The organism is Gemmatimonadaceae bacterium (assembly GCA_036496605.1).
Taxonomy (GTDB): Bacteria; Gemmatimonadota; Gemmatimonadetes; order Gemmatimonadales; family Gemmatimonadaceae; genus AG2.
The window spans coordinates 1-41,470 of record DASXKV010000063.1; the positions used below are offsets into that span (position 1 = coordinate 1).

The window sequence follows — 41,470 nt, forward strand, 5'->3', positions numbered from 1 at the left end:
GGGCCCGAAGTGCGTTACGGCCTGCCCCTGATCGGGGCAGGCCGTAACAGTATACAACGCGGGATGCTACTCGGCCTGTTAGTAGCCGTTGTTTTGCACGAGCAGCGGGTTTCCGCCGAGCGCGTTGATCGAGATCGGGAACAGGATGCGATGGGCATCCCGAGCCGGGCAGCCCTTCGTGTAATCGGCTCCGCAGACACCGTTCGCCGAGGCCTCCGACCAACTCAGGAACTGGCCGTTGCGAATCAGATCCGTGCGGCGCTTGCCTTCGCCTGCGAACTCGAGGGCCCGTTCGTCGAGGATAGCCTGGCGAATGTTCGCCTGTCCGCTCACCGCCAGCGCCGCCGAGTGCGCCCGCGTGTGGATCACGTTCAGATCCGCCAGCGCCGAGGCACCATTGCCCTGCTCGTTTTCGGCCTCGGCACGAACGAGATACATCTCGGCGAGCCGGAACCACGTGAAATCGTTAGGCTGAGCGGAGCCGTGCGGCGGGTCGGCCTGCGGCGGGAACTTGTTGAAACGAATCCCGTTCCCCTCGTTGGCTTTCGTGAGGTCAGCAATCTGCTGAGTGAATATGAGCGGGTTGCCGTTGCGGTCGTTCACCGGCTGCCCGAACGTCGAAGGCTCGAAGCTGTAACCCTGCCCGGCGAGCCACATCTTGGTACGATCGTCACCCGACGGGAACTTCGCGTAGTACTCGGCCGTGGTGGCAAAGCCGTTCCACGGGCTACCGTCGCCAGTGTTGAGCTGGTTGTAGTGCAGCGTACGCATGGGCCAATCGCCACCGATTGACTGTGTGCTGTTCGAATGTACGACGACGAAGATGTTCTCCTGCGAGCTCTTGTTGGTCAGCGAGAAGTTGTCAGCCCAGTTCGCGCTGAGCTTATACGTGCTTCCACCGCCGGAGTTGATGACGGCGTTGGCAGCGTCTATCGCCGCCTGGCACGCGTCCTTTCCACCGGCCACGGTGACACCGTGACAGCTGTTGTACGAGGTCGCACTGACACCGCTACATGGCGCCGGTCCGCAATCCTTGTCGAACACTCCAGCATTTAGATAGAGGCTGGCCAAGATCGCATTAGCGACGCCCTTCGTCACACGGCCGTAGTATTGCGACGGCCACTTGTCGGGCAGGTTCGGGATCGAAGCGGTGAGCTCAGTCTCGATGAACGAGAAAATGTCGGTGCGCTTGGAGCGCGCGACCTGCTTGAGCTCTGTCGACGTCACGAGCGGCACGCCGCCGAACATGTCCTGCAGCATGTAGTAGTACCACGCGCGCAGCGTTCGCAGCTCGGCGCCGATCGTGTCCTTGTTCGCCGCGGTGCTCTTGGTGACGACGTCGATCATCAGATTCGCCTTGGCGACTCCGCTGAACAGATCGTTCCAGGAACCGGTGAGGAAGCTCAAGGCACCGGCGGTGTTGGCGCCCCAAGTCTGGCGATGGATGTCGAGCCACTGGCCGTTGTCATACCAGTCGCTGCCGCGCGTCGGCACGACCAACGCGTCGGTCGACAACTCTTCCATCGCGGCGAATTCGCTGTTGCTCTCGGTGGAACGCATCTGCGCGTACACACCCGCCAATCCCGCAAGCACTTCGGCATCGGAGTGGAAGGCATTGCCCGGCGTCAGTGCGTTGTGCGGCACTTCGGTGAGCTTCGTGCATGTCTCGGCCACGAAAAAGACCGGGACGACGAGGAGTGCGCGGAGCCCGAGGCGCAGCACGGGATGCAATGAGGATTTGCTCATAGTTGCCCGCTGACTGGGAGAAAGATTAATCGGTGCCATGAAGGCTCAGAACTGGAAGTGGACGCCGAACGTGTAGGTTCGTGCGCGAGGATACGTGAGGTAATCGAGTCCGCGAACCGCGAGTCCGCCGCCAGAGCCATCCGTGGAGTAGACCTCAGGATCGAGACCCGAGTATTTGGTCAGCAGCACCAGGTTGTCGCCAGAGACGTACACTCGCGCCGTTTGACCAGACATCAGACGCGCCGGGATGTCGAACGTGTAGCCGAGCGTCACGTTCTGGAGTCGTACGAAGGTGCGATCCTCGATCCAGCGCGAAGAGAATTTCGCCGGCTCGCTGATGCTGTCCGGATCGGTCAACGCCGCGGCGAGGAAGTTACGACCTTGCTTGGCGTCGCTCTTCGTTTGATACACGAGCGCCGTGTTGTTGAACACCTTGCCGCCGAACTCGCCGCGCCATAGCCAGCTCGCGTCAAGCTTGCCCCAGCGGAGGTTGTTGTGGAGGCCGAGCGTGAAATCCGGGTTGGCACTGCCGATGAACTGACGGTCGGCGTCGGTCGGATCCGTGGTCGCGCCGTTGGTGCAACCCGTCGGGTTCGTGGTCGTCGTGCAGGCGAAGTACTGTTGGCCGCCCTTCACATACAGGAACTTCGGCGCATAGAAGCTGCCTAACGGATGCCCTGGGGCGATGAGCTCCGCGTACTGGTTGGACTGACCCTGACCGTTCACGAACGCGGTCTGGATCGACTTCCGCGACGTGTCGCCGAGGCTCGTGACCTCGTTGCGCTCGAGGGTGAATACGAGACCGCCCGAGAGCGTCTTGAGACCGCTGTGCCACATGTCGCCGTCGACCGAAGCCTCGAGACCGCGATTGCGCAGGCTGCCGATGTTCTCGAGCCGGGTCGGAACTACCGCTGGCTGCGGTACACTTACTTCGAAAAGCAGATCGTTGGTGATCTTGTTATAGAACTCGACGCTACCCGTTAGGCGATCGCTCCAGAGGCCGTAATCCACGCCGACGTTGGTCTGCGTCGCGGTCTCCCACTTGAGATCGGGGTTCCCGACCTGCGATGCGCGAAGGCCCGTCGTAACGGTGCCACCGAATGGATACGCGGCACCGTTGTCGGTCACGAGTAAGAGCTGCGTCTGATACGGCTGCACGGCCTGGTTGCCTTGCTTGCCCCATCCCGCTCGGAGCGAGAGGTTCGAGAACGGACCGCCCTTGAAGAAGGACTCCTCACTCAAACGCCACGAACCCGAAATCGCGGGAAACAGTTCCCACTGGTGTCCCGGCGCGAGTCGTGACGAGCCGTCTTTGCGCAGGACGCCGGTGAGGAAGTACTTGTTCGCGAAACCATAGTTGGCGCGCGTGAAGAAGGAGACTAGCACGCTCGTCGTGTCGAACGATGTCCCGATAGGCGAGGTCAATGCCGTGCCCGCCCCGAGGTTATTCACCCCGAACGCGTTGGTAACGAAGCCGTTCGACTGCGCGCCGAAGCCGTGGTCATCGACCTTCGTATACTCGTAACCACCAACCACCTCGAGCTCACTCCGCCCGAAATGCGGCGCGTACGTCAGAAGCTGCTGGAAGTCTTCGTTGTTGAGGGTCAACTGCGCCTGGCTGGCGATGCCGCTCTGGCCGGCCGCAATTGGGCTCGTGCTCGGATAAAAGGCCTGCCGTACCGCGTTGTTGTTGTCGATACCGACGGTGGTCTGAGCGGTAAGGTTCGAAAGAATGCTCACGGTCGCCGAAGCGTTGCCGAGCACGCGATCCTCGGGCGAGTTGTCGGTGACCTCGTGGATCAGAGCCACGGGGTTGAGCACACTGGTCTGCCCCGCGAGCTCGTAGTACTTACCCGATGATAACTTGATCGGTTGCGTCGGGTCGTAAATCACCATGTTGGTGAAGAGACCGCCGGTAAATCCACCGCCGTTCTCCTGCGGCGCGAAGTCATTTTGGACGCGCGACGCCGTCAGGTTCAGCGCAAGGCGCAGCCGTCCGGTGAATGCGTCGTGGTTCGCGTTGAGCCGGCCCTGATAGCGCTTGATCCCGCTACCCCAGATCACACCCTGCTGATCGAAGTAGTTCAGCGAGGCACGATACTGTGTCTGCGCCGACCCACCATTGAAGGCGAGGTTGTGATTGGTCGCGATACCGGTGCGCAGAACGGCGTCCTGCCAATCGGTATTCGAGGCGCCAAGCGCCGTTAGTGCTTGCGGCGCCAGACCGCCGCGGACCGTCTTACCGGCAACTGAATCGGCGATGTACTGAGTCACCTGCTGCTGAATGAAGCTGCGATACTGCTGGCCCGTCGCCAAGTCGAGCTTCTTTGCAGCCGAGGCAGCGCCGACGTAGGCATCGTACTCCATGTTGCCCGCGCCACGCGCGCCGCGCTTGGTGGTAATGAGAATGACGCCGTTGGCGCCGCGGCTACCATAGATAGCCGTCGCCGCCGCGTCCTTGAGCACCGTGATCGTCTCTATGTCGCCCGGGTTGATCGAGTTGAGCGGGCTGCGCGGCAACTGGGCATTCCAGCCGATGCCGGTCGCTCCCGGCGACGTCGATGAGCTCTGTAGCGGAACCCCGTCGACGACGTAGAGCGGATCGTTGCTCGCGCTGATGGACGTGCCGCCGCGAATCACCACCTGCTGGCCCGAACCTGGATCGCCGTTGTTCGCCGTCAACTGCACACCGGCGACGCGCGCGTCGAGCATCTGATTCACGTTCGTGACGACGCCGACGTTCGCCTGATCTGCATCGACGGTCGCGACGGACCCTGAGATCGCCTCACGACGCTGGGTGCCGTAACCGGTGACGACGATTTCGCTGAGTACTGCCGCCTGGCGATTCATGACGAAGCTGACGTTCGTCGTCGAGCCAGCCGTGACGACGGCCGGTTGCGTCTGCGGTCGGAACCCGATGCGGCTTGCCCGCACGGTGTATGTCCCTACCGCCACGCCGGTCAACGTGAAACCACCGTCATCTCTACTCAGCGTCCCACGCTGGCCACCCATGATCACGATGTTGACATTCGCGATGCCTTGCTGGCTCGCGCTGTCGACGACGCGACCGCTGATGGTGCCAGTGGTACCCTGTGCGCGCAGCTGGCTGGCGAACAGCAAGCCACCTACGAGCATGGGAACTAGGAAGCGACCCCTTACCATGCGACTGTCCTCCACGGAGTGAGGAGTGGGAACCACGCCCTCGTCGATCGCTAAAAAACCAACTTTCCGCCGAGCCATTACGTCACAGGGACGCAACGACTCGACAGGTGGGATTAACTGGGCGGTGATATGGGACCAGGGGCGCACAATGTCAAGACAGATTTTCGCATAGACACTACTATGTCGAAGGCACCCATCGACCTATGGCAGCTCTCGGGCGTCGGCGCTCTGGCGAGTTGTGATGTTGCGATACAGTTTTGATCTTGCTCGACGGTTACTGCTGCGACGTCGCGTTACTGGTGCTCGCGGCCGGCTGCTGCGTGCCTAACGCCAGCCGACTACCGTGCTCCGGATCGAAGAGGTGCACCGCGTTCGGGGCCACGCGCAACGCGACTGTCTCCTCGATGCGGGGAGCGCGGTCCGCACCCACCGCCGCGACCAGATCGGCGCCACCCGCTACGCGCACGTATACGAGCTGCTCACTCCCCAGCGGCTCGACGAGTGTCACCACTGCACTCACACCAGTGTCGGCTGCAGCGCCGAGCGAGATATCGTGCGGCCGAACGCCAAGCACCACGGGACCTGCGCGCGTCGCGGTCGAATCCGACAGGGCGATCGTCACGCCCGGCGCGACGAAGCGTGCGCGCTCGTTCTCGCGCTCGATCGTGCCCCGAACGAAGTTCATCGATGGGCTGCCGATGAAGCTCGCGACGAATTGATTCCGCGGCTGACGATAGAGCTCCATCGGAGGCGCGATCTGCTGGAGCACACCGTCCTTGAGCACCGCGACGCGCGTCCCCAACGTCATCGCCTCCACCTGATCGTGCGTGACGTACACCATCGTCGCGCCGAGCCGGCGATGCAGGCGCGCCAGCTCGGCGCGCGTCTCGACGCGAAGCTGCGCGTCGAGATTCGAGAGCGGTTCGTCGAAGAGAAATGCCTTCGGCTCTCGCACGATGGCGCGGCCCAGAGCGACGCGCTGCCGCTGTCCCCCGGAGAGTTGCGCCGGCTTGCGGTCGAGCATCGATGCCAGTCCCAACGCGTCCGCAACCTCACCAATGCGCCGCGCAACCATGTCGTCCGATTGCTTTCGCAGCCGCAGACCGAAGGCCATGTTCTCGCGCACGGTCATGTGCGGGTACAGCGCGTAGCTCTGGAAAACCATCGCGATATCGCGCTCCTGCGGCGGGAGCCGCGTGACGTCGCGTTCGCCGATCGCGATCGTGCCGCCGGTGGGCTTCTCGAGACCGGCGATCATGCGCAGCACTGTCGACTTGCCGCTCCCCGACGGCCCGACGAGAACGAGAAATTCACCGTCAGCGACCTCTAATGAAAGGTCGCGTGACGCGACGAATCCGTTCGGGTAGCGCTTGTCGACGTGGGATAGCGTTATGCGCGCCATGCAGTCTCGTCTCTGTCCGTCGTCGCCGGATGGTTCACTTCTTTCGTCATCCCTTCACTGCACCTGCTGTGAGCCCCTGCACGATTCGCCGCTGAAAAGCGAGAACCACGATCGCCACCGGCGCCGTCGCGACTACCGTCGCCGCCAGTATCTGACCCCAGGGGACCTGATACTGTCCGCGGAACAGCGCGATCGCGACCGGCACGGTGTAGCGCTCCGGACCGAGCGTGAACGACAACGCGAACAGGAATTCGTTCCAACAATAGATGAAGGTGAGAATCGCGGTCGTCGCCAGGCCCGGGCCGGTGAGCGGCAAAATCACTCGCGTGAAGCTCTGCCAGCGCGACGCGCCGTCGACCATTGCGGCCTCCTCGAGGTCCGGCGGCAACTGACGGAAGAATCCGACGAGGAGCCATACCGCGAGGGGCATCGCGAACGTCACATATGGTAGTACGAGTCCCGGATACGTGTTGATGAGCCGCAACGCGCGCAGCAGCATGTATAGCGGGCTCACGATCGAGATCTGCGGGAACATCGTGACGGCGAGAATGAAGCCCAGGATCGCGCGCTTGAACGGGAACTCGATGCGCGCAAGCGCGTACGCGGCGAAGGCGCCGATCGTCACGCAGAACACCGTCGTCGTGCCGGCGACGATGAGCGAGTTCTTAATCGGCGTCCAGAAATCCCGTTCGGTGAAGAGCGCGCGATAGTGATCGAGGAGTAGCTCGCGCGGCCAGAGCGATGGCTCGCGAAACAGCGTTGCTTCGGGTGTGAACGACGCGACGACGGCCCAGTAGAAGGGAAATGCCGCAAACAGGACGAGCAGCACCAGCCCGACGCGGGCTGCGATCCGCCCTGCGGCACCTCGGGTTTCCGGGCTCATCGCCGCGCCCTCGGACCGCCGAGCTCGAGCCCGAGCCCGCGCATGTAGAGCATCGCGAGGCCGAACGTCACGAGAAAGATGATGACGGAAAGCGCCGCGCCGTAGCCGAATTCGAGGTTCTGCAACAGGGAGTTGAAGGTGTACACGGCAACCGGCTCCGTCGACGTTCCCGGGCCTCCACCTGTCATGACATAGATCAGATCGAACACGCGAAAAGCGTCCAGCGTGCGGAAAATGAGGGCGACGAGAATCGCCGGCTTGAGCAAAGGAATCGTTATGTGCCGGAGCTGCCACCACGCGCCCGCGCCATCGGTGGCTGCCGCCTCGTAAAGCTCCTTGTCGATGCTCTGCAGGCCCGCGAGGAGCAGGAGTCCGACGAACGGCGTCGTCTTCCACACATCGGCGAGAATCACGGGTACCCACGCCGTCGACGCGCGGACGAACCACACGAGCGGATGGTGCAGCAGGCCGACGTCGGCGAGGAGGACGTTGGCGATGCCCGCCTGCGAATCGAACATGAATCGCCAGAGGAGCGCTGCGACCACTGTCGGAATCGCCCATGGCACGAGCACCGCCGCGCGAACGATCCCTCGGCCGCGAAAGGCCTGGTTCATTGCCAGCGCGAGCGCGAGGCCTAACGAGAGCTCGAGCGAGACGCTGATCACGGCGAAGAACGCCGTATGGCCTAACGCCTGCCAGAAGCGCGCATCCTGGAAAATGTCCAGATAATTGCCCAGTCCGACAAAGGGACGGCCGAGCCAGGGCATGCGAAGATCGTGCTGATGAAGGGATTCCCACAGCGTCCAGCCGAGGGGAAACAGGGCGACGAGCAGGATGACCGAGAGTGCCGGCGCGGTCAGGAGCCAGCCGGCGCGCGCCTCGCTCGAATCGTCGACCGGCTGACGATCGTTCACGAGGCCTTTCGCGCTGCGACGAGGTCGCGCACGTGGGTCCGTTCGACAAGTGCATTCATCGCGCGCGCTGCATCGTGCAGCGCCTGCTCGGGCGCGACCTGGCCCGAGAGCGCCCGATGAAGATCGATCTGCAACAGTTCCGACAGCTGCGAGTAGATCGGCGTCGCCGGACGCGCCGCCGCGCGTTCGACGATGCTGCGCGCGAGCGTCACGGGAATGGGGATCACGTCCGCAAGCCGCGGGTCGTCATACAGCGCTCGGCGCGGCGGATAGCCGCCGAGCCGGGAGCGCTCGAGCATCTGATCGGGCGCGCACAGAAACGCGACGAGCTTCCAGGCCGCGTCGGGGTGTTCGGTGAACGCATTGATGGCGAGCGCCGAGCCGCCTAACGTGGCGGTCGATACGCCGCCGGGCGCGGCAGGCATCGGTGCGACCGCGAACTTTCCGGCGACCCGCGAGTCCTTCGGGACATTCATGATCGTCACGGCGTAGGGCCAGTTTCGCATGAACGCAGCGGTGCCATTCTGAAACGCGAAGCGCGACTCCTCCTCGTGCCACGTCAGAACTTCCGCCGGTGTCGCGCCGCTCGTGAGGAGCTGCCGCATGAACGCGAGCGCACGAATTCCTTCCGGTGAATCGACGACGATCCGGCCGTCGTCCGTCATCACGCGACCACCAAAGGCGCCGAGATACTCGAGAAAGCAGGTGACGAGCCCCTCGTAGCGCGAACCCTGCCACACAATTCCGTATGGCGTGCCCGCTCGCCGCGCACGTTGAATATCCGCCACCAAGGCATCCATCGTTGCTGGAGGTGAGCGAAAGAGATCCGTACGCCAATAGAGCATCCCGACGTCCATGAACCACGGCATCGCAAAGAGCGAGTTCGCCCACGTATTGGCCGCGATTGTCGCCGGGAAGAAGTCGCTCGCGTTAGGATGCCAGCGATCGAGCGAGAGCACCCATCCTGCTGCGGCAAACTCCGGCGTCCAGACGACGTCGAGCTGCAGCACGTCCGGCTCGCCAGCGCGCGCGTTCAGCCATTGCACGAAGAGTTGATGGCGTTGCGTCGCGTCGTCCGGCGTATGCTGAATGCGGACGCGAATCCCGGGATTAGCGAGTTCGAATCGCGCGACCTGGCGCGCGAGCACCGCGCCTTCCGCGCCGAGCGCACTGCCCGCGAAGGTGACGACGGGGCGCGTGTCGTCGGGCCGGCTCCCGTGGCAGGCAAGGACAGCGATGAGTGAGAGGATGGCAGGGCGAAAGTGGGCGCGCATGCGGGGGCAAGCTTACGTCACGCCGTGCGCAGAGGGTAGAGGGCGCAGGTGCAGAGGGCAGAGGGCAGAGGGCAGAGGGCAGAGGGCAAAGAGTTGAGCGTGCAACAGAGTGAGCCACGCACGACACTCAACTCTCTACACTCCACCCTCAACACTCTGCCCTCAACCCTCTGCCCTCAACCCTCTACCATCAACGCCTAGAATGGCACCGAAAAGCTCACCATGACGGGCGCCTTTGACGGAGTCATTGAACGGCGCTCGCGTTCGAGCATTCGCGCCGCGACCGCTTTCCCCGTTGCGTAGCCGAACATCGCGCCGACGACGGTGTCGGAAAGCCAGTGGCGTCCATCCATGACCCGCCCGGCACCGATGGCGAGGGTGACGCCGTAGAGCAGCGGCGTCGCAGCGTGCAGATCGAAGCGGTGCGAGAGAAAGCTCGCGCAACCCAATGAATTCGCGATGTGCCCGCTGAAGAACGAATGCATGTTCCAATCGTGGCTGCCGGGTGAGCGAATGACAAACGGATCGTCCGGCGAAGTGCGCGGGCGATCGCGCGCCACGAGCAGATAGACGATCTCCCGTGCTCCTGCGCTCGTTAGGTGTGCCGTGGCGCAACCAAGCCCCGCGTCCCGGAGCGCCTGCGAGCGGCCGATCGACCCCGCGAGATACAACACGCCGGAGATCGGGAGCAGATACTGCCCACTTCCCAGCTCGTACGCGGGGTATTTCGCCTCCTCGCTCAGCGTGTGTTTGAGCGTGCGCACCGGCCACGCGTCCGGATGATCGCTGATCCATCGCGCGAGGGGCTCGTCGGCGGTCGCGGCGACGCCGGTGAGCGCGGCCGTCGCCGCGACACCGGCCCAGTCGTCCTCGGTGGCGTGCGCCGGTGACGTCCACACGCTCCACACGTCCCCCACGAGGTGGCGCAAGTCCTGCCGAACGGAGTCCGCGCGCAGCTGCGCACTCGCCGATAGCGGAAGCGCGACAACGCGGAGAACCAACCAGAAACTCAATTGCCGCGCCGACGTACGCTGCACTGAACTCACCGTGTCTTTCGCATTTCAAGGCCGGAGTAAGGAACGAGCGAACCGATCGGACTCACGCATGGTCTAGGCCCGAGCCAACGCTTATGGATCCCGACATTCTCAGTTTCTTCCAGGTTTGCGCGGGGATCGTGATGACGGTCGGCGCGTTAGCGGCAATCGGCATCACCGCGCGTGTCATCCTCCTCCGCGCCCATCGCGCTCCGCAGCGGCCGCCCCTGGACGAGAACCGGCTGCAGCATCTGGAGCAGGCGGTCGACGCCATTGCCATCGAAGTCGAGCGAATTTCCGAAGGCCAGCGATACACCACCAAGCTTCTCGCCGAGCGGGATCGCGATTCCTCTCTACATTAAGGGAATCGCCAGCGCCTAACGATTCTTTCCCCGCACAATTCCTCGGCACGATCGGCAGCCTAGTCGGCCAGCTGCCCGACTGAGCACGACAAATACGTACATATGCGTTGAGCGCGCTCTGGCATGGCGTAGAGGCGCGGTCGTTGCACGTTCTCGCGCGCCCGACAGACATCCCGGGGATTCGGAGGGGAATCGCGAAGAACATGCTCGCGCGAGGGATGTCTGTGCCACTTGAATCGGAGGAATCGGACTAATGGCAGCAAACAACCTCAGCGGAAAGCGCGTGGCGATTCTCGCGACTGACGGCGTCGAACAGGTCGAGCTCACGGAACCACGCAAGGCGCTCGATCGAGCGGGAGCGAAGACTGTGGTCGTGTCGCCGAAAAGCGGAAAGATCAAAGGTTGGCAGCACGATCATTGGGGCGACGAGATCCCCGTCGATCTCACACTCGATCAGGCGAGGGCCGACGATTTCGATGCATTGCTCTTGCCAGGCGGGGTGATGAATCCGGACCACTTGCGGACGGACAAGCGCGCGGTCGAGCTCGTGAAGCGCTTCTACACCTCGGGCAAACCGGTCGCGGCGATCTGCCATGGACCGTGGCTACTCGTCGAGGCGGACGTGGTGCGCGGCCGCTCCGTGACGAGCTGGCCATCGCTCCAGACCGATCTCCGGAACGCGGGCGCCGACTGGAGCGATAAGGAAGTCGTGACCGACGAGGGGCTCGTCACGAGCCGCAAGCCGGCCGACATCCCGGCGTTCAATGCGAAGATGATCGAGGAGTTCGCCGAGGGCTCGCACGCAGGCCGACGTGAAACGACGCGCGGCGTGCGGCCGGAGGCGCGCCAATAGAGGGGCGAGGGGCTAGGGGCTAGGAGTTAGAATCCGCTCACCAAGCCCCTAACCCCTAACCCAAGCCCCTAACCTCTAACCCCTAACCCCTACATCCTCCACCCTACGCCTTGCTCTGATCGCACGCCGAACGCTTGAAGTTCGGGTTGCTCTCCTCCTCCTGCGGCACGGGCAGATTCACGTCCGTGCTGTACTTGTCGCCTTTGAAGTAATCGCCCGTCGGGAACACGGACTCCGCGTTGCGACCGTAGAACGGCTGGCGGACGAGTCGCCGCAGATCGCCAAGGCGGTGCGCCGTACCGAAGAGCCAGAAGGCTCGCTCGGAGAAGAGCTGGTCCTGCTGCGCTGTGGCGCCCGTGGCCGCTGACAAAGCCGGCAGACCGGCGTCGGTGCGCAAGGCGTTCAGCAACTCGAGTGTGCCATTGGCGCCACCGTAATTCCCGGCCCTGAGGGCCGCTTCCGCCTCGATCAGGCGGGCCTCGGTCCCATCGGCGATCACCTCGGGGGCGCTCCAGCTGCCGTACTTCACAGGTGCCAGGATCTCGGTCTCGCCATCGAAGGCGGAGATGTCGAGATCTTGCGTCGCGGTGCGTGGATCATTCCCGCTCACGAAAGGCAGGCCATTCTGGCCCTCGCGGTCGGAGGTCGTTAGGCGCGTGTCGACCCACATCAGCTCGTACATCCCGCTCTTGGTGCGGTCGTTGGCCGGATCGTGCTCCGTCGTGAAGCGGAAGGTGGTCGGCACACCGGCCACGGCGGCAGCAGCCTGGGCCGGCTGATCGAGGTCGAGCAGCGCGCGCCCCTTCCCGACCATCGCCGTATAGCGCATCAGGTCGTCGCCGCCGGCGACCGCCGCCGCGGAGTCGAATTTCACGATCGCCGCATTGAGCAGTTCGGTCGTGCTCTCCGGCGTGCCGAAGACGTACGCACCGCTGGCGTCGATGTGGCTGCCAACCGGTACGCCGCTACAGAAATTTTCGGCAAGGAAGACGTAGTCGAAGCCGGCGAAGTTGAGGACACGCGCGAATCCGGGGTCCGTGGCCGCGAACTGCGCATAACGCGCCGCGGTGTTGTTCGCGCTCACGATCGAGCGCTGAATGTTGCGCATGACGCGCGAGATGATGTCGTTCGTCGGATTCGCGTCGCGCGAGTCGATCGTGACGTGCGTCGAGAAGAAGTCCGCGGCGATGAACTCGTCGGTGAAGAGGCCGCTCGTCTGGATGATGGCGTCACTGTTGTCGCCGTTATTGTAGCCGCCATAAGCGACCGCGAAGTCGCCCGAGGCGCCGGCAAGGAGCGTCGGCAGCGCGGCGGCGCCGGCGGTCGCGTCAGGCGGAACGACATCGGGCGTCGACACGTCGAGATTGCACGCCGTCAACGCGCTGCCGAGAGCGACCGCGCCAGCAAGTACCACTCCGCGCAGCGCCCGATATGAAAGTTTATGAATCATTGGTTGCGACCGTCAGAAGGTCAGGTTGAGGCGCGTGATGAAGTACCGCACTTGCGGCTGCGTCAGGAAGTCTCCAACACCGTTGTTGTCTTGACCCAGAACGTTGACTTCCGGATCCACGCCCGAGTACTTGGTCCACGTGCCAAGATTGCGGCCGGCGAAGGTGATCGACAACGCGCTCGCGCGCGCCTTCTGCGCGTAGCGCGCCGGCGCGTTGAGGGTGAGCGACAGCTCGCGCCATTTGACGAAGCCCGCATCCTCGATGTAGCCGCCGAAGTAATCACCATTCGACATGTAATCGGCGATGGCGTTGGCACGCTCCATCACCGGCGCGCTCTTGTCGTTCAGGCCGCGACACACGAGCACGAAGGGCAGGCACCGGAACTGCTCACTGCTGTTGTACAGTTTGTTGCCGCCGCGATACTCGAAGAGCGTCGAGAGCCTAACGAACTTGAAGAGCGTGAGATCGCCGAGGATCGAGCCCTGACGCGTCGGCAGCACGCTGCCCAGGAAGCGGTACTTGTCGGGGTCCGTCGTGAAGAAGACGTCGTTTGGACTGATCGATCCGTCCGGGGAGACCTTCACGCTGTCCACCGTCGTGCCCCAGTATCCGCCGAGCGGATAACCCTGGACGTGTCGCTGGGAGTACCCAAAAAGTATTGGCGGCTGCCCGCCGAGATTCGTGACGCGATTGCGATTGCCCGACGCCGTGAGGGTCAAGGCAAGCACGGCGTCGTTCCTCTGCAGAGGCGTTGCGTTGAGCGTGAGCTCCACGCCGCTGTTGGTGACCGCGCCGAGATTCTGGAATTCAGAGGTCGGCCCGCCAAACGATTGAGCGAGCGGCACGAGGACGAGCGCGTCGCGGGACCGCTTGTCGTAGTAGGTGAAACCAATCGACGCGCGATCGTGGAAGAAACCGGCGTCGAAACCGACTTCGTACTCGCGGGTCCGCTCGGCCTTGAGGTTCGGATTGCCGAGATTGCCGCTCGTGACTCCAGCGACGTTGGTGGAGTCGAGCCGCGCCGGCGCCGCGGTAAAGTAGGCGATGGCGTCGAGCACGCCGGGGCGGAGTCCAGACTCGCCGTACGCCGTCCGCAGGCGAAGCTGATTGAGCGTCGTGCCGCCCTCGGTGACGACGTACGAGGCCGACGCCGATGGATACTGGATGAAGCCGAAGTTCTTGCCGAACGCGCTGTTCTTGTCGCCGCGGAGCGCAAGCGAGACGTACAGCTTCTCGTTCCAGCTCAACTGCTGGGAAACGAAGCCGCCGACGGTCTTGTTATCGACCGTTGCCTCGTCGACGGTCTTGTCGCTGACCGTCCCGCCTAACGAACCGCTCCCTGCGGTGAGCGTGCGGCCGAAGGCCTCGGTGCCCTGGTCCTGCGCCTGCTGGTATTGATAGCCCGCCTGCGTCACGCCCTCGAGGGTCGAGAGAATGTGATACCGGCCGGTGAGCGAGTAGTTGGTCGTGATGTTGAGAATCTGAAACCGATTCGACGTCCGGCTGCCGAGGTTGTCATTCGAGAAAAACACGGTGTTCGGCGGGATCGTCTGCTCGTCGAGGCGATTCACGACGTCGAGGCCGAGCGTTGCGTTGCTCGAGAGCCAGGAGAGCGGCCGCCACGCTGCATTTGCTCCACCCGTGAAGCGATTCACGTCCTGGCGCGTGTCGATGTTATCGAACTGTGCAGGCGGGACTGGATTGTAACCGTCGGTCGGTCCGTTTCCGGGCCAACCAGCGAGCCCATTGGAGATCGCGCCGTAGTAATTGTTGTCGTTCTGCGGCAGCTGCAGTTGGCTGCGCAGGAATCCCGACGAAACGTTGACGTCGATCTTGTCGTTCGGATGCGCGCTGAGATTGCCGCGGAGATTGAGCTTCGCGAGGTTGCTCGTGGTGTAGACTCCCCCCTCCTGCTCCGCATCAGCGGATATGAAATACGTCGACGCCGGAACGCCGCCCGACACGGAGCCGCCGAACTTCTGACGACGGCCAACGCGGAAGGGGCTGTTTTGCTCCAGTGGATCGAAGGTGCTGAGCGAATCGATGGTGCAGTTGCCGAAGGACTGATCGACGAGGTTGCACGTCGGGCTGGGCGTTCTCGACTTCGGCCAGCCGGGGAAGCCGTAGAGCGGCTGGTTGGTCCAGCCACCGTAGTTAGGCGGGTACGCGTTGTTCTCGTAAATCGAGCCGAGCTCACCGTACGCGTCCCACTTCGCTTGACCCGCCCGACCTCGCTTGGTCGTGATCTGAATGACGCCGTTCGCCGCCGCCGTACCGTAGAGGGCCGCGGCCGCCGGACCCTTGACGATCTCGAAGCTCTCGATGTCTTCGGGATTGATGTCGTTCAATCGCGACGGCGACTGGCCGCCGACGCCAATCGAGTTCGACTCTGGCGTATTGTCGATACGAACGCCGTCGATGATGATCAGTGGCTCGTTGGAGAGCGACATCGAGTTGGCGCCGCGAATGCGAATGCGCGCGCCTTCGCCGGTCGTGCCCGTACTCTGCGAGATCGTCACGCCGGATGCGCGCGCGGTGACGAGCTCGGAGAAGTTCTGCACGGGCGCGAGCACGATCGTGTCGGTCGAGATCTGCGCGACCGACGCGCCGTTTTCACGCGCGAGCTGTTGCGTGCCGCTCGCGGTCGTGGTGATCGCGCTGAGTACGGTCGCAACGGAACCAAGGCCGAAGTCGGCCGTCGATTCCTGGGCGCCGGCGACGGCGACCTGTCGCGTCGTGCTCTGGAATCCGATTCGGGCCACGCGGAGAGTGACGGTGCCAGCGGGAACGCCCGTGATGCGATATCGACCGTCGACGTCGGTGCGCGCACCGCGCGTCGTTCCGACGATCGCGATCTGTGCCTCGGGTATCGGGCGTTGGCTCTCCAATTCGGTGACGCGGCCGGCGATGGAACCGGTATTCTGCTGCGCGGCGGCGCGCGCGCAGGGCGCGAGCGTCAACGCCGCCGCGGTGCCGGCAGCGAGGAGACAACTGAACAATCGCAACATGACGGCTGGTTCCTCAATGCCAGACCAGGTGGATCGGGTCGCGCGTCTCGCCTCGGTGCGAGACGACGCGGATGCGCCGGCGAGATTACGCGGCCGTACGCGCACGGCCGGCTCGAGTAGTCAAGCCGGCTCAACGTCGTGGGGACGCGTCCACGCAGCGACACGACCACGCGATGCGAATGGGTAACCGCGCGAATGGCAGTGTACGTCACCTCGACGTCGATGCGGCCGCATCATGCCAGATTTCACAACTTATGAACCTCCGCCAATCGAGCGCGCCAGGCGGGACGAATACTGTGAATGGCGTGATGGACCGCACCTGATCGGTGATGAGCATACAAGAAAGGCCCATGAGCTTCGCTCATGGGCCTCGGTACGACAGTACTGCGGTACGGGATGGAGAACTTACTGCCCCGGGCCCGTCGCTACCTTTGGCGCCGGCTTCGACCGATCCTCGTATGGCCTGAGCCACCACTCGAAGAACACCCACGTCCGATTCCACGAGTCGATCTGCTCCGGTGAATCGACGCGCTCGAGCGTCTTTGGGTCGACGCGTCGGCTGAACGCGTGCCCGACCGACGCGCCCCAGGGTGCCGGATCGACGTAGACCTTCGTTTCGGCGAGATCCGGCTTCAGCGCGCGCAGCTTCCACACGAGCTGCTGATCCTCGACATAGTTCACGTCCTGATCGTTCGTCGCGACGTGGACGAGAATCGGGATGTGGAGATCCTCGACGTGATACAGCGGCGACCGCTTGATGTATTCGTCGGGCTTCTCGAACGGGAGACCGCCGATGGCGGGCTGCGTCGAGTAACTGCGCTGATAACCAGGACCCTTGTACGAGAGCCGGAAGACGAGATTCGTCACCGGTACGATTGCAGCCGCGGCCTTGAAGGGCGTCTCCGGTCGCATCGCGAGATGAGCTGTTATGAAACCGCCGTGGCTCCAGCCCATGATGCCGATGCGATCCGGATCCACGTACGGCAGCGTCTTGAGATAATCGACCGCGGTGAGAACGTCGTCGAGCTCCTTGCCGCCGTAGTCGATCGCGTTGTAGAACGCTGCGCCGTGCCCGGTGCTGCCGCGATAGTCCGGCGTGACGATGACATAGCCGCGCGCCACGGCTTCCTTGACGAAGGGCAGCATCGATTGCGTCCAATCGCCGTGGACGCCGCCGTGCACCCACACCATCGCCGCGTGGCCGTGCGGACCGCGCTTCGTGAGGGGCGCGAAGAGATAGCCGGGGATCTCCATCCCGTCAGCGTTGCTCTTGTACGTGATCTTCTTGAAGTCGTACGAGCCTGCCGCCCGCGCGGCGAGAATGCTGTCGGTCGCCTTCTTCGACGCGATCTGCCGCTCGAAGTCGGCTGGCGGCTGATCTTCGGGACGATTGCTGACGTACAGCTCTTCGGCGCGGGCCGAATCCATCTTCACGACCTGGCGAGGACGGCGCTGACCCTGAGGGCGAGCGCCCTGTTGCTGGGCCGCGAGCGGCGCGGTCGCGACGAGCAGCACCGCGAGGGCGCGAATGGAAGTGTGCTTACCAATTGTCATCGAGGGACTCCGGGTGGGTGCTTCAGGTTCTACGGCCAATGCGAAGATACCGCTGCGCGCGCGTCGTCAAAAGGAGCCTCACCACATCGGCAGAATGCGGCCGACGTTGGTGACGAGGCCCGCATAGACCGCCCGCGGCTGCGGGCCGGCGACGGGAATGATGACGCCGACATCGAGCGCGAGCCTGCGCCAGCCGCCTAACGTTGGACCGGTGAGAATCGCGACCGTTGGAGCGCTCGCTGCCGGACCATGCGTCCCCGGAAAGCCGAAGCACTCGAGCTGCCACCCAACCGGGCCGGCAACGGGGAAACCGCTCGACGCCGTCCAGAAGGTGGTGGTGCGCGGCACGGTCGAGCCGTCGCCGCCGTGCTTCGTGAGCCCGACGTTGAGATCGAGGCTCACCGGACCGATCGATCGACTGTCGATGAGAATGAGACCGGCGTCGGTCGTGTTCGTGCCGCGAGTGCCGCCAGTCGGGAATTTGATCAGAGGCAAGATCGCGAAGCGCTGCAGCGGGCCATCGCCATCGATCAGACGCCACTTGAGGCCGGCCGCGAAGTCACCCGCGCCTAACCGCACTCCCGTCACGCTCTGTACCGGCAGGAACACCGACAGCTGCACACGCGACGCCAGCCCAACCTTGAGCTCGTTGGGCATGTCGAAGGCGTGACTCCCGTCGCGGTCGCGGTCGCTTTCGACGCCGGTCTCGATCTCGAGATATCCCGATGCCACGGTCCCGGCATGTGTCGCCACGCTCGGCCGCTCGGGCTGCACCTGCCGGGGATCGATCGCTGTTGGATTGCCAGATGATAGCGCAGGTGCGCACGCGCTCATGGTCAAGAGCAGCCAGAGTGCATGACATGGAGCGTTGGCGTTCTCTTGCATTCAACTACGGAGCGGCCCGAGTCACGGCTGAGCCGCCACCGCGGCCGAGCGCCCCGAGCGAGCCACGACAGCCGGACTCAATACGCCGACGCGATCGACCACATTCACCACCACCCGTTCGATCTCTCCAGCGCCAGCCACGCCGAGCCGGTGCGACCGGACTTCGTTAGGCAGGATCTCGGTCGTCCACTGGCCGCCCTGCAACGTGCGCACCAGCCAGAGCCACGGCTTGCTGCCGTCCGCCGGCGTGAGGCGCACGTACTGCTCACCGGTGGCCGCAGATGCGAACAGAGTCGCCGTCGGGCGCGGTGGCGGCGTCCGCTCGAGCCACGGACTGGCCGGCACGAGCACGGGCTCGGCGTACAGGGGCGCGAGCTTCGCGTCGATGCTGTCGACGTCGCGCATCAAGCCTTTCATGCTGAAGAAGACGTTCCCCGTCGCGCCGCCGTTCGGCGCGCTCGTGACGCTCACTCTCGTTAGGTTCACCTGCTGGATGATCTCGTCGGCGCGCCAACCCGCGCGCGTTCCAGCCGATTTCTGTGTCGTGTCGACGACACGATGCAAGCCATTCCCGATCCAGAGATTCCGGTGCTTGATGTTCTGTGACGCCCACCAATCCAGCAGCACGGGATAGCTCTGCGGCGAATCGATCGACCAATAGAGCTGCGGCACCCAATAGTCCACCCATCCGTTCCGCAGCCACTTCCGTGTGTCGGCGAAGATCTCCTGATACGCGTCGAAGCCCGGTGTCACGCTCGGCGGATTGCCGGGGCGCCAGATCCCGATCGGACTCACGCCGAAGCGTACCCACCGCTTCGTCGCGTGCACGCCGCGGTCGAGCGCCTCGACGAGTAGATCGACGTTGCGTCGGCGCCAATCGTCGCGCGCCAAGGTACCCCCGCCACGGCGATAGCGCGCATAGGTCGCGGAATCGGGAAAGTCGATCGCGCGTCCGCTCGAGTCGTTCTCCCGGTACGGATAGAAGTAGTCGTCGATGTGCACACCGTCGATGTCGTATCGCTTCACGACGTCGAGGACGACCTGCACTGTGCGGGCGCGCACGGCGGGATCGCCGGGATCCATCCACAGATAGCTGCCGTACTGCCTGACGAGTGATGGCGACGTTCGGCTGACGTGGGTGCGCGCCGCCTCGCTGAGCGGCCTTGCATAACGAGCGCGATACGGATTGAACCACGCATGCAGCTCCAGCCCGCGCTGGTGTGCCTCGGTCACCGCAAAGGCGAGCGGATCCCACGCCGGCTCCGGCGCACGGCCCTGGCGTCCCGTCAGATACTCCGACCAGGGCTCGAGACGCGAATCGTATAGCGCGTCCGTCCCCGGGCGGATCTGGAAAATGATTGCATTGAGATGGAGCGCGACCGCCTTGTTGAGGATCGCGAGCAGTTCGGCCTGTTGCGACCAGGTGTCGAGATCCGGGCGCGACGGCCAATCGATGTTCCCGACTGTCGCAACCCATGCCGCACGAAATTCTCGACGCACGGGAGGGGGGTCCTGCGCGTAGAGGCGAGAGGGTTGAGCGCTGAGCGTGACTACGGAAAGAGCGGCCGCGAAACAGGCGGATGATCGACGAATCGGCATGGATGCAACGTGACCATCTGAACGCCTCGATTCAACCGCCTGGGGTCATTCGTCCGAGGGAGAATCGCGGTGACAGCGTCTCCGCTCCCGCGTCCATCTACGGAGTGCCGGCCAGGCCAACGTGCCTCTCGAACCATCCCGGAGCCCTTTCATGCACAACCAAGTCGTTGCCCAGGCGGCGCGAATGAGCGCGCGCTTGTCGATCGTCTTCCTCGCCGTCGTGAGCGCGTGCGAGGTACCGACCAAGCTCCCCATCTGGGACCAGACATGGGTAATTCCGGGGGACAGCACTCGCGTCAGCGTCAGCGAGCTGCTGCCGAAGAGTGGCGAGATCACCGTCTCCACGTCGGGCGGACAACCCGTCTTCGCACTGAGCGTGGCGGCGCCGGCGGCGATCAGCCGCTCGCTCGGACAGGTCTGCGGCGCGTGCACGGCGGCAAATGGCATGACGGTGCCGAAGCCGGCGTTCTCGATCAGCGACTCGACCGCGGTCGCACTCCCGACCGATCTCGTCGCGGCAACGATCGTGAGCGGTGGCTTCACCTACACCATCACGAACAACTTCTCGTTCGATCCGATCCGTCCGAGCGCTGCCGGCGCTCCCTATGGCTACTTCGTGATCAGAGTCATGAATGGGGCGACGCTCGTCGCCCTCGACTCGGTCGACGGATCCACGCTCGGCATCGGCAAGAATGGCGCGACGTTACAGCGGCCGCTCCCGCTCAACGTCGGCGGCGGCTCCCTTTCGATCACGAGCGCGACGCCTGTCGAAGTTTACTTGACGCTCAACTCACCGCAGGGCGACCCGGTGACGATCAACACCAGCCAGAGCTTCTCGGTCGCCATTCAGCCGGCGCCGATTGCGCTCAGTCAGGCGCAGGTGCAGATGAGCAATCAAACCATCAATGCCGCGCAGACGACAGTCGACCTGAGCTCGGTGAGCGATCAATCGATCGTCAATCGTGTGCAGGGCGGCGCACTCCACCTGAACATCGACAGTCCGTTCGGAGTTCAGGGAACGCTCACGGCAACGTTCAGCGTTCCCGGCGGCGCGCAAATCGTCAAATCGATCCCACTCACGACGGCCGCGACGCAAACGCTCGACGTGCCACTCACGGCCGCCGAGCTGAGGTCACTGCTCGGCCATACCGCGGACCTCACCGTGTCGGGGAGCGTCAACTCACCATCAGGTTCGGTGACGCTGACGCCGACGCAAGTCCTCCGAGTCACGAGCACTTTCCAGATCACCCTGAGCACGACGGAGAGCTGAGCCATGACACGCTATCACATCGCGATCACCCGGCCGGCACTCGTTGCATTGCTCGCCGCGGCGACGTTCGCGCCCAAGGCACGCGCGCAGCTCGCGAGCGCCAGCGCGGCCTCCCTCGCGTTAGGCGACAACTACACCGCGCTCGCTCGCGGCTTCAACGCCGTCAACTGGAATCCAGCGGGACTCGGCATGCCGGAGAATCCGCTCCTGTCGTTCGCGTTCGCGGGACGGGGCGATGCAGGAATGGATCCGATCTCGATGAGCGATCTGGCAAAGTACAGTGGCGCCGTCGTTCCGAATGCCGTGCTCGCGAACTGGATGTCGCGCGTGCGGGCGCAAGGCGGTCAGAAGGTCGATGCAGAAGGCACTGGATCCTTCGCGTTGAGCGTCGGACCGTTTGCCTTCCAGCTGGCCACGAATGCCTACGAGCGCGGCAAGCTCAATCCGGACGCCGTCGAAGTGCTTCTGTACGGAAACTCCACGCAGACCGGCACGCCGCGGGACATGAACTTCACCGGCTCCCGCACCGAAGCGGCGGTGGTGACGACCGCGGCGGCGAGCTTCGGGCAATCCGTTGACATCGGCCTCGGTCCGCTCACACAACATTTCGCGTTCGGCGCAACCGTGAAGTACATCGTCGGCAACGCCCTCTTGATCGGTCAGGACGCTGGCTCGCAGCTCGCCGCGAGTCCCCTCGCGCTCGACGTGCAGTTCCCGATCATCCAGTCGGACACCTCACTCAATGGTATGCCGCAGCGCGGAAAGGGTGTCGGCCTCGACGTCGGCGCGGCCTGGGAGTTTGGTCCTTTCGCCGCTGGCGCAACGATTCAGAATCTCGTCAACACGTTCAAATGGAACGTGAACGAGATGTACTTCCGCCCGGGCAACGCGGTCTTCAGCGCCGCCACGCGGACGACGAATTTCGACGTGATGTCGATGGCGTCGGTGCCCGATTCGCTGCGCGCCCGCTCCGACGCGCTGAGCGCCGAGGTGGCCGCGATGCGCTTTACGCCGTCGCTCAACATCGGGGTGTCGATGAAGGTCCTTCCCTTCCTCACGGCGATGGCGGACGTCCGCCAGAATCTCGGCGACGGGATGCACCTTGCGGAGCGCACGCACGTCGGCGCGGGTGCGGAGCTCAGGATCATCCCCTTCCTTCCAATTCGCGCTGGCCTCTCGATGATCAGCGGCGGCTACGTGGCCTCGGCTGGCGCGGGTCTCGAGGTGGCATTCTTCCATCTCAATGCGGGGATCGCGGCGCGGAAGACCGAGTACGGGCAATACCCGTCCGGCGCGCTGACGGTCTCGATTGGGCAGTAAGACTCGGTAGAGTAGAAGGGCGCGCGTCGGGAGGGGCGCGTCGAATACGGCGCGTCGAATACGGCGCGTCGAAAGGGGCGTTTTGCGAATTCTGTAACGCGCGCGCAACGCGGCGCCCGATTTCCTTGTCTAGTCGCAGTTTCGACGCGCTCCCCTCGACGCGCTCCTCTCGACGCGCCCCTCTCGACGCGCTCCTCTCGACGCGCCCCTCTCGACGCGCCCCTCTCGACGCGCCCCTCTCGACGCGCTCCCCTCGACGCGCCTTTTTCGACGCGCCTTTTTCGACGCGCCCCTTCAGGCAGTCCCCGCCCTGCCCGTCCGCCGGATATATTGCGGCTCACCCCAAACGCGTTTCCTGCCGGATGACTGCGCCCGCTGCTGCCGTAACTGCTCCCCAAAAGAAGAAAGTCGACACTGCCCGCGCCTGGGCCGAGACTCGCCAGCTCATTCGCGAGCACCGCGGATCCCTTACGATCGGCATGACCCTCATGCTGATCAATCGCGTCGCCGGGCTGGTGCTTCCATGGACCTCCAAGTTCCTCATCGACGACGTCATCGGTAAAGGGCACGCACAGTTGCTCATGCCCCTCGCCGGCGCGGCGGCGCTCGCGACGCTCATCCAGGCCGCAACAGGATTCGCGAACTCTCAGGTCGTCAGCGTCGCCGCACAGCGCGCGATCACCGAGATGCGCAAGCGGGTCCAGGAGCACGTTCTCCGACTGCCCGTCTCCTATTTCGATTCGACCAAGACCGGCGTCCTCATCTCGCGCGTGATGAGCGACGCCGAGGGCGTGCGCAACATCGTCGGAACAGGGCTCATTCAGCTCGTCGGCAGCTTGATCACGGCTGTGCTCGCGCTGGGCATCCTGGTCTGGCTGAACTGGAAGCTCACTGCTCTCACGATCGTGGTCCTTGCGGCGTTCGGTGGCATGATGGCGATTGCGTTCAAGCGTCTGCGGCCGCTGTTCCGCGAGCGGAGCATCATCAACGCCGAAGTCACTGGTCGCCTCGCCGAAAGCCTCGGTGGCGTGCGACTCGTAAAGGTCTACGTGGCCGAGCGGCGCGAGCGGTTGGTCTTCGCCAAGGGTGTCCACAAGCTGTTCCGGAACGTGGCGAAGACGATCACGGGGACATCGGCCGTGGGCGCGGGCGCGTCGGTCATCGTTGGGCTCATCGGCGTCGTGATGATCATCGTCGGTGGACGCGCGATCCTCGCCCACCAGATGACGCTCGGCGATTTCATCATGTACATCTTCTTCGTCGGGCTGATGGCGGCGCCGCTCGTGCAGATGGCGTCGATCGGCACGCAGGTCAGCGAGGCGTTCGCGGGGCTCGATCGCATTCGCGAGATCATGCAGACACCAACCGAAGACCAGGCGGACGCGGGGAAAGCGCCGCTGTCGGACGTCCTCGGCGAGGTGAAGTTCGAGGACGTCAGCTTCGAGTACAACCCGGGCGTGCCCGTGCTCAAGCACGTCACATTCGAGGCCGAAGCCGGCTCCACGACGGCGCTCGTAGGGCCGAGTGGCTCTGGTAAGAGCACGCTCATCAACCTCGTGATGGCGTTCACGCATCCCAAGAGCGGTCGCGTCATCGTCGACGGGCACGATCTCGAGACCGCGCGACTCCACGATTATCGGGGGCAGCTCGGCGCCGTTATGCAGGACAACTTCCTCTTCGACGGCACGATCCGGGAGAACATCATCTACGCGAAACCGGGCGCGACGAACGAGGAGGTGCGCGCCGTCGCTCGCATTGCCCACGTCGACGAATTCGCGGAGAAGTTCGAGAACAAGTACGAGACCATCGTTGGTGAGCGCGGTGTGAAGCTATCGGGCGGGCAGCGCCAGCGCATCGCGATCGCGCGCGCGATCCTGGCTGATCCACGAATTCTCATTCTCGACGAAGCGACGTCGAGCCTCGACAGCGAGAGCGAGGCCCTGATCCGCGACGGACTCCGCTCGCTGCGTCGCGGACGCACGACGTTCGTCATCGCGCATCGTCTGTCGACGATCGAGAGCGCGGATCAGATTCTCGTCCTCGACAACGGCATCGTGGTCGAGCGCGGTACGCACCGCGAGCTCCTCGCCCTCGGCGGTCGTTATCGCCAGCTGTACGACAAGCAGTACGGCGCCGAGCGCGATCGGTTCATCAATCCGGGGGAGGATTTCATTCCCGTGCCGCCCTCGCCGAGGGAGCAGGTCAAGGTCCGCTGAGTACGAAACGCGGCAGAGCGAGATCTTCACCACTTCGCGGGGTATGAAGATTGGTGCGTCTTCCGCGTCACTTCTAAGCAGCAGCCCCAGCGCTAGATTCGAGTTATGCTGCGATCGATCTCAGTACTTGCCCTTTGCACAGTCGTCGCTCTCGGCTTTGGCGCCGCACGAGCGGAGGTTGTTCATCCGTTGGCGCCGCCTGCGGAGCCTAACGCCGAAGGCAGGCCGTTTGCCGTTGGCGAGAAGCTGACCTACAACGCGAAGGTCAACTTCCTTCACGCCGGCACAGGGACGATGAGTGTCGTCGGCATCGACACCGTCCGTGGACACACGGCGTACCACACCGTCTTCGACGTCCACGGCGGAATCCCGTTCTATAGAGTAAACGACCATTACGAGAGCTGGTTCGACACGACGACGATGGTGTCGCTGCGCTACAGGCAGAAGATCGACGAGGGCCCCTACGAGCGGGAGCGTACATACGAGATGTACCCGGAGAAAGCGACATTTAGCGAAAACGGCAAACCGGAGGAGCCGAGCGTCAGCCTGCCTCTCGACGACGGGTCCTTCATTTACTTCGTCCGCACATTGTCGCTCGATCTCGGCCAGACGTACGAGTTCAATCGCTACTTTCGTCCCGATCGGAACCCCGTTCGGCTGGAAGTCGTACGGAAAGAGCGGATCAAGGTGCCGGCCGGCGAGTTCGACGCGATTGTCGTTAGGCCTTCGATCAAGACGAACGGCATCTTCTCTCAGCACAGCAACGCGGAAATCTGGTTCTCGAACGATTCGCTCCGACTGATGCTTCGTATGAAGTCGGGGCTACCCTTTGGCACGCTGCAACTCGAGCTCAAGGACATCAACCGCGGAGGAGTGCGAGAATGAGACGTTCGACTTCGGTGTGGATCGGCGTGGCCGTCCTGGCGGCGATGGCATGCGGCAGACATGACGCCGATGGCGGCAGCGCCCAGGTTCAGGGCAACATCGCGCACCGTGACAGTGCAGTGACGCTCGGCCCCGGCGACGTGCGCATCGTGAACGAGGACAGCAGCGTCGAGATGGCAGTCGTCGGCCAGCAGATCATCGTGCGACTGTCGGAGAAGACGATGAATAAGGTGCGTCAGGAGACCGATACCACGCACACCGATTCGGGCTTCGGCGGCTCGATCGAGCGCATGGTGAAGCGCACGGTGCAGTCCGCGCTGGGGCAGCAGATGACGTATCCCCTGTCCGACGTGCGCGACGCGAAGTACGAGGATGGCGCGATCGTCCTCGACGTCAACGGCAACAAACAGCCGCGGTTGTTATCGAATACTAAATTCAACGGCCGGAAGCTTCTGGAAAGTTTCCGCCCGGACGACGCGCGGCGGTTCGTTGCGGCGGTGAACAAGAAGAAGGGCCTATAGCCCTCTGGCAGGCCGGAGGGCTTGCAGGCGCCCCTTCTCCTGAGCAGGTTAGGCCCACCCTCTCCCCTCCGCAGATGCCTCATCGTCCGATTCGCTTCGCCGCGCTTTCGAGCGCCATTGTCTTCGCGGCCGCGGGCGCCTATGCCCAAGTACCGGCCGGCCACCCTCGAGCTCAGGCCAACACCCTCACCGACGCCGAGAAGGCGACCGGGTGGAAGCTCCTTTTCGACGGCACCACGCTGAACGGCTGGCGCGGTTACAAGTCGCAGTCGGTCCCGTCGGCGTGGCACATCGCCAACGGCACGCTCACCAAGGATGTCGGCACCGACGACATCATCACCACCGACAAGTATGCCAACTTCGATCTCCAGGTCGACTGGAAGATCGCGCCGAAAGGCAACGCCGGCATTTTCTATCGGGGCACCGAGGAGTACGATCACATCTACTGGAGCGGGCCCGAGTATCAGCTCCTTGACGACAAGGGGCACGTCGACGGCAAGAGCCGCCTAACGGCGGCGGCGTCGGCTTACGCGGTCTATGCGTCGCCGAAAGGCTACCTGCATCCGGCTGGCCAATGGAACCACACGCGCATCGTCGTCAACGGCGATCACGTCGAGCACTGGCTCAACGGCCACAAGATGGTGACATACACGTTAGGCAGTAAAGATTGGACGGCACGCGTGGATTCGAGCAAGTTCAAGGACTACCCGAACTACGGCAAGGCGACGGAGGGGTACATCGGCATTCAGGGCGACCACGATGGAGCGCTCGCGCTCCGCAACATCAAAATCAAGGTGCTTCCATGAGAGGAATCCGGACGCGCCTTTCGGTGATGATGTTCCTCCAGTTCTTCATCTGGGGGGCGTGGTACACGATGATCGGTGTGTACATGGCGAAGGTGGGGATGGAGCGACTCACGTTCTGGCCATTCACGGTGAATCCGCTTGCCGCGATCGTCGCGCCATTCTTCGTCGGACTGGTGGCAGATCGGTTCTTCGCCACCGAGCGCGTATTCGGTCTTCTGCATCTCATCGGCGGCGTTGTCCTTCTCGCCGTTCCGAGCACGTCCAATAATCCCGGGTTGTTCATCGGACTCCTGCTCCTGTACAACCTCTGCTACATGCCGACGCTTGGCTTGTCGAGCTCGTTAGGCTTCCATCACATTCCCGACCAGGAGAAGGACTTCCCGAAGATCCGCGTCTGGGGAACGATCGGCTGGATCATCGCGGGGCTGTTCATCGACTACGTGCTCGTGCACTTCGCCAACGGCCTCAAGGCGGAGGAAACGGCGCTACCCATCTACGCAGCGGCGGTCGCGAGCTTCCTGCTCGCCGCGTTCAGCCTGTCTCTTCCGCACACGCCGGCACCGGCGCGCGGACAGCACGTGTCGGCGCGCAGCATCATTGGTCTCGACGCGTTCAAGCAACTCGGCAGCAAGTCGTTCTATGTCTTCATCGCCAGCGCGCTCCTGATCTGCATCCCGCTCGCCGCGTATTACAACTTCACGCAGCTCTACCTCGTGGGCGCGAAGGTGCAGAACATCACCGCGACGCAGTCGCTGGGGCAGATGAGCGAGATGCTCTTCATGCTCGCGATGCCGTTGATGTTCGCGCGCTGGGGCGTGAAGAAGATGCTCATGGCCGGCATGGCCGCGTGGGTGCTTCGGTACGCGCTGTTTGCCGCCGCGGCGCCGAGCGCGATCTACTGGATGATCGCGTTAGGCATCCTGCTCCACGGGATCTGCTACGACTTCTTCTTCGTGACGGGCATGATTTACGTCGACAAAAAGTCCACGCCCGCGATCCGCGGCCAGGCGCAGGGCTTCTTCGTCTTCGTGACATACGGTGTCGGGATGTTGATTGGTGCGTACGTCGCCGGGAACATGGTCTACAACCGCTTCCTCGGAACGGCCCCGGCACTCACGCTGGATCAGTGGCGGAGCTTCTGGATTCTGCCGTCGGCGTTCGCGCTCGTGATCCTGATCTTCTTCGCGCTCGCGTTCCACGATCGAGAAGCGGAAGTGAAGCCGGTTGCTGCTGGTGCGGGAGCTGGTCCCACGGCCCGCGCGGAGGCGGCGACGCCAGCGGGGAGATAAGACGACTCGAATCTGCTCGAGACCTCGTCCCAGACCGTCGGCGGCCCTCTTGAGGCAATCATCCACTGCTTGAACGCGGACACAGCCGGACACAACGGACAAAGCCGGACAAACAAGAGAAGGTTGACGATCTTATGAAAAGTTCGTTCCGCGCTCTTTGGTTTTGTCCGGCTTTGTCCGTCGTGTCCGGCTGTGTCCGTGGTAACAGCTGTTGAGAGCTGCACTGCGAATGGGTTGAGTCGACAGGGATCCTTCCCCTCGCTCGGGATCGCCTCAGAGCGCTCCCCATTTCGTGTACGGGACCGGCTTCGTGAATGGCGGGCCGACCTGAATGACGATGTCGGCGTGCGCGGTGAGCGGGATCGTCGCCGGATTCCCCGAGTACGGCTTGCCGTTGAGCCACACACGCATCGATTGGCTCTTCTTCGTCGACGCACCGGCAGCGTGCGTGCGGTCGAGCGGTTGACCCCACACCGCGAAGAAGTCGCCGAGCGTGAACGAGCGATCCATCGGCGCCTCGATGTGAATGATGCCGTCCGGCGTGTGGGTGTGCAGCCAGTAGATGCAGCGCGACTCGCGCGGGATGCCGATGAACTGCGGGATCGTCATCGCTTTGCCGTGATCGAAAATCGCGAGGTGTTGATGGATGTGAATGCGCTGGCCTTCCTGCGCATCGCACGAGATGCCGTTGATCGTCTGGCCCATCGCCTGTGACGCGGCACGCGACGCGGGAATGAGGAGGGCGCAGGCGAGGACAGTCGTAAGACGAGCAATGTTCATGATTCGCGAATGGGTGAGGGTCGAGATAGCCCGGCGGGACGTTGAACGACCCTAGATTAATGCCCTGCTCATCGGACCGCATCACATCGTCGCCATCATACCACACGTGACAGTTCTCGCACCCGTTGTCGGAGTGCTCGCCGGCGCCGCCGCCGGTGGTCTCCTCATGATCCGCGCATCGCGCCAGTGCCGCAAACCTTCCGACCGCGCCGGTCGCGTCGTGCTGCAGCGCATGAACCTCAGTCACGCCGCGGTGACCGCGTGGGGTCTGAGCCATGTCCAGATCAGGGACGACTTCACGATCCTCGACATCGGATGCGGCGGCGGGCGCACGATCGACCGCCTCGCGTCGATCGCGACGCGCGGGAAGATCTACGGCGTCGACTACTCCGAAGCGAGCGTCGCCTCGGCGCGCGAGACGAACCAGCGATGGATCGCGGAGGGGCGTGTCGACATTCAGCAGGCGAATGTCTCACGGCAGCCATTCCCGGACGCGACGTTCGATCTCGTCACCGCGGTGGAGACGCATTACTACTGGCCCGACTTGCCGCGCGACGTGCGCGAGGTGATGCGCGTGCTCAAGCCCGGCGGGACGTTCCTGATCATCGCCGAGACCTATCGAGGCCGAAAGAACGATTGGTTATACCGTCCCACCATGACGCTCGTCCTGCGCGCATCGTACCTCACGCCCGAACAGCACCGCCAACTGCTCGTCGACGCTGGCTACGTCGATGTCCGGGTGATCGAGGAGGAATCGAGAGGGTGGATTAGCGCGATCGGACTCGTTCCGCCGGCGCTGCCTTGATGCCCGGCTATTCAGGGAGTATCTCTCACCGTCCAGTCGAAACAGCGAGAGACCCGATGCCTAACGATGATCCGATAACCCGCCGCTCCTTCGTCGGCGAAGTCGCCTCGACGACCGCCGCCTTCACCATCGTCCCCTCACACGTCCTCGGGCGTCGCCACGTCGCGCCCTCCGACAAGCTCAACGTCGCCTGCATCGGCGTCGGCGGAATGGGTGCGAGCGACGTGCGCGGCATGGGCGCGATCGAGACGATCTACGCGCTGTGCGACGTCGACGAGAAGAACGCCGCCGACAGCTTTAATGCCTTTCCCAAGGCGAAGCGCTACAAGGACTACCGCGAGATGCTCGATAAAGAAGCTCGTAACATCGACGCGGTCACGGTCACGATTCCCGACCACTCGCACGCGATGGCGGCGATGGCGGCACTCAAAGCGGGAAAACACGTCTACACGCAGAAGCCGCTCACGCGCACGATCTGGGAAGCGCGGCAGCTTGCCGCCGAGGCGGCGCGCCGTCCCAAGCAGGCCACGCAGATGGGCAATCAGGGACACGCGGGCGAAGGGACACGTCAGATCCGCGAGTGGGTCGAGGCGGGCGCGATCGGCAACGTCCACACCATCGAGCTCTGGACCAACCGCCCGATCTGGCCGCAGGGGATGCTCCGCCCGACCGAGATGCATCACGTCCCGTCGACGCTCGACTGGGAGCTCTGGCTCGGCCCCGCGCCGACGCGTCCGTATCATCCGTCGTACGCACCATTCAACTGGCGCGGCTATTGGGATTTCGGGACCGGCGCGTTAGGCGACATGGCCTGCCACATCATGGACGCGTGCTTCTGGACGCTCCAGCTCCGCTATCCGACGCGCATCACCGCCGAGACGTCGCAGACCTTCCCGGAGACCGCGCCGAAGGCGTCCCGAATCACGTACGAGTTCCCGGCTGCAGCTGGTCGCGGCCCAGTGATCGTAAATTGGCGCGACGGCAACATCGTCCCGCCAAAGCCGCACGATTGGACGTGGGAGCGCCCATGGCCTTTCGACTCGAGCGGCCAACTCTGGATCGGCGACAAGGGGACGATGATCGCGGGCACGTATGGCGAGAACCCACACCTGTCCGACGAGAAAAAGCATAACGAGTTGATGGCCCACCCGCCGGCGGTGAAGTATCCGCGCGTGAAAAGCGTCTACCAGGAGTGGGTTGACGCGATTCGCGGCGGCACGCAACCGGGCTCGAACTTCCCCGGCCACGCGGCGCCTTTGACAGAGATGGTCTTGTTAGGCGACCTCGCGCTGAAGCTCGGGCGAGTCGATGTGAATCCGGCAAATGGATCGTTCGGATCGACCGTTCCAGAGGATCTCATCAAGCCGGAGTACCGGGAGGGGTGGAAACTCTAGTCGGGTGGAGCGTGGAGGGTAGAAGGTGGTAGAGGGTAGAGGTAGCGGCGTTGACCCTCTGCCCTCTACCCTCTACCCTTCCACTCTCCCTTCGCGACCGCGGGCACAAATTGATCAATACCCTTTGGCGGGAATGACAACGTCTTCCCCTGTTCGGCGCTCTGATACGCCGTCATGAGCATCTTCACGACTTCGATGCCGTCGTCGAAAGTCAGCAGTGGATCCGCCGTGCCCTGGAAGACGCGGCAGAAGTGCCGGTCCTCGGCCTCGTAGCCGTACGCGACGGCCTCGCTCGGCACAACGGGCATCAAGCCCATTTCCGCGTTCTGCTTCTCGACGAGATCCTCGCCGGCCTTCCCCTTCACTTCGCGGCTGAAGAAGAGATGGAGTCCCGAGTCGAGCGAGTTCCACTGCATCGAGTACTCGGGGCCAAGGAGCTCGGCCGAGAGGCGCAGGCCGGCCCCGACGAAACTCCAGGACGTCGATGCCTCGCCTAACACAACTGCGCCGTCGGCTGTTTGAAACTCGATGAGAACGCTCGCAAAATCCTCGCTTGGCGATTTTGTATAGTCGACGTCACTGCCCATCTGTTTCTTGAGCTTCGCCGCGTACTCGGGACGTGTCCACTTGAGGCTGGCGATGTGGCCGGTGACGCGTACGGGCTTCACGGTCGAGAGCGACTCGCCGGGTTTCGTGAGGAGGTGCCTAACGACCAACGCCGAATGGCACATCATGTCGTTGAGGACGCCGCCACCTTGCAGGCGGCCTTGCCAGAACCACGGCGTGTGCGGCCCGCTGTGCTCTTCCGCGGCGCGCGCGAGGTAGGGACGCCCCGTCGTCGCCGCACCGCGTGCCCACAGGAGCATGCGTCCACGCTCGACGTGTGGCGCGAAGGCCTGATTCTCGAGGTAGCCGGTCGCGAGGCCGACGCTCTTGACGAGGTCCCGCACCTGCTTCGCTTCGGCGACGTTCCGCGCGAGCGGCTTCTCGCAGGCGATGCCCTTCAGATCACCCTTGCCGCTCTTATATGCGTTGACGATTTCCTCGACGTTCTCGACGCGGGAGTGGTTCGGCCCGGTGAGCCAGATCGCCTCGATCGCAGGATCGGCGACCATGTCGGTGATCGTCTTGTGGGGCTTGCAGTCACCGATGTCGAGCTGTTTCGCGTACGCCGCGGCGGCAGCGGCGTTCTTCCGGTTCGGGCTCCAGACGCCGCGCACGTCGCCGTCGCGGATGCCTGTCCAGCCGAGCATGTGGAACTTCGCGTTGAATCCCGAGCCGATGAAGCCGACACCTAACGGTTGTCTGGAGGGCATGCGCTGGTGATTGGTTGTTGGTGGATGGTGGTTAGTTGCAGTGTTGGCACGCTCGCCAATCACCAATCACCAACCGCCAACTACGAATAACTGACTCCAAGCTTCGCGAGCGCCTCGGGCGGGCACCCGTTCCATGCCGGCAGCGCGACGTTCCCCTTGTACTGGACGTCCTGCCAGCCCATCTGCGTCGAGTAGAAGCCGGACGCCGTGAGATCGCGGAAGTGGCTGAAGAACAGGACGCCGTGATGCATCTCGGGTCGCGCCTTCTTCGGCCAGGCGATGTCGTCGAGCACCTGCCGCCGCTGCGTGTCGGTTGCGGTGACGAAGATCTTCGAGAAGCGATGCTGACATTCGTTGTCGAGCCAGGCGAGGCCGCCCTGGATCGACGTCTTCTGTGTCACCGTGGCATCCTTATCGGCGAGAAGGAAGTCCATGAACTCCGGGACTTTCGCGTCGGTCGCGCTGCCCGAGCGCTCGTCGCGCGGAATGATGTAGTCGACGAGGAGCCTAACGGCGGCCCATTCGTGTGCGGTGAAGAAGGCCGGCGCGGCTGGTGCTCCGGTGGCCTCGAGCTTCTCCATAGCGCGGACGACACGCTCGAGGTGTTTCGGGGCAACTCCTATCGAGGCCGCCAATGGAGTGAGCGCCAGAGCTTTCAATGCATCTCGTCGATTCACATCCGTCATATTCTCTCCTGCCATTCAACAACGTTCGTCCGTGCCAAATGCTTCATTCGGGATGACAGCCTACAAGGCCCCTTCCTTCCTCTGACTCGCGATGTAGTCCGCGGTCCGCCACGAGAGCGCGAGGATCGTCCACGTCGGATTCTTGTCCGCCTGCGACACGAACGGCGACCCATCCGCGACGAAGAGGTTCTTGCACTCGTGCGCCTGACAATTCGCGTTCACGACCGATGTCTTCGGATCGCTTCCCATCCGTGCGCCACCGAGCTCGTGGATGATCTGACCACCCGTCGAGATGTTGTATCCCTGCTCCTTCGTCGGCATCGGTGAGAAGATCTCCCCGCCCATCTCGGTGAGGAGCGCGCGGAAAGTCTCGTGCATGTGCTTCACCTGGTTGAACTCGTGATCGGTCCAACCCCAGTGGAACCGCGCGACGGGTATCCCCCAACGATCCACGACATTCGGGTCGATCTCGAGATACGATTCGTCGTTGGGTATCATCTCGCCGCGTCCGGAGAAGCCGATCGTCGCGCCGTAATACTTGCGATAATCCTGCTTCAGCTGCTTGCCATACCCGCCACCGCCCGGGTACCGCTCGATCCCGCCCATGAACCCGGCACTCGGCTGATACAGACCGCCCCACACTTCGATGTGGTAGCCGCGCGGGAAGTCGAGTTTCGAGTTATCCAACCACCAGGGCATGTAGAGGTGCATCCCGCCGACGCCATCCTCGTTATGCGTGACGTGATCCGCCATCGCCGGGATGAACCCGGCGAGGTCGGTGCCCGTCGTATCGGTGAGATACTTGCCAACCGTACCGCTGCCGTTGGCGAGACCCTGCGGGAAGAACGACGACTTCGAGTTCAGGAGAAGGCGCGACGTCTCGCACGCGCTCGCCGAGAGGACGACGATCCGCGCCTCGACGTGCTTGTCCTCACCCGTGCGCTTGTCGATATACGAGACGCCCGTCGCCAGGCCGTCCTTCCCGACCGTCACTTCGCGCACCATCGAGCTCGTCAGCAGCGTTAGGCGCTTCGTCGCCAAGGCCGGGGCGATGAGGACATCAGGGCTCGAGAAGTTCGCCTTCACGCCGCAGCCGCGGTTGCACTGGCCGCAATAGTGACACTTGAGGCGCCCGTTCAATGGTTGGGTGATGATCGAAAGGCGCGCCGGGATACAGGTCACGTTCAACTTGTCCGAGGCCTTCTTGACGAGCAGTTCGTAACAGCGCGGCTTCGGTGGCGGCTGGAAGATGCCGTTCGGTTCGTTAGGCAAATTCTCGTGACTGCCGAAGAGCCCGATCAGCCGGTCGACGCGGTCGTAGTACGGCGCGACGTCGTCGTAACCGATCGGCCAGTCTTCCCCGAGTCCATCGCGTGTCTTCCCCTGGAAATCCCTCGGGCCAAAGCGGAGCGAGATGCGTCCCCAGTGATTCGTGCGTCCGCCAAGCATGCGGGCGCGCCACCACATGAACTTGGATCCGGGAGCGACCGTGTAGGGCTCGCCTTCGATCTCCCAACCCCCGTCGCAGGCATCGAACTCGCCGAAGGGACGCGTCTTGGTCGACGCCCCACGCCTTGGCGACGCGTACGACGGCATGAGCATCTTCGAATCGCGCGAGGCGAACCACGACGGTCCGGCCTCGAGCAACACGACGTTCGCGCCCGCTTTCGTGAGCGCGTACGCAGCCATCCCGCCGCCCGCGCCAGAACCGACTATACAGACGTCATACACGAGCGAGATCTCCTTGAGGTTGTTGGTGCTTGGTCGCTGGTCATTGGTGTCCGGTGTAACACCGAGCACCAACCACCAGCCACCAGCTACCGGCCACCTTTAGTAATTCATCTTCGCCAAATACTCATAGCTCGTCGTGATCGACGCGAACGGATCCGCCGGCTGATCGTGCTCGACGAACGCGTGCTTGATGTGCGAGCCGTGCGCGGCGTCGTAGGCGAAGATCTTCGGGAAGTCGATCGACCCCTGGCCGACTGCCGTCATCGTGTGTTCCGGATCAGCCTTCGCGTCCTTGACGTGCACCATCGATACGCGTCCCGGATACTTCTTCATGTACGCGAGCGGATCGGCGCCGCCGTGGACCATCCAGTAGAGGTCCATCTCGAAAGTCACGAGCGCGGGATCCGTGCTCTCGAAGAGCACGTCGAGCGGCAACGCGCCTTCGCCCGTGGACGCGAGCTCGTAGTCGTGGTTGTGATAGGCGAACTGAAGACCCGCCTTCTTCGCGACCGCGCCCGCCTTGTTGAAATCGTCGGCGACGTGCTTGTAGGCGTCCGGCCCTTTCCGCTTCTCTTCCGGCGTCCACGCGATGGTCACGTATTGATGGCCGGCGATCTTCGCCTCGTCGACGGTCTTCTCCCACGCCGCGTGGTCCGCGGGATACGGGACGTGCGACGACGGCGCCGTGAGCTTGTACTTCGCCACCATCTCGCGGATCTCGTTAGGCGAGTGGTTGAAGTAGCCGGCGAACTCCACTTCCTTGTAACCGATCTGTGCCACGCGTTCGAGCGTTCCCGGCACGTCCTTCGCCATCGCGTCGCGGACGGTGTAGAGTTGCAGGCCGACTTTCTTCAACTTCCGGCTACCGAGCTGGAGTGAAAGCTCCTCGACTCGCCCCGGCTGCGGTCGCGCGGCCAGAGTCAATGCGGCGGCACCAAGTGTCGCGAGAAATGTGCGTCGATCCGTGGAATCGGACATCGCAAGCGCTCCCGTGGAGGGTACAAGGTCGCGAAAGTATGAACTTGTGAGGCGGGGATGGGAAGGTGTAGCCCTCATCCCAAAAGCGGCGAGGATCAGCAGTTCCGCATCCCAGACCGTCGTTGGCCCCTGACGCAGCGAGAATCAACGGCTGTTTAACACGGACAAGGCCGGACACGCGCGGACAAAGCCGGACACTGCAAAAAAACGCGAGCGACTCCTTCAAGAGATCGTTAAACGCCCTCTTGATTTGTCCGGCTTTGTCGCAGTTGTCCGGCTTTGTCCGTTCACAGTCTGTTGATAGCTGCGCCGCCGGTGACCGGCCATGGACCACGACGCAGAACAGCCAGATCAGCTAATGCGGCGTGATCGCCTCCGCCTCCCGCCTCGGGATCGCCACCGCCGTCACTGTCGGCGCCGCGACCGCCACCGTTGGCGCGCTCAGTGCGCCAGTTGCTCCACGCTCGACGAGCATCTTTGCGGCGAAGCGCTGTGCCTCCGAGAGACGCTCGATCTCGAGCGCGATCGCGTCGATTGCTCGTGAGAGCTCATCGTAGCGGACCTCGGTCACGAGCGACGGAATCTCGATTCGATCGCGGAACGCTCGCCGCACGGCTCGCTTGGCCCCGAAATGCGCGCCGAGCCACGCACTGACGCTACCGACGAAGAGCGCGACGCCGCCCGCGTAGACGAGGAGCATCGCTTCGCGATCGCGAAGCGCGCCATGAAATATCGAGTGAGAGATCCACGACCACATTGGACGGTCCTCGACTGCGTGTGCCCTCGGAGTTGCGCCGGCGTCGGTGCGCTTCCCTACGCGGCCCACTCAGGATCTGGATTCAATTACCGCGGCGCAATTGACCGTTGGAGCAACGGCCACGGATCGATCGCTTCGCCCGTCCACCACAGCTTCACGTCCTTGGGATGCGCGATCGCGAAGTGCAGGTGCGGCGTGTTCGCGGGGGCATCCCCCGTCGTCCCCACATAGCCGATCACTTCACCCTGCCGCAAGGGGAGTCCGTCGCGCATGCCGTCCGCATAGTGGTCGAGGTGCGCATACATCAGGACGAATCGGTCGCTCGCGTCGGCGGCGTAAACCATGAGGCCGCCATCGACGCTATTGTGCAGCTTCAGAATTCGGCCATCCGACGCCGAAACGACTGGCGTCCTCCCCGGCGCGAGAATGTCGAGCGCCTCGTGCTTCCGCGATCCTCCACCGCGGCGTTCGTTGAAGGTGTCACGGAGCTCGGACGGTTGCACGCCGGGCACGGGGATGATCAGCTCCGCGCTCAAGGTCGCGAGATCCGACGAGGACGGCGGCAGCGCAACCGAGTCCGCAATCTCGCCAGGCGAGAGCGTCGTGCGCGGCGTCACGGAGACGGACTCCGGCGCTGGACGCGTCGCACTCAACACGATCGTCGTGTCGGTCGGGGTCGTGTCACGCGCGCTGTCCGAGGCGTGCTCGATCACGACCTTGCAGCCTAACGACAGGAGCCAAGGGAAGGCAGTGAGCAAACGCCAACGCATTGTCGGAATCCCGGCAGCTGTTCAGCATGCGACACAGCGGGAATGACTATTCCCCGCCGACTGGCCGAGATCTCGACTATGCCAGAATCGCGCCGAACTCAGCTCTCCAGACCCGTCGTGTGCTCGCGACTCTCGGTGGCGCGACCCATCGGAGAGTCCGCCGCTTCCACCGCGCCGGAGGGATGGTGACGTCGCGTTGCCCGCATTCCCATCGCGAGCATAATCAGCCCCACGACGAGCATGACGATCCCCCACCAGAGATTGATGTTGATGTCGAGGGATGTCTCGTACATCGCGTTGCCGTTCGTCGCGATGCCGTAGCCGCCGATGACGATGCCGAGCGCGGTGAAAAGCCCGCCAATGGGAAGTCGAAGATCGAGAGACGCAGCGCCGGACATGGGTTCTCAGGTTGTTGTCATCCTGAGGAGCGAAGCGACGAAGGATCTACTGTTCTTGCCTAGATGGTTGCTTCCAAGAAGGGACGCTAGATCCTTCGCTTCGCTCAGGATGACATGGTCAAAAGAATACAAAGTTCAGTAACAACGTCATCACCAACACGATCCCGCCGAGTGTCATCGGCCGCTGCCAGAAGTGGCGCTCATTGTCGCGTGGACGTGGCGTGAGTGCATAGACGAGACCATGAAGCTCCTTGTCCGGGCGCGGTTGCGTCGCGAGACTGACGACGATCGTCACCACAGTGCACGTCAGCCAAGCGGTGATCGCGGTCCAGAACGTCTGCGACATCTCACTCGGATACATGTGAATGACGCCGAGGTAACCGCCCTTGATGCCTGGCACCGCGCCCGCCGGCAACGTGAGCCCATGATGGACTGCGGCGCCTAACGTGCCGCAGAGCAGTCCAGTGAACGCGCCGTGTCCCGTGCTGCGACGCCAGAACATGCCGAGGAAAAAGGTGGCGAACAGGGGCGCATTCACAAAGGCAAAGACAAGCTGCAACAGATCCATGATGTTATTGAAGGCGCTCGCGACGTATGCGGCCGCGATCGCGAGCACGATGCCCGCGACCGTCGCCGCGCGGCCCATCCAGAGATAGTGCGAGTCGGACGCGCCTTTCCGGATATGCGCCTGGTAGATGTCGTACGTCCACACCGTATTGAATGCGGTGACGTTCCCCGCCATGCCCGACATGAAGGATGCGAGCAGCGCCGTTAGGCCAAGGCCGAGCATCCCTGTCGGGAAGAGACGCATCAGCAGCATTGGCGTCGCGAGATCATAGTCGAGCACCGGATGTCCGGCGCCATCGAGGAGCGGCGCACCGGCCGCGGTCAGCTTCGCGGGAATCAAACCCTGACCGATGCCGTGCGTACCGCTCAGCACCAGCGCGATCATTCCCGGGAGAATGACAAGAAATGGGAAGAACATCTTCGGGAACGCGGCGATGAGCGGCGTTCGCCGTGCCGCCGTCATCGACTCGGCGGCCATCGCGCGCTGCACGACGAGGAAGTCCGTACACCAGTAGCCGAACGACAGCACGAATCCGAGTCCCATGACGAGCCCGAACCATTCGACGCCGATGGGATTCTGCGACGCGCTCCCCATCGTGCGCCAGGCGTGCGTGTACGCGTCAGGGGCGAACCCGCGCGACGTAGACAGCGCGGCGAGTTGTGTCGAGAGGCCGTGCCACCCGCCGACGGCCGTCAACCCGAGATACACCAGCGGCAGGAAACCGAATACGATGAGGAAAAACTGAAGCACTTCGTTATAAATGGCGCTCGTAAGGCCGCCCAACAGGATGTAGACGAGGACGATGATCGCGGCAACGATGATACTCGCGTCGAAGCTCCAACCGAGGAGCAGGTTCAGCAACTTGCCAAGCGCGTACATCGAGATGCCGGACGAGAAGACCGTCATGACCGCGAACGACACCGCATTCAATGTTCGCGTCTTCTCATCGAAGCGCATCTTCAGGTATTCGGGGACGGAGCGCGCGCGCGATCCATAGTAAAACGGCATCATGAACAGGCCGACGAACACCATCGCCGGGATTGCGCCGATCCAGTAGAAATGGCTCGTCGCAATGCCATACTTCGCGCCGGACGCCCCCATCCCCAGGACCTCCTGCGCGCCCAGATTCGCGGAAATAAATGCGAGCCCCGTGACCCACGGCGGCAGCGACCGGCCGGAGAGAAAGAAGTCCGTGCTCGTGCGCATCAGACGCCGCAGCAGCCAGCCGACCGCGAGGACAGCGGCGAAGTACACCGCCATCACGACGTAGTCGATCGGGGCGAGGTGGGCCTGGCGTACGATGTCCATGTCACCTCGGCATTGTGAGGGTTAGACCTCGGGACTGGTGCGACGGATTCGCTCGCTCCGGTACCAGTGCACAACGCGTTGCTCGACCTCGCTCGCGCGCTCCTGGCAGTCGAGCAGCTGCAGCGATCCAAAGAGCACGCCGTCGACGCGCACGCTCCAGAATGCCTCCCAGTGCAGCTCGTCGCGCTCGAAGCCGATCAACTCGGCAACGCGAAAACAGAGCGTGCACTCGAAGACGCGCGTATCGCGGAAAAAGACGAGCGTTTCGCCGACGGTCACGGTGCGTGTTGGTGGGAGCTTCCTGCGTCGAAGCTACCGGGACTTCGAGGACTTCGAGATTGGCCTAACGACGAAGAGTCTTACTGGAACTCGACCTGCGTCTCGCGGGCCGCTTCGAGCTCGCGCAGGAACGGATATCGCGCGCGCACCAACTTAACCCGCGCCGGATCGATGTCGACCACCCTCGGCGCGTTGACGCCGCCGCCGATGCCGACCGGCTCACCCCACGGATCGTACGCCACCGATCCGCCGTCGTATTCGACGCCGTCACCGATCCCCGTGCGATTGACCGCAACCACGTAGCACTGATTCTCGATCGCCCGTGCGCGCGTCAGCACGTCCCAGTGTGCGCGGCGACGGTCCGGCCAATTGGCGACGAGGAGCACCGCGTCCACATCCGGTGCCACCGCGCGGAACAGTTCGGGGAAACGAAGATCGAAGCAGATGAAAAGCCCGACGCGTGCCCCTTCGATCGTCACCACAACGGGTCCATCGCCTGGTGCGTAGACCTCGTGTTCGCCCGCGTACGCGAAGAGCCGCTGCTTGCGATAGATCGCAGCGATGCTTCCCGCGGGATCGAAGAGCACCGCGGCGTTCACCAAACGCGCGGGCGTTGTTTCACGCACTGCGAGTCCCGCGAGCACCCATACACGGTGCTCCCGCGCGGCAGCCGCGAGCGCGCCGCTCGCGCCTTTCTCCGGCGTAAGTGCCTCCGCCCACCGGGTGCCTTCCATCGTGAAGCCCGTCGAACACATCTCGGGTAGTACGACGACTCGCGCGCGCAACCGCGCTGCGCCCGCGATCACGTCACGTGCGCGTCGTAATGATGTGTCGGGATCGTGCCAACCGGTGTCGTACTCGCCGAGCGCAACGCGCAGTGGCGGCGCGGCGGATGTACCGGATTCGGGGGAAGTGAACTCCGGCACTGCGACTCCTCGAGGAGGGTGCGTCGTGCGACGAATGCTGCGGCGAAAAAACTGGGGCGGGAGGACTCGAACCTCCAACTTCCCGGTTAACAGCCGGGCGGTCTGCCAGTTGACCTACACCCCAAAAGGATAGACGCCGAGGAAACCCAAACAAAACACGATAGATTAGGCGTGTCAATGAACATCGTCACCGCAACACCGAGTGATCTGCCCGACATCGTGTCGCTGCTCAAGGCGGCGGCGCTCCCGGTCGCCGGAGTCGAGAACCACATCGAGACGTTTCTGGTTGCGCGCGATTCCGAGCGACTCTTGGGATGTGCAGCGGTGGAAGTGTACGGCC

The 41,470-nt window shown here is 63.6% G+C and carries 34 protein-coding genes and 1 tRNA gene; 11 read left to right on the forward strand and 24 right to left on the reverse strand.

Annotation, left to right across the window (positions count from 1 at the left end; translation table 11 throughout):
* Positions 1–78 precede the first annotated feature (78 nt).
* The 7 genes from VGH98_24300 to VGH98_24330 all read right to left on the reverse strand — a co-directional run bounded on the left by VGH98_24300 (position 79) and on the right by VGH98_24330 (position 10,427).
* Positions 79–1,746, reverse strand: a complete 1,668-nt coding sequence (locus tag VGH98_24300; GenBank protein HEY2379125.1) for a RagB/SusD family nutrient uptake outer membrane protein — start codon at positions 1,744–1,746, stop codon at positions 79–81.
* Positions 1,747–1,791: 45 nt separating this feature from the next.
* On the reverse strand, positions 1,792–4,881 hold the full coding sequence (locus VGH98_24305; GenBank protein HEY2379126.1) for a SusC/RagA family TonB-linked outer membrane protein: 3,090 nt from the start codon (positions 4,879–4,881) through the stop codon (positions 1,792–1,794).
* 301 nt (positions 4,882–5,182) lie between these two features.
* The gene (locus VGH98_24310) at positions 5,183–6,310 is read right to left on the reverse strand and encodes an ABC transporter ATP-binding protein (protein HEY2379127.1); all 1,128 of its coding nucleotides are present in this window, start codon (positions 6,308–6,310) and stop codon (positions 5,183–5,185) included.
* Between the two features lie 46 nt (positions 6,311–6,356).
* The gene (locus VGH98_24315) at positions 6,357–7,193 is read right to left on the reverse strand and encodes a carbohydrate ABC transporter permease (GenBank protein HEY2379128.1); all 837 of its coding nucleotides are present in this window, start codon (positions 7,191–7,193) and stop codon (positions 6,357–6,359) included.
* The gene (locus VGH98_24320) at positions 7,190–8,107 is read right to left on the reverse strand and encodes a sugar ABC transporter permease (protein HEY2379129.1); all 918 of its coding nucleotides are present in this window, start codon (positions 8,105–8,107) and stop codon (positions 7,190–7,192) included. Before VGH98_24320 ends, VGH98_24315 begins: the two co-directional genes overlap by 4 nt.
* On the reverse strand, positions 8,104–9,381 hold the full coding sequence (locus VGH98_24325) for an ABC transporter substrate-binding protein (protein HEY2379130.1): 1,278 nt from the start codon (positions 9,379–9,381) through the stop codon (positions 8,104–8,106). The genes VGH98_24320 and VGH98_24325 overlap by 4 nt, the downstream gene beginning before the upstream one ends.
* Before the next feature lie 197 nt (positions 9,382–9,578).
* On the reverse strand, positions 9,579–10,427 hold the full coding sequence (locus VGH98_24330) for a phosphatase PAP2 family protein (GenBank protein HEY2379131.1): 849 nt from the start codon (positions 10,425–10,427) through the stop codon (positions 9,579–9,581).
* Between the two features lie 83 nt (positions 10,428–10,510).
* Here VGH98_24330 and VGH98_24335 point away from each other — a divergent pair, with 83 nt between their 5' ends.
* Positions 10,511–10,777 carry a hypothetical protein gene (locus VGH98_24335; protein HEY2379132.1) on the forward strand — a complete coding sequence of 89 codons (267 nt, stop codon included), beginning with the start codon at positions 10,511–10,513 and terminating at the stop codon, positions 10,775–10,777.
* Positions 10,778–11,030: 253 nt separating this feature from the next.
* Positions 11,031–11,630: a type 1 glutamine amidotransferase domain-containing protein gene (locus VGH98_24340; GenBank protein HEY2379133.1), complete on the forward strand. Its 600-nt coding sequence runs from the start codon at positions 11,031–11,033 to the stop codon at positions 11,628–11,630.
* Between the two features lie 103 nt (positions 11,631–11,733).
* Here VGH98_24340 and VGH98_24345 read toward each other — a convergent pair whose 3' ends face one another.
* The 5 genes from VGH98_24345 to VGH98_24365 form a co-directional block, all read right to left on the reverse strand.
* Entirely contained in the window at positions 11,734–13,080 is a 1,347-nt protein-coding gene (locus tag VGH98_24345; protein HEY2379134.1) for a RagB/SusD family nutrient uptake outer membrane protein, read from the reverse strand.
* A 12-nt stretch (positions 13,081–13,092) separates the two neighbouring features.
* Positions 13,093–16,089 carry a SusC/RagA family TonB-linked outer membrane protein gene (locus VGH98_24350; GenBank protein ID HEY2379135.1) on the reverse strand — a complete coding sequence of 999 codons (2,997 nt, stop codon included), beginning with the start codon at positions 16,087–16,089 and terminating at the stop codon, positions 13,093–13,095.
* A gap of 405 nt (positions 16,090–16,494) precedes the next feature.
* On the reverse strand, positions 16,495–17,643 hold the full coding sequence (locus VGH98_24355) for an alpha/beta fold hydrolase (protein ID HEY2379136.1): 1,149 nt from the start codon (positions 17,641–17,643) through the stop codon (positions 16,495–16,497).
* A 78-nt stretch (positions 17,644–17,721) separates the two neighbouring features.
* Positions 17,722–18,396, reverse strand: a complete 675-nt coding sequence (locus VGH98_24360; GenBank protein HEY2379137.1) for a hypothetical protein — start codon at positions 18,394–18,396, stop codon at positions 17,722–17,724.
* 153 nt (positions 18,397–18,549) lie between these two features.
* Entirely contained in the window at positions 18,550–20,028 is a 1,479-nt protein-coding gene (locus VGH98_24365; GenBank protein HEY2379138.1) for a family 10 glycosylhydrolase, read from the reverse strand.
* Between the two features lie 250 nt (positions 20,029–20,278).
* On the opposite strand from VGH98_24365, the gene VGH98_24370 reads away from it, so the two are divergent.
* The 7 genes from VGH98_24370 to VGH98_24400 all read left to right on the forward strand — a co-directional run bounded on the left by VGH98_24370 (position 20,279) and on the right by VGH98_24400 (position 28,434).
* A complete protein-coding gene (locus VGH98_24370; GenBank protein HEY2379139.1) occupies positions 20,279–21,397 on the forward strand; it encodes a hypothetical protein in 1,119 nt (372 codons plus the stop codon).
* 3 nt (positions 21,398–21,400) lie between these two features.
* Positions 21,401–22,717: a conjugal transfer protein TraF gene (gene traF, locus VGH98_24375; GenBank protein HEY2379140.1), complete on the forward strand. Its 1,317-nt coding sequence runs from the start codon at positions 21,401–21,403 to the stop codon at positions 22,715–22,717.
* Between the two features lie 362 nt (positions 22,718–23,079).
* Positions 23,080–24,933 (forward strand): ABC transporter ATP-binding protein, encoded by a 1,854-nt coding sequence (locus tag VGH98_24380; protein HEY2379141.1) that lies wholly within the window; start codon positions 23,080–23,082, stop codon positions 24,931–24,933.
* Between the two features lie 105 nt (positions 24,934–25,038).
* Positions 25,039–25,818: a DUF3108 domain-containing protein gene (locus VGH98_24385; protein ID HEY2379142.1), complete on the forward strand. Its 780-nt coding sequence runs from the start codon at positions 25,039–25,041 to the stop codon at positions 25,816–25,818.
* On the forward strand, positions 25,815–26,339 hold the full coding sequence (locus VGH98_24390; protein HEY2379143.1) for a hypothetical protein: 525 nt from the start codon (positions 25,815–25,817) through the stop codon (positions 26,337–26,339). Before VGH98_24385 ends, VGH98_24390 begins: the two co-directional genes overlap by 4 nt.
* 74 nt (positions 26,340–26,413) lie before the next feature.
* On the forward strand, positions 26,414–27,145 hold the full coding sequence (locus VGH98_24395) for a DUF1080 domain-containing protein (protein HEY2379144.1): 732 nt from the start codon (positions 26,414–26,416) through the stop codon (positions 27,143–27,145).
* Positions 27,142–28,434, forward strand: coding sequence for an MFS transporter (locus VGH98_24400; protein ID HEY2379145.1), 1,293 nt, complete (start codon positions 27,142–27,144; stop codon positions 28,432–28,434). The genes VGH98_24395 and VGH98_24400 overlap by 4 nt, the downstream gene beginning before the upstream one ends.
* Before the next feature lie 273 nt (positions 28,435–28,707).
* Here VGH98_24400 and VGH98_24405 read toward each other — a convergent pair whose 3' ends face one another.
* Complete coding sequence (locus VGH98_24405; protein ID HEY2379146.1) at positions 28,708–29,214, reverse strand: hypothetical protein; 507 nt, start codon at positions 29,212–29,214, stop codon at positions 28,708–28,710.
* Between the two features lie 106 nt (positions 29,215–29,320).
* Between VGH98_24405 and VGH98_24410 the strand changes: the two genes are divergently transcribed.
* Both VGH98_24410 and VGH98_24415 read left to right on the forward strand, forming a co-directional pair.
* Positions 29,321–30,019 carry a class I SAM-dependent methyltransferase gene (locus VGH98_24410; GenBank protein ID HEY2379147.1) on the forward strand — a complete coding sequence of 233 codons (699 nt, stop codon included), beginning with the start codon at positions 29,321–29,323 and terminating at the stop codon, positions 30,017–30,019.
* A gap of 56 nt (positions 30,020–30,075) precedes the next feature.
* Positions 30,076–31,413: a Gfo/Idh/MocA family oxidoreductase gene (locus tag VGH98_24415; protein HEY2379148.1), complete on the forward strand. Its 1,338-nt coding sequence runs from the start codon at positions 30,076–30,078 to the stop codon at positions 31,411–31,413.
* Positions 31,414–31,478: 65 nt separating this feature from the next.
* Here VGH98_24415 and VGH98_24420 read toward each other — a convergent pair whose 3' ends face one another.
* The 11 genes from VGH98_24420 to VGH98_24470 all read right to left on the reverse strand — a co-directional run bounded on the left by VGH98_24420 (position 31,479) and on the right by VGH98_24470 (position 41,254).
* Positions 31,479–32,729, reverse strand: a complete 1,251-nt coding sequence (locus VGH98_24420) for a Gfo/Idh/MocA family oxidoreductase (protein HEY2379149.1) — start codon at positions 32,727–32,729, stop codon at positions 31,479–31,481.
* Between the two features lie 80 nt (positions 32,730–32,809).
* A complete protein-coding gene (locus VGH98_24425) occupies positions 32,810–33,415 on the reverse strand; it encodes a gluconate 2-dehydrogenase subunit 3 family protein (protein ID HEY2379150.1) in 606 nt (201 codons plus the stop codon).
* Positions 33,416–33,475: 60 nt separating this feature from the next.
* Positions 33,476–35,215, reverse strand: a complete 1,740-nt coding sequence (locus tag VGH98_24430) for a GMC family oxidoreductase (GenBank protein ID HEY2379151.1) — start codon at positions 35,213–35,215, stop codon at positions 33,476–33,478.
* Positions 35,216–35,245: 30 nt separating this feature from the next.
* Entirely contained in the window at positions 35,246–36,124 is an 879-nt protein-coding gene (locus tag VGH98_24435; protein HEY2379152.1) for a sugar phosphate isomerase/epimerase, read from the reverse strand.
* A gap of 355 nt (positions 36,125–36,479) precedes the next feature.
* Positions 36,480–36,881 carry a hypothetical protein gene (locus tag VGH98_24440; GenBank protein HEY2379153.1) on the reverse strand — a complete coding sequence of 134 codons (402 nt, stop codon included), beginning with the start codon at positions 36,879–36,881 and terminating at the stop codon, positions 36,480–36,482.
* Between the two features lie 86 nt (positions 36,882–36,967).
* Positions 36,968–37,651, reverse strand: a complete 684-nt coding sequence (locus VGH98_24445; GenBank protein HEY2379154.1) for a M23 family metallopeptidase — start codon at positions 37,649–37,651, stop codon at positions 36,968–36,970.
* Between the two features lie 98 nt (positions 37,652–37,749).
* On the reverse strand, positions 37,750–38,049 hold the full coding sequence (locus VGH98_24450) for a hypothetical protein (GenBank protein ID HEY2379155.1): 300 nt from the start codon (positions 38,047–38,049) through the stop codon (positions 37,750–37,752).
* A 118-nt stretch (positions 38,050–38,167) separates the two neighbouring features.
* Complete coding sequence (locus VGH98_24455) at positions 38,168–39,925, reverse strand: sodium:solute symporter family protein (protein ID HEY2379156.1); 1,758 nt, start codon at positions 39,923–39,925, stop codon at positions 38,168–38,170.
* A 21-nt stretch (positions 39,926–39,946) separates the two neighbouring features.
* Positions 39,947–40,204 carry a hypothetical protein gene (locus VGH98_24460; protein HEY2379157.1) on the reverse strand — a complete coding sequence of 86 codons (258 nt, stop codon included), beginning with the start codon at positions 40,202–40,204 and terminating at the stop codon, positions 39,947–39,949.
* 80 nt (positions 40,205–40,284) lie between these two features.
* Complete coding sequence (locus VGH98_24465) at positions 40,285–41,130, reverse strand: nitrilase-related carbon-nitrogen hydrolase (protein ID HEY2379158.1); 846 nt, start codon at positions 41,128–41,130, stop codon at positions 40,285–40,287.
* A gap of 51 nt (positions 41,131–41,181) precedes the next feature.
* Positions 41,182–41,254: transfer RNA gene (locus VGH98_24470), tRNA-Asn, on the reverse strand.
* Positions 41,255–41,470 lie beyond the last annotated feature (216 nt).

What these genes read in the sequence shown, in the direction of transcription:
- VGH98_24420 (HEY2379149.1), bottom strand. Translation starts at nt 32,729, where the DNA reads ATGCCCTCCAGACAACCGTTAGGTGTCGGCTTCATCGGCTCGGGATTC.
- VGH98_24450 (HEY2379155.1), bottom strand. Translation starts at nt 38,049, where the DNA reads ATGTCCGGCGCTGCGTCTCTCGATCTTCGACTTCCCATTGGCGGGCTT.
- VGH98_24350 (HEY2379135.1), bottom strand. Translation starts at nt 16,089, where the DNA reads ATGTTGCGATTGTTCAGTTGTCTCCTCGCTGCCGGCACCGCGGCGGCG.
- VGH98_24355 (HEY2379136.1), bottom strand. Translation starts at nt 17,643, where the DNA reads ATGACAATTGGTAAGCACACTTCCATTCGCGCCCTCGCGGTGCTGCTC.
- VGH98_24445 (HEY2379154.1), bottom strand. Translation starts at nt 37,651, where the DNA reads ATGCGTTGGCGTTTGCTCACTGCCTTCCCTTGGCTCCTGTCGTTAGGC.
- VGH98_24400 (HEY2379145.1), top strand. Translation starts at nt 27,142, where the DNA reads ATGAGAGGAATCCGGACGCGCCTTTCGGTGATGATGTTCCTCCAGTTC.
- VGH98_24310 (HEY2379127.1), bottom strand. Translation starts at nt 6,310, where the DNA reads ATGGCGCGCATAACGCTATCCCACGTCGACAAGCGCTACCCGAACGGA.
- VGH98_24415 (HEY2379148.1), top strand. Translation starts at nt 30,076, where the DNA reads ATGCCTAACGATGATCCGATAACCCGCCGCTCCTTCGTCGGCGAAGTC.
- VGH98_24380 (HEY2379141.1), top strand. Translation starts at nt 23,080, where the DNA reads ATGACTGCGCCCGCTGCTGCCGTAACTGCTCCCCAAAAGAAGAAAGTC.
- VGH98_24325 (HEY2379130.1), bottom strand. Translation starts at nt 9,381, where the DNA reads ATGCGCGCCCACTTTCGCCCTGCCATCCTCTCACTCATCGCTGTCCTT.
- VGH98_24425 (HEY2379150.1), bottom strand. Translation starts at nt 33,415, where the DNA reads ATGACGGATGTGAATCGACGAGATGCATTGAAAGCTCTGGCGCTCACT.
- VGH98_24370 (HEY2379139.1), top strand. Translation starts at nt 20,279, where the DNA reads ATGCACAACCAAGTCGTTGCCCAGGCGGCGCGAATGAGCGCGCGCTTG.
- VGH98_24345 (HEY2379134.1), bottom strand. Translation starts at nt 13,080, where the DNA reads ATGATTCATAAACTTTCATATCGGGCGCTGCGCGGAGTGGTACTTGCT.
- VGH98_24405 (HEY2379146.1), bottom strand. Translation starts at nt 29,214, where the DNA reads ATGAACATTGCTCGTCTTACGACTGTCCTCGCCTGCGCCCTCCTCATT.
- VGH98_24455 (HEY2379156.1), bottom strand. Translation starts at nt 39,925, where the DNA reads ATGGACATCGTACGCCAGGCCCACCTCGCCCCGATCGACTACGTCGTG.
- VGH98_24315 (HEY2379128.1), bottom strand. Translation starts at nt 7,193, where the DNA reads ATGAGCCCGGAAACCCGAGGTGCCGCAGGGCGGATCGCAGCCCGCGTC.
- VGH98_24340 (HEY2379133.1), top strand. Translation starts at nt 11,031, where the DNA reads ATGGCAGCAAACAACCTCAGCGGAAAGCGCGTGGCGATTCTCGCGACT.
- VGH98_24385 (HEY2379142.1), top strand. Translation starts at nt 25,039, where the DNA reads ATGCTGCGATCGATCTCAGTACTTGCCCTTTGCACAGTCGTCGCTCTC.
- VGH98_24300 (HEY2379125.1), bottom strand. Translation starts at nt 1,746, where the DNA reads ATGAGCAAATCCTCATTGCATCCCGTGCTGCGCCTCGGGCTCCGCGCA.
- VGH98_24390 (HEY2379143.1), top strand. Translation starts at nt 25,815, where the DNA reads ATGAGACGTTCGACTTCGGTGTGGATCGGCGTGGCCGTCCTGGCGGCG.
- VGH98_24395 (HEY2379144.1), top strand. Translation starts at nt 26,414, where the DNA reads ATGCCTCATCGTCCGATTCGCTTCGCCGCGCTTTCGAGCGCCATTGTC.
- VGH98_24440 (HEY2379153.1), bottom strand. Translation starts at nt 36,881, where the DNA reads ATGTGGTCGTGGATCTCTCACTCGATATTTCATGGCGCGCTTCGCGAT.
- VGH98_24335 (HEY2379132.1), top strand. Translation starts at nt 10,511, where the DNA reads ATGGATCCCGACATTCTCAGTTTCTTCCAGGTTTGCGCGGGGATCGTG.
- traF (HEY2379140.1), top strand. Translation starts at nt 21,401, where the DNA reads ATGACACGCTATCACATCGCGATCACCCGGCCGGCACTCGTTGCATTG.
- VGH98_24305 (HEY2379126.1), bottom strand. Translation starts at nt 4,881, where the DNA reads ATGCTCGTAGGTGGCTTGCTGTTCGCCAGCCAGCTGCGCGCACAGGGT.
- VGH98_24435 (HEY2379152.1), bottom strand. Translation starts at nt 36,124, where the DNA reads ATGTCCGATTCCACGGATCGACGCACATTTCTCGCGACACTTGGTGCC.